The organism is Pseudomonas sp. CFBP 5748, from assembly GCF_053850495.1.
The window spans coordinates 919639-977309 of record NZ_JBSPTN010000001.1; the positions used below are offsets into that span (position 1 = coordinate 919639).

Genomic DNA, 57671 nt, shown 5'->3' on the forward strand with positions numbered 1-57671 from the left:
CTGACCCATGACTGGCCCGGCAATGTCCGGGAGCTCAAAGCTGCGGCGAAGCGATTTGTGCTCGGTTTCCCCGTGCTGGGTGTCGGCCCGGACCACGAGGAGCACCAGGCTTGCGGGCTTAAATCACAGTTGAGGGTGATCGAAAAGGTTCTGATCCAAGAGTCGCTCAAACGTCATCAAAACTGCGTCGATGCCGTGAGCGAGGAGTTGGGCATGCCGCGCCGTACGCTCTATCGCCGTATCAAGGAATTGCGCATCTGACTTTTTGCGCACGGGCATGGAACCGATCCACTGGTCGTTGCCACTTATTCAGTACCAAGCAATCACGCTGGTGCATACCAAGGGGTAACACGATATGACGGGTAAAGTAAGTAACAGCAGCAGTGGTGGTGGCCAGCACTACAACCTGCCACCAGCCGCCAACAGCGGCAGCGGCAGCGGCGGTCAACAATTCAACATGCCGTCGAGCTCCGGTGGCAATAATCAGGCGATCGCCGCGCAGGAAAAAGCCAGTGCCGAGCAAGACGCCAACCAGGCAAAGCTGATCGCGCTTCAATCGGCGGAAACCATCAAGAAGCAAACCATGGATGTGTTGAACGCCATTCAATCGGGCAAGGATGACTCTTCGAACAAGAAGATCAGCGCCACTGCGCAGAGCGCCAAAGGCGTTAGCTACTAATTCTTCCTGATCGCCCCCTCACCAGAGGGGGCTGCTACCTGAGGGGTGGTGGTTCTATGCAAAGTGCCAATGGGGTTATGTTACCGCTAGGTTTATCGATGTTGTTTGCTTTGTCGTCCGGGCACGGCGTGGCGAGTGGTGGAGCAAGCAAATCCAGCAAGGCGCTACAGGACGTGATCGCCTTGTTGGTCAAGGCGCTGACCAAGGACGGCCAGTTGGACGAAAGCTCGCCTCTGGGCAAGATGCTCGCCAAGATGATGGACGCCCATGGCATCCACGGTCGTGGGCCCGAGAGCATCGCGGCAGCCCTGGACAAGCTCATTCACCAGAAATTGGGTGATAATTTCGGCGCTTCAGCGGACATCGCTTCGGGTGGCGGCACTCGCCTGCTCAACGGCGGTTCCGCCGGCAATGACGGCACTGGCAAGTCTGATTTAATGATGCAAGTGCTGGCCGGTTTGGGCAAAGCGTTACTCGATGATCTATTGACCAAGCAGAACGATGGAGCGACTTTCTCTCGCGATGACATGCCGCTCTTGAAGCAGGTCGCGCAATTCATGGATGACAACAAAGCTCAGTTCCCGACTCCGGACTCGGGGTCGTGGATGAATGAACTCAAGGAAGACAACTTTCTGAACGACAACGAAACCGCAATGTTTCGCTCGGCTCTCGATCTCATCGGTCAGCAATTCGGTAAGCAACAGAGCGCCGCAGCGACCAATCAGGGGGGGCTTGGCAGCCTTGTGAGTGATGGCGGAAGTTCGCCTGTTTCGCTCGGCGATGCCGGTCTTGCTTCCGGCCTCATGGGCAATGGCAACGAAGACTCGCTTCAATCGCAGCCGACGCTGGCCGGTGGAGGTTTGGGAACGCCTGTCAACGACTCGTCGCAGGGAGAGGCCATCCAAGGTGACCTTACCTTGAAACTTGACCTGGGGTTGTTGCCAGGGGGAGGGGTCAAAGTGGGCCTGGAGCTATCCCTGCAAGGTCATGACCTCCAGAGCAGTGCGGTGCAGGCAGCAGCTCAGATCCTCAATACGCTGCTTCAAGGCGGCAACAACCAGGCCGTGGCCTGACGGAGAGCACCTGTGACCATTTCCCATGTTACTCATTCTAGGAACATCTCGCCGGAGCTTGGCCAGGATGTGCGGCAGGGGCTCGTCTCCGAACCTGCCCAGGCGGATGTCGACTTGTTTGCCGCGGCAGTGCGTCCGGACAACGTTACGTCCCATCTTTCCGATCAGATAGCGGGCGCCGTGTCCGAGCGTCTGGGTGATACCGAAAAGCTCTCACAGCAGGCGTTACGAGCGATGAAAAAAGCCGCAACTTCTGAAGATGGAACGGAGATTATCCAGATGGGGCGCGCGCTGTCGCAATGTTCGTTGCAAATGGCGTTGACGACCAAGGTCGTGAGCAAGAGCGCCCAGGCGCTCGATAAGCTGACCAATCTGCAGTAGAGGTTCTCCGTGAATTTTCTGAGCGCAGGGCTGCTGTTGTTCTGCATGCTCCTGCTCGGCGGCTGCAGTGATGAAACCGATCTGTTCACTGGTTTGACCGAGCAGGATTCCAATGAGGTCATTGCGCGCCTGGCGGATCAGCATATCGATGCGCGTAAACGCATGGAAAAAAACGGGGTGGTGGTCACCGTTGCGACCGGTGAAATGAATCGTGCCGTGAGGGTATTGGACGCCGCTGGCTTGCCTCGGCACTCACGCACCAGCTTGGGTGAAATCTTCAAAAAGGAAGGCGTGATTTCGACGCCCCTCGAAGAGCGTGCCCGCTACATCTACGCCTTGTCCCAGGAACTGGAATCGACCTTGTCGCAGATCGATGGAGTGATCGTGGCGCGGGTGCATGTGGTGTTGCCTGAACGTGTTGCGCCGGGGGAGCCGGTTCAGCCTGCGTCCGCCGCAGTCTTTATCAAATATTCGGCATCCCTTGATCCTGACAGCGTGCGAGGGCGTATCCAGCAGATGGTCGCGAGCAGTATCCCTGGGATGTCCGCGCAATCAGCGGACTCCAAGAAGTTTGCCATTGTCTTCGTGCCTGCCGTGGAGTTTCAGGAAACCAGGCAATGGGCAAGTTTGGGCCCTTTCAAGGTCGATGGCGCGGACCTTCCGTTCTGGACCGCAATGCTCTGGCTGATGCCCGCTGGGGCCATGCTATTGCTGTTGGTCGTCGCGCTGCTGTTGCGCCGCGACTGGCGCGCGATGTTGTTGCAGCGGTTAGGGCTCGCTCGTCGCGGTCATTCGAACCTGTCGGCTCGAGCATGAAGAGCCCGGCCGCTGAGGATCTATGGGTCCGCTGGTGGTGCAATCCTTGGGATTGGGCGCATCCGGCCTGGCAGGAACGATTTGCCAGCTCCGCGGGGGCGTCGATCGACGCTTGTGACGCACTCATGGTCAGTCGTCACGGGGCGTTTGTGCAAAGCGTCGGTATTGACCCCAGTCAGCCACCGATCATTGCCGAGTCGGTATTGCGCTGGCTGACGCTGACGTCGTCACAACGGGATCGAGCGTTGGCGCTGGCACAACAAATCTGTTTTACCCAAACCGAACGTGACGGGGCTGACGGCCGATGGTGTTGGGCGGTGACCCGAGGATTGCGCCCCGGCGCCTGGCTGAAATCCCAGAGCCGCGATGCGCGCCTGGTGCTCGGCGCCTGGCTGGGGCCGCCATACTGGTCACGATTGCGCCTGGCATGGCCGCCCGATGACGTTGCCGAGAGTCCGGTCCAGGCTCCCGAAAACAAGCTCCAGACGTTATGGCAAGCCATCCTCTGGCGAGTCATGTCGACCTGAATTCCTTCCCTGCGCGCCAGGAGTTGTCCATGCTCGCCAAACGCCGTATCGCTCTGACGGATTCTGTGGTTTTGCCCGAACCGATCCTGCGCCGTGAGCACATCGCTGACAGCCTGCTGGCACGAGAGATCCTCTTCGACGCCCAGCAGCAAGTACAGGCAATGAGGGTTGTCCAGCAAGAGGAGGGGCAGCGACTGCATCGGCAAGCGTTGGCTGAATTCTGGGAAACGGCCAACGCTTTTCTCCAGGATCTCCAGGTTCAGCGTGATGCCTTGCAGCAACAGGCAATGAGCGCGGTGGAAGAATTGCTCAGTGATGCGTTGCGGCATTTGCTGGACAACACCACCCTGGCGGAGCGGGCGCGAGCGCTGGTGAAAAACCTGGCGGCCAGCTTACCCAATGAAGCGGTTGCGACGCTCAGTGTTCACCCCGACATGGTCGAACCCTTGGCCGAGTGGCTGGCGCAGAGCCGCTTTGCCGAGCTTTGGCAGCTCAAGCGCGATACAACCCTGACGCCGGGCAGTCTGCGCCTGAGCGATGCCAACGGTGCGTTCGAAATTGATTGGGCGGACCTGCGCGACGGTTTGCTGGGGGCCGATCGAGCGGGCTGACAATGGCTTTGACCCAGTGATGGAACCGCTCGGCAACTTTGCTCCACTCAAAGGGTGAACCCTTTTGCTGGAGTACCTGTAAGTGATCAATTTCAAGAGCTTGCAACACCACCTCGACCACTCATTGAGTCGCGCCCAGTCCCATATGGAAGATGCCGCGATGGACGCCTCGGAAAGCGGCTCCATCGAAGATCTGCAGGCATTCAACGATGCCCAGCGCGAGACGGATGTCGCCAACATCGCCGTCAATGAAAGCCTGCGGGCCAAGCACGGCATCACCAAAGCGATCATCGATGGAATTCAGTGACTTCACCGAGATCCTCGATCAATGGTCCAGGCAGCTTCCGGCGACCGCGCTGGACTGCTGGATCGATGAAGCCAACGCACGCCTGGTGGTGATCGACAACGGCGTGCGTTGCAGCATCGAGTTACTCGATCCCTATGACGCCAGCGACCCGCACAGGCTCGCTGCCTTGCTCAGTCAGGGCGGAGCAAGCCTGGCGTGTTCCTGCGAGGGTGCGCTGGCCATCGATCCGCAGACCCGTTGCGTGGTTCTGGTGAGTTGGATACCCGCACCTTGTACTCGCGATCAGTTACTGGACCAGTTGGAAAACCTGGCCAATCAGCGTGCGGCCATGCTCAGCCTGACGCACGCAACGATCCATAATCAGGCGCTCGCATCGTCCGGGCGCACGAACCTCAATCACCGGCAACCAGGAGTGTGAAATGCGCAGGGCCTTGATGTGGTTGCTTTTATTGTCGATTGGGGTGACACCCGCCACTTGGGCGTCCGTTCCCGAATCCTGGAAACATACGGCCTATGCCTATGACGCCCATCAGGCCGAACTGGCGACCGCGCTGGCGGATTTCGCCAAGGAGTTCGGCCTGGGGCTGGATTTGGTACCCATCGAGGGCAAGCTTGATGGACGCATTCGCGCCGATAATGCCGAGGCGTTCCTGGAGCGGTTGAGCCAGGAACACCACTTCCAGTGGTTTGTTTATAACGACGTGCTGTACATCAGCCCGTCCAGCGAACATACCTCTGCGCGCATCGAGGTCTCATCCGACGCGGTGGATGATCTGCAAACGGCCCTGACCGATGTGGGCCTGCTGGATAAACGGTTCGGCTGGGGCGCGTTGCCGGACGAAGGGGTGGTGCTGGTCCGTGGCCCGGCCAAGTATGTAGAGCTGGTGCGCGACTACAGCAAAAAAGTCGAACCGCCGGAGAAAGCCGACAAACAGGACGTGGTGGTGTTGCCGCTGAGGTACGCCAACGCGGCCGATCGCACCATTCATTATCGCGACCAGGAACTGATGGTGGCCGGTGTTGCCAGCATCCTGCAGGAACTGCTGGAGAGCCGCTCACGAGGCGACGACACCACCAGCCTCAAACTGTTGTCGGGCGCCGCCGGCGACAACCGTTCAAGCCTCACCGGGCTGGGCGCTGCTGGCTTGCCCTACAACCTGGACGCCAGCGGCATAGACACCGGTGCCTTGCAGCAAGGTCTGGACCGGGTCCTGCACTATGGCAGCAAGAAGCCTGGCAAGGGCCAGGCCGGCGGTCTCGCGAGCATCCGTGTCAGTGCCGACGTGCGCAACAATGCCGTGCTGATCTACGACCTGCCTGAGCGCAAGGCGTTGTACGAAAAACTGGTCAAGCAATTGGACGTGCCGCGCAACCTGATCGAAATCGATGCGGTGATACTGGATATCGATCGCAATGAGTTGGCGGAGCTGGCCAGCCGTTGGAACTTCAACTCGGGCAATTTCAGTGGTGGCGCGAATCTGTTCGACGCCGGAGCCAGCTCGACGTTGTTCCTCCAGAATGCGGGCAAGTTTTCCGCGCAGCTGCGTGCGTTGGAGGGCAATGGATCGGCATCCGTCATCGGAAACCCTTCGATCCTGACGCTTGAGAACCAGCCGGCGGTGATCGATTTGAGCCGGACCGAATACCTCACGGCCACTTCCGAACGGGCCGCCAATATCCTGCCCGTCACGGCGGGTACGAGCTTGCAGGTGATTCCACGCTCGCTGGATCACGACGGTAAGCCGCAAATCCAAATGATTGTCGACATCGAGGATGGCCAGATCGATGTGTCGACCATCAATGACAAACAGCCAAGTGTGCGCAAGGGCAACGTCAGTACCCAGGCGGTGATTGCCGAGCATGGCTCACTGGTGATCGGTGGTTTCCATGGGCTGGAAGCCAATGACCGGATCCACAAGATTCCTCTGCTGGGCGACATTCCCTACATCGGCAAACTATTGTTCCAATCCCACAATCGAGAGCTGAGCCAGCGCGAACGGCTGTTCATCCTGACGCCGCGATTGATTGGCGATCAGGTCAATCCGGCGCGTTATGTGGAGAATGGCAACCCCCATGACATCGACGATCAGATGAAAAAAATCAACGAACGACGCGACGGAGCTGATCGGCCGACCCGGGGCGATATCCAGAGAGCCTTTACCCAATTGGTCGATGGCGCCGCGCCTGAGGGAATGAACGCTGGCGAAACCCTGCCATTTGAAACCGACAGCTTGTGTGACGCTGGCGAGGGCCTGACGCTCGACCGGCAACGTTCGCAGTGGTTTGTCCAGAAGGATTGGGGGGTTGCGGTGGTCGTGGCGCATAACAATACAGACAAACCGGTACGCATAGACGAAAGCCGATGCGGTGGTCGCTGGGTCATTGGCGTTGCCGCCTGGCCGCGTGCATGGCTGCAACCAGGTGAGGAAAGCGAGGTGTACATCGCCATGCGCCAACCGCAGGTATCGAAAATGGCCAAAGAGAGCCGACCTTCGCTGCTCCGGGGAGCAAAACCATGAAGATCCCAAGCCTTGCGATCGCATTGGCGCTGTTCGGTACGTTGACGGGGTGCGCCACCCATGGTTGCTCCGGGTACGCCTGCAAACGTCCGGACTCCAACTACCGCGAGCTGGTCATCTGGTGGCCGGCGGACATGCGCGAAGGTCTTCTGGAGAGTGATAAGGACCGGGACTATACCGTTGTCCAACTGAGGGATTAGAGATGAACGAGGTCACTGAACAAGCGGCTTTCTACGCACAGGTCGCCGCTCGTCGCGCGGCGCTCTGGCCAATCGCAAAAGGCGTCGTGTTCGTCAGTCGCAGTGAACATCAAGACTGGGGCATCGCGTTGCACATCGAAGGCCGTGCTCTGAGCACCGATCAACTGCATGAGGCGCTGCAACGACGTTTCACGCAGGCGGAGCGATTTCGCCGTTACTTTTTGTTCCTTGATGCACAGCGCGATTTGGTTGTATGGCATGCGGTGAAGGAGGGCGCTGTCTCTGTCGCCGACCTGGACGAGGTGCGGCGTCATGAGTTGCAACTGGCGGGGTTGGACCACTTGAGCGAACAAGCGCACTAAGGGCCCGGATCACCGGCAGTCGCGACACGCCATGCCCTTTGAAGCCCGCGTTCGCGGGCGAGCGCATTGAGCGCAGCAACGCTCAGTGCGCGATCATCGTTACGACAATCCGTTCTCAAACGGCCGGCGCCGGGTTTCCTGCGATAGGGCAATGGCCGTCGATATTCAAGCGCGCTTCACGGTGCGTCGTCGATGCGAATCACTTCGTCAGTGACTTCTTCCAGTTGGCGGACCACCTTGTAGATGTGCGCGACAGCCAACAGCGTGGGCCTGGGGATGTATTTGCCGGCCTTGACCTTGTACAGGGTGCGCGCCAGCCAAATGCTCTGGATCACGGGAATCCCGGCTTTTTTGGCGCGATCGATCAACGCCAGCGCTTCTTCGTCCTCACCCTTGCAGTGAATCCTTGGCAGCGGTGTTTCTCCAGGCCGGTAGTAAAGACCCACCGCATAATGGGTGGGGTTGACCAGCAACATGTCAGCGTCTTCCACCGGTTGGGGGGCGGCGCTGGGCTCCTGGTTGAGAATTTCATGGGCCAGTTGGCGGCGATGACCTTTTACGTGGGGGTCGCCTTCGGACTGTTTGTATTCTTTCTTGATGTCGTCGTGGCTCATGCGCAGCTTCTTGGCGTGGAAGTATTTCTGCATGGCGAAGTCGACCATTGCGATCACCAGCAGCAGGCCCAGGGTCACCCGCAAAATGTGCCGGAACAGCTCGACCAGTGCATGCCAGTAGGTGACCAGATCGCTGTTTGCCAGCAGGACCAGGGTGCCCAGCGCCGGTTTGACCGATACGTACAAGGTTGCTCCGATGGCGGCGGCTTTGAGTACGCTGAGCAACAGGTTGGTGATGTTTTGCCCCGAAAACATCTGTTTGGCGTGGGAGAAGGGATTGATCTTGTTGAGGTCGATTTTCAAGGCCTTTGGCGCGAAGAGAAAACCGATCTGGATCCAGGTGGCGAGCAGGCGCATCAGCATCGCCAGGCCGACGCTGCACAGCGTGAAAACCAGCAGCACGGCGAGGCCTTCGCTGGCAATCATCTCCACCGCCGCCGTGAACGGTGAGTCGATGTGTTTGTACGAAAGCGCCAGCAATGCCTGTAGGCGGTCAACACTTTCGTCGGCCAGGCTGAAGGTGATTTCGCTGACGGCCACCAGTACCATCAATTTGCCCAAGTCCTGGCTTTGTCCCACCTGGCCTTTTTCCCGCGCATCGCGGAGTTGCTTGGGCGTGGCTTTTTCGGTTTTTTCGCTCATGGCACCTGTACCAGAAGACTGAGCAGCGATTTAAGATCGGTCAGCTTGGCCAGTTGGCCATTCCCCAGTTCCAGCAACGTCGGCAGATAAATCAACAGGAACGCCAGACCGGCCATGCTTTTGGCCGGCATGGCCAGAACCGAAACGTTCAGCTGTTGCGCATACAGGCCGATAATCGCCAGCGCTGCCTCGACCAACAGCAGCAGCGCGATGAAAGGCGCGGCATACAGCAGCATATGGTGGAGGGTCTGGCTCAACTGATCGAGAAATACATCCAGGCCCTCCACCGTCATTCCCGGCAACCAGGCAGTGGGCGGCCAGACGCTGTAGCTGTCCCAGATGACCTGAGTGATCAGCGACAGCCCTCCACTGAGAATGACCAGCATGATCAGGGTTTCCTGAAACAACTCGCCCAGCGGCGTCGCGTCCGGTCCCAGGGCCGGGTTCAGTTGGCCGCCGCTGAGTGCGCCGCGCTGGCTGTCGAGCAGGGCACCGACCGAGGCGAACATCCAGAACGGCGCATACAGCAGCAGCCCCAACAGCGCACCGAGCACGGCTTCCTTGAGCAGCAGGGCACCCATGACGAACCCGTTATCGTCCAGCGAGCTCAAGGCACGGCTGATCCCTGGGGCCGGGACCATCGACACGACGGCCACGACGGCATAGCGCAATGGGCCCTTCAAATATTTGAAACAGAACGCCGGCACCAGCAGCATGCACGGCAACAAACGAGCCATTGCCAGGCCCATGCCAAGCATCAGCTCGAAGGCGTTCTGCGCGTCGAAGGGCATCTAGTGGGCGACTCCAGACCGGGCAATCAGGTCGAAGGCCATGTTGATGAACTGGATCAGCTCGACGCCGATCCAGCGGCCGGTGAGAGCCAGTGTCAGCCCGACAGCTCCCAGTTTGATGCCGAACGGCAGGGTCTGATCCTGGATTTGCATCAATGCCTGCAGCAACGATGTGACCACGCCCACCAATACTGCAACGCCGAGCGGCGGAGCGGTCAGGATGACCACTAGGAACATGCCTTGCTTGAACAGCGCCAACGCTTCCATGACTGCCTCACATGTACGAATAAAACAGGCTGTCGAGCAGGCGCGACCAGCCCGATACCAGCACGAACAACAGCAGCTTGAGCGGCAGCGACAGGGTCATCGGCGAAACCATTTGCATGCCCAAGGCCAGCAGGAGGTTGGAAACGATCAGATCGATAACGATGAACGGGATATAAATCAGAAAGCCGATCTCGAAACCGGCTTGCAGCTCGGACAGGACAAACGCCGGGATGGCCAGCAATAGGTCGTTCTTGCTCGCCTGATCCGCCATTTCCTTGGGCCACATGCGCTGGGTGTTGTCTAGCAGGTGGGCGATCACATCGGGATCGGTGTTACGCGTCATGAAGCGTTGCAGGGGCTCGATCACGGTCCTGGCACTGGCCTGCAACTTATCCGTGTTGCCCAGTTCCAGCGGATGGGCCTGCACCCGTTGCTGGATTTCGTGGGCGACCGGGGCCATGACGAACATTGTGGCGGCCAGGGCGATGCCATACAGCGCCATGTTCGGTGGGACCTGCTGAACACCGATGGCATTTCGGGTGATCAACAACGTCATGGCGATTTTCAGGAAGGCGGTACAGACGATCAACAGGAATGGAATCAGCGACAACGCGCCAAGAAACAGCGCCAGCAGAATCGGGTTCATACCCTCCATGATCATGATGGGGACGCCAACCGGGTAATCTCGAGCCCTAGGCGGCCGTCGACATCGACCAGTTCACCCTCGGCCACCACCCGCTCGCCGTGACACAGCGTGGCATGGCCGGGCGCTATACCGCTGACTTCAATGATGCTCCCGGCACTCAACCTTTGCAGTTCGCCGAGGGTCAACTTGAGTGCTCCGCAGCGCAGCGTCAGGTCCAGTGCCAGCGATTGAAGAGCAGACGGGTCGGCCTGTTCCGATGGCGCGTCGGATTCGTAGTGCCCATCCCCGCTCAAAGGTCCGGGCAGAGACTGGCCGGCTTGCGGGTCAGCGGCGTCGTCGCTCGCATCGTCGTCTTCGAGGGTTTCGACATCGTCGTAATAGAGATTTTCAGTGCTCATCGAAAGTGTGTTCCTCGTGACTTAGCCGCAAAAAAAGTTGCTGCGCCTGGCCAGTGACGTCCGCTGCCCACCGTCGCCCGGCGAGCGCGAGGCGCCCTTGTCCAGCACCGTCGAATCGGCACAGGGCAGGCAAGACCACGTCACCAGGGCGCAATGAGGTCAGTTGCTCAAGGGTCAATGCCAGCTCGCCTATGATCAGCGGGGTGGTGACTTGCCACGCCTCATCAAGCGGTTCATTCCGGGCTTGCCAGCGGGCCGCGCTCAGCAGCCGAAGCAGGGTGTCGGGGGTGGCGTGCAATTGGGCATGCAAGGTCTGTTCGTCGCGGCGAACCTGGATACGGCAGCCGACGGTGGCTGATGCCGGGCTCTCGGACAATAGTTCCAGGGGCGCGAGCAGCGCGGCGATCGTCGGACTCAAGCGTTGATTGAAAAACTGCCAATACCACGGTTGCTGCTCGCCTTGCAGTGTCAACGGCGCGTCGCCGAGCAGGCTCAGCAGCGCCTCGGCATCGGTCAGGCAAAGCGCACCGACCGCGCTGCCCAGCCAAGCGCCAGCGGCATCGGGCCCGGTCTGGGCCAATGGAGGTAGCAGGGTCAGTTCGGCTTCATGGTCCCGTGTGCTGAAGCTCAACTGCTGACCGGCGCCAAGCTCACGCGTTGCGCGGGCCAGCAAAGCGTTGACCTTGCGCAAGTTCAGCTTGTTCATGCTTCGAGGTCTTCCTGCATGTCCAGTTCGACGTCCTGCCCCAACGCTTGCGAGAGTGAGTCTCGGCATGCATCGGCATGCCCTTGCAGGCGCTTGAGCACATCGCGGCGAGCAAAGCCAAGTTGGACGTTCCAGCGGTTTTCGGTCTTGTGGGTATGAACCCGCACGCTGCCGAGGTTGGGCATCAGCAACGTGAAGCTGAGGGGGCCTTCCGGCTGACCGGACAGGCGCTGCGCCAGCTCATCGATCAGTTGGGTCGGCACTGGTTCCGCTCGCACCGGGAGGGCGATGCCACCGCCCCCGAAGCCTTGCCGATCGGGCTCAGCGTCCACTGGCGGCACCAGCAGTTGGGAAAAGAACAGACCATCGGTGCAAATCAATGTATCCGGCGACGGTTTGTTCAGCGTGGACCGATTGCCTGGCGCGTCGCCACGGCTCGAACAGCCAGAGGCGGGGTGTTTTTCCCTTGTGGGCATCGTCGACCATTGGGTGGGCGTAGGGCTTGGCGCAGTCGATGCCGTCGGCGCTTTTGGCGCTGGTTTGATCGGGGGAGTCATTGGCACTTAACCTTCTTCATTGAGGGTCTCGCTCAGGCAGGCAAGCTTCTCGACCGCCCGTTGAAAAGCCTTGGCTTGCACCTGTTTGCGTTCAAGTAACGCCTGCTGTTCAGCGATTTTCAGTTGCTGTTGCTGTATGTCCTGGCGGATCAAGGCGAGACGGTCGAGCATGTTTTTCTCCTTCTCGTGCCAACGGTCTACATCTTTAAGGCAAATGGTTTTCGCAAGATGAGCCGCGCAAAGGCTCTGGCGTCGTTGCAGGTGGTTGTCACGTTCCTGGTGCCACAGCGCTTGGGTTTCTGATAAGTGGTCGTGCATTGAATTCAGTTCCACCTGTGCTTGGCGTTGCGCCCGTTCGGCGCTGGCCTGGCGGTGTTGACGCAGGGGCGTGAGCAAGCTGATCACCTGTCCCAGCGCCGTTCGTTGCGGATCCTCTTCCAATGCTTCTTCCATCACTACTCCGGCAACCGGGAGGTGATCCGCAACAAGTCGTGCAGGGTTTGCTGAAGAGCAACCGGCTCACGCAGGTCCTGGCGGAGAAACGCGTTGATGGCCTCATTCAGCTCCACGGCGCAATCGGTGATCGGATCCGCCCCGGGCTGGTATTCGCCCAGGCGCAAGAGCATCTCCACCTGCTTGTAGGCGGCCATCAGTTGCCGCAGGCGATTATTGGCCCGCTGATGTTCGCGACTGCTGACATTGCTGAGAATCCGACTGATGCTGGCAGACACGTCGATGGCCGGATAATGCCCGCGCTCGGCGAGCTTGCGCGACAGCACGATGTGGCCGTCGAGCAGCGAACGTACTTCGTCCGCCACCGGATCGTTCATCGAGTCCTGTTCGATCAGTACGGTGTATAGCGCCGTGATCGAACCGGTCTCGCTCATTCCCGCGCGCTCCACCAGGCGCGGCAGCAGGGTATAGACCGAGGGCGGCAAGCCGCCACGGCCCAAGGGCTCGCCGGACGCAATGCCAATCTCTCGCTGTGCGCGAGCAAACCGGGTCAGCGAGTCGAGCAGCAGCAGCACCCTCTGCCCCCTGGCCCGAAACGCTTCGGCGATGGCGGTTGCGGTGAATGCCGCGCGTGCTCGCTCCATGCTGGAGCGATCCGAGGTGGCGCAGACCAGTACCGATCGGCTGCGCAAGGTCTCGTCCAGTTCATGATCGAGAAACTCCCGCAGTTCGCGGCCTCGTTCCCCGATCAAGCCAAAGACAATGACGTCGCAGCCCATGTTGCGGGCCAGCTCCGCCATCAGCGTGGTCTTGCCGCAACCAGCGCCGGCGAACAGTCCGACACGTTGGCCTTCGCCCAGCAGAATGGCGCTGTCGATGGCCCGTACGCCTGTAGGCAAGGCGTTGGTGATCCGTGGCCGTTGTGTCGGTGGCAGGGCATCGGCAATGACCGGCAGGGTCGGTCGTTGATCATCCGGGCCGGCGAACGCGCCCAGGCAATCACCGAGCAGGGGGCGCCCGAACCCATCCAGCACGCAGCCAAGCAGACTGTCATCGACGCCAATCCGATGCGCCATGCCCAGCGGGCGAATCGGTGCGCCGACCTGAATCCCGTCCGGTGCGCCGAGGGCGCTGAGCAAGGTGCAATCCTGAGTAAAACCGACGATTTCGGCGAGCAACAGACTGCCATCCGCTTTGCTCACCTCGCACAGGTCTCCCACCTTGGCCGCGGGGATCTTGCACTCCAACAGAATTCCGCGCACCGCACTGACCCGGCCCCTCACACGTACTGCGCAGTAATGCGCCAGGCGCGCGGCATGGTGCTGTTTCCATTGGCTCAACGCCGCGTTCACCAGTTCACCTCGATGTGGCGATCGCCGTCGAATTGCAAGTGCTGATTTTCGATACGGGTCAGGCGCAGGCCTAGTACCTCGTCGCCCACATACAGGCGACGCCCATCGGCGGTCACCAGATGGGCGTGCGGCCCGGTCATGATTTGCACGATCACGAAGGGAAGGCCATTGTGCACGCTGTCGACGTTATCGAGCACCGTCACGGGCGATTCATAGCTGTCCTTGAAGCGTTGCAGCATGCGTTGATACACCAACAGGGCTTCGTCCTTGAGGTTGCCATTCAAGACCAGTCCCTGTGGCGTTTCCTCGATGCTGACGTCAGTGAGCAGGCGGTCGCTGAGCATTCTGCCAAGCGTATGCCGTACCGCGCCGGCATTGGCCAGGCGTTGGCGTTTGGCGGTCGGCGTCAGGTTGTCGCTCGACGTCTGCGACGGTTTGGCCGTTGCAGCGGGGGCAACCGGTTCAGCATGGGTAGCGCTTTGCTCCGGTTCCGTGGACGCCGGGCGAGTCAGGCTCCAGGCGCTGCCCAGGATGCCGATCAGCAGGCCGGCAATGATTCCCGTGGTGCGGTTGGGAAACTGGGAGCGCGTTTCGACTTTTTCCAGTGGAGGTGTGCTGTACGCAGGTTCGGCGTCAGCCTCTGGCGGTTGCGCAATGATTGCCGGTACGGCAGGCCAATCATCTTCGGCGGGGGAGACGCAAAGCCACACCGAACCCAGCAGAAAGGCGCTATTGGGGGTCAGCTCAACACGGGACGTGGCGTTGCCCTCTTCGTCGAGGACCGTGCCCTGTTCGGCGTTCAGACTCCAGTTGTCGTCCAGGCGTTGCAGGCGGCAGTGCAGGTTTTTCACGCCGGGATCGTCCAGCGACAGATCTTGTTGGTCAGCGGAGCCAATCGACCATTGCTCGCCGATCAACGGCAAGGCCGCGCCTTGCTGCTGGCCGTTCAGTACGCGTAATTCAAACATGCGACAAACTCCCGATGCTTAGCCGCAAAGGCTCAAGCGGCATGATCGTTATCCAGGTGCTCCAGATCATCTTCCAGGTCGAAGCGACCCATGACCTTGACCTTGGCCGCGTTGCTGATCTCGGCAAAGGACAACACGGGCACGTGATGAAACTCTTCCTTGAGCAAAGTGCGTAGCGGACTGCGCAGATCCTGGGCGACCAGCAACACTGCCTGTTCGGGCGCCCGCAGAGGGAAGGCGATGTGCAACTGCTGCACGAGCATCTGACTGGTCTCGTTACTGAGGGAAAAGAATGTCTCGGTTTGGGTCTGGCGCAGCCCGTCGCGCAGCAACCCTTCGCTTTCCGGTGTCAACAACCACACCATCAGGCCGTCGGCACCGCAGTACTGGTGATAGATCTGGGTTTTGAGGGCGATACGCACGTAGTCGGTCAGCACACTGATGTCGCGCTCGTGTTGACCGTGTTCGATCAGGGTTTCGGCGATCACTCGGATCGCTCGCAGCGGCACGCACTCGGAGGCCAAACGTTGCAGGACGGCCGAAAAGCGCGTCAGGGTGATCACCCGTTGCATTTCCTGGGCAAGTTCGGGTTGTTCGGATTCCAACCAGTTGAGAATCGCCTTGGTTTCCTGCAAACCTATGAACTGCGGCCCACAGGACTGCAAGGCACGTTCCATGCGCTCGATGATCAAGGTGCTGGCACTGATCCTGGCCAGACCGCCGTCCCGCAGGTCCGGTGTATCGGCGGGCAGCCACAGCCACTGGTCCTCCTGGCGTTCGGCGGTGCCCGGGATGGCGACGGTTGAGGGGGCGTTGCCCAGCAGGCGTTCATCCACCGCGACATGGGTCTGGGTAAAGGTCGCTTTGAGCAACGGCACGTCATACACGGTAAAGCGAAACTCGTCCGGCGGAAGGTGGTCGACGTATTCGATGATGAAGGAGGGCAGCGTCAGGCCGTACTGCACGACCAGGCGATTGCGTCGTTGTCGAATTTCGCTGACCAGCGCCTCGATCTGGGCAGAGTCCTGGCCTGGATGAAACTGGAGGACGAATTGCCGGCTGGGGGAGAACGTGCGCAAGTCTTCGTGACCATTCATCTCGGGCGCGATGGCCACCGCGCCTTCCTGTTCGGCCTTGGGTTTGGCCCGCTGCAACTGCAGCAGGCCGCCGCTGCCGCAGATGATGGCGATGGTAATGAATACCGCTGTCGGCATGCCCGGCAACATCGCAAAGCCAAACATGGCCACGGCGGCAATGATCCAGGCCTTGGGCTGGCTGGTGATCTGTTCGGCGATTTCCCGGCCAATATTGGCCTCCACGCCCGCTTCGGTGTTGGGCACCCGGGTGATGATCATGCCGCAGGTCACGGAGATCAGCAGCGCCGGAATTTGTGCGATCAAGCCGTCGCCGATGGTCAGTACCGTGTAGAGCTGGAGGGCGTCGCCAGCACTCATGCCGTGTTGCACCACACCGATGGAAATGCCGCCGATCATGTTGATGGCGACGATGATCAGGCTGGCGATGGCGTCGCCATTGACGAACTTCATCGCGCCGTCCATGGCACCGAACAACTGGCTTTCCTTGTTCAATTCGGCGCGGCGATTGCGCGCTTCGTACACGCTGATCAGATTGGCGCGCAGGTCGCTGTCAATCGACATCTGCTTGCCGGGCATCGCATCGAGCGTAAACCGGGCGCCTACTTCGGCAACCCGTTCCGAACCTTTGGTAATGACCAGAAAGTTGACCACGGTCAGGATCAGGAAGATCACCAGGCCCACCGCCAGATTGCCGCCGACGACAAACTCGCCGAAGGCTTCGACGATGTGGCCGGCGTCCTGGTTGAGCAGGATCAGACGCGTGGTGGAAATCGACAGTGCCAGGCGAAACATCGTGGTCAACAGCAACACGGCCGGGAACGTCGAGAACGCCAGCGGCCTGGGCAAGTGCATGGCCAGCATGATCAACAGGCAGGAAATGCAGATGTTGACCGCGATCAGCACGTCAACCAGGCCGGTGGGCAACGGTGTGATCATCATGAACACGATGGCGATCACAAAAAAAGCGCCGACGACTTCCGAACGGCGCATGGCGCTGAGGGCGATCATGTTCAGCAGGTTTATGATTCGATCCATCAGACAAGGCCCCCATAGAGCTGCTTCTGTTCTTGCTGAGTCAGTTCAGCCATCAGCGTCAGGAGATTGCCGAGCGCGGTCTGGCGGCTTTTCATGTCTCGCCAGAGCAGGATCGGCAACTGCATCAGCATCGGGCGCAGGCCATTGAGGAATGCCAGCTGATGCTTGAGTTGCTTGCCGCCGATGTGCTGGGTCAATTGCAGGGTCTGGCTTACATTCATGCCATTGGCGGTGAGCGTCAGCAGATGCTTGAGAAAGGCCGGCGGGTCGACTTTCAGTTCCGGGTTCTTGTTGCGCATGCGCCCCAACAGATGCTCGCAGCCGCGCAGCAGCGTCGTCACATGGCGCGCGGTATTGAGTCCGTGCATCAACGTACGCAACTGTTCGTGGGACGCGGAAGGGGTCAGGGCCGACAAGTCATCGGCAATCGCGCTGCGCATGTCGCGAAGATTGAGATCAAATTGCTCCGGCTCCTCCTGCTCGTTAAGCAGGGCTTCGATCAAGCCGGTGATATTCGACTGCCCTGAAACCGCCACGCTGTACAGGTTACGCAAGGCCGTCCGGCGTTTGCTGTCCAGGTTTGGGCGAGCGAACGCCTTAGCGGAATTGATTCCCGCGCGCGCGCGGGGGCCATATTTACGCCGCAATAGCTTTAGCTGCTGCGTCAACACAACGTGCTCACCTGTCGCCCCATCGGCCTGGGCTTGCTTGCGGGCCGCTTGCAGCAGCACATGGGCCTTGGCCGTGTCGCCATCGGAGTACGCCAGAATCTGTGACAGGTTGGCCGAATTCTCTATTTGCAGCTTTTTGCGCAGCATCCTGGCGGCGTTATCCAGCCCGGTATCCTGTGCGCCCATCAGCAAGTGATAAAGCTCACTCAATTTGACGGCGCGTGACTGCAAGGCGTTGTGACTGGCTATCAGTTCGCGCTGGCTCAGGATACGGCTGTGCTGTACCAGCGCCGCGGCGAAGCGCGAGATCTGTTGCGGTGTAGTCCCTGCGCTGTACTGGGCGGTGCTTTGCAACGGCTGCGCGAGCGGCGTTGCAGCGCGGGTGGACGCGACAGTCGAGGGCGGCAGTAGAGGCGGAGCGACAATTTTCATGGGGTGATTCTGAGCCGGGTTATGGCCCTGAGTGGGTCGCGCACCGGGTTCGGTTCCCTTTCACGGATCGTTGAAGCGTCTGTGCCAAAAGTCGTGAAGTTAGAAGGGCGGCCGTGCAAAAAATGTATTTCAAAGTTTTTCTGTATTTTTAAATTACTTTCCAATCAATAAGTTATGTTGGTTTTTGAGTTGGTACGGATATCGCAATGGGGCTTGCACACCAATAAATAAGGGTTATCCCATGTTGCAAAGCCTTGCGATTGTTGAGCCAGCCCCCTCCAACCCGCGTTTTTCGTCCAGTGGTATTCGCCAAGTGAGCGGCGATCAGATCCAGATGCTCAGGGCCTTCATCCATAAACGTGTAATGAACCCCGATGATGTCGACGATCTTTTGCAATGCGTGCTGCTTGAAGCCCTTCGCAGTGAGCATAAATTTCAACATGCCAGTAAACCGCAGACGTGGTTATGCGGCATTGCGTTGAACCTGATCCGTAACCACTTCCGCAAGATGTACCGTCAGCCGTTCCAAGAAAGCTGGGAGGATGAAGTTCATTCCGAGCAGGACGGGTACAGCGATATCGGCCATCAGGTGGACGGGCACCGCCAATTGGCGCGGGTGATCCAGGCCATTGATGGCTTGCCGCTGAACATGCAGAAAGTACTGGAGGCCTGTTTGGAAATGAACGGCAACTATCAGGACACGGCCAGCTGTCTCGGTGTACCGATTGGAACCGTGCGTTCGCGGCTGTCGCGCGCACGCGTCCAGCTCAAGCAGCACGTGGATCCGTTTGGTTGACCGGCGTTTTTTTAGCCGTTTACCGGGAACCGATTTTGTTAGCCTGCCACACAGTTGCCATCCTTCACACTCGGATGGCAACTTCCCATGCGTATTTCCGGTTCTTCCTTCAGCGGTACAGTGCATCTCCCACCCTCTGGCGAACTGGCGGGTGGCGCGCCAGTTCCCAAACCCTCGCCTGGCAATGGCGGTGGGGTTCAGGGCGGGGTGCAATTCGGTCTGGAAACAGCGGACGCATCAGGCCTGATCCAAAACAACGCGCAGAGGGCCGGGTCTTTTCTGACCCAGCTTTTTCAAGGCAACGGTGCCGCGCCTGCCGATGCGCAGTCTAGCTCGCTGGCGGGGGCAGTGAGCCGGTTTGCGGCAGGCGCTCACGTTGCGGCAGCCGCTCAGGTTGTGGCAGCCGCTGCTCCAGCGCGCACTGATCCATCCGACCCGGCCAATGCCCCGAAGGCCGCCGACGCGGCGTTCCTGGATAATTCTGAATATTCGTCCCCCGAGGCGTTGAAGCGTTGGGAGCCACTGGTGGCTCATTTGCCACCCGAGCAACGTCTGCAAGCAGCCAAGGAGCTCAATCGGCCGATTGCCGCGGCACGAATGGCCAGGGAGGATGGCCCCAATGGCGCCAAGGCGATGGAGTTCATCAACGCCAACCCCGCGCTGAAAACCGCCGTGGATGTTGCCCAGGGTGGCGGGAATGCTGATGGCAAGATCACCGACAAGGATCTTAAAACCTTCGCAAAAAATATGGAAAAAGCCGCAAACAAGGCCGACAAGGACTTGGCCAAGTACATGAAAGACAACCCCAATGCCGATCCGCAGTCCCTTGAAATGGTTCGCAACGCATCGGTCATGCAAGCCAACATGCCTCTGGTCATCGCTGCTGACCCTCATCACGCCTTGGGTGCGGCGGGCAAGACCGAGGTTGACGGCAATATCAGCGCCGATGATCTGAAAGGCTTGTCAAAAAACAATCCAGGGCTTTCCGGTGCGCTCAAACAGTCCTGCAATACATGGTCACAGCCGGGCTTCCTCGCACAGCTTGACGAAGGGGGGATGAGCGGGCGTGCCAAGGCTGCACACAGTCCAGACCAGTTGTTCAACACAAAGAACCTGAGTGAATGGATCAAGACGAGTGCGCCCACCAATGGCGGACAGTTCGCCGGCATGCTCAGCGATGCGGCAACGCTCAATGCGGTGTCCGGCGTTGATATCAGCAAGCTCGATGAGAAGGTCTTTGAGCAACCCAAGTCTTACACCGGAGCGCAGAAAGCGGCTGTCATGGTCAAGTTGCAACAGACCCAGCAGAGCGTGATTGCCGGACGCAACTTGCGCAACACTGAAAAAACCGAACAGGCGCTGGCCGAAAGAATTGCTCAACTGCAAGCCGATCCGAACGTGCAGGCGTACCTCAACAAAAGCGTTCCCGAGCAGGAGCGTGCCTTGGTGCGCAGCGATGCCGCACTGAAACAGGCGGTCAAGGAGCAGGTGAAAAATGTCAACAGCGGCAAGGCGTTGCAAATCGACATGGAGACGGCTGACAAGGCAGTCGACAAACATAAACCCATCGCGGATTACAGCGGTGCCCTCAATGGGTTGTCCGCCCAGTTGCAATTGCAACAAGACCTTTTTCCTGACACCAAGGTGCCCGCCGCCTCCGACGTGCTCGACGGCCGTGGGGACCTGCAGGAAAAAATCGGCGATTCTTATGCGCGAAACTTCAGTGAAGGTGGCGCTCTGAAGCAATTGCTGGGGCAGAAAAAGCTCGATGCCAATCAGGCCCTGCAAATGGCCGATGCCCAAAAGGCCGCTTACGACAGCGTGATGCCCAGCGATGTCACCGAAGGCCAGCATCAGTACTACCTGGACGCCACGTTTGCGCAATTGCAGGATTCGAAAAAGGGTCGCAAATTACTTGAAGGCAAGACCGATGGAGGGCACGGACCATCAATGGCCACTCAGGTCGCGGCGCAAATGGGGCCTAGGGCCCTTCAGTCGATCATGGGCTTTGCATCGGTATCCGACATGATCGCCCAGGGCGACAAGCTGGGCGCTGCACAAACCATTTACGACAGCACCAAGCTGGGCGGCCAAGCGCTCAAGGAAGGTGTTGAGGTGGGTGCCAAGCTGTTCGGCCGCGAGGCTTCGGCTGGCCTGGGACGCATGGCTGGCCAAATTGCCGGCCGTGCTGTCGCCATGGTGGCCGGTGAGGCCGCCGGCTTTGCCGCCGGTGCCGCGCTGGGGGCGGCGATTCCAGTGATCGGCTGGGCGATCGACGGTGCCATGGCCCTGGGGTTCGGCATTGCCATGGTTGTCGAGGCCGTCAAGAAACACAAAGCGCAGAAGGCCTTCGACCACAACGTCGATCCGGTCCTGAATCAATTTGGTATCCCCAAGGCGCATTGACACATTCAGGCCGGATTTTCCTGGTTTACCTTTCGGGCTTCGGTGCCGGGGCCCCACCTGCGGAGGGGTAGCTCAAGTCCGCAATCAGGTGAGGCCCTCCGTCATTGACCCCGGAGGCTCCAAGATGTTTTCGCCAGATTCTCCTATGCCCCTGCGCCCTCAGCACGCTGCCCTGGCCGCATATTCCGTACGCGCCTCACAAATCGCCTGGTGATATTCATCCGCCCACGTAATCAGGGTTTTCATCGGAACAAGAAACGAACGGCCCAACGCAGTCAATTCATATTCAACGCGTGGGGGGACTTCCGGATAAAGGGTGCGGAGAACGAAGCCATCTTGTTCCAGGCGGCGCAAAGTTCGAGAGAGCATTTGTTTGGAAATATCACCAATTTCGCGGGAAAGCGCGTTGAAACGCAATGTACCTCCTTCCAGCGTTTCCAGAATGAGCAGGCTCCATTGATCACTGATGCGGTCGAGAATGTCTCGGATAGGGCAGGGTTGTTGAAATATAAACGGTGCGGTTGCGATAACGTCGGACATGAAATGGACTCTTTTAGGTCACATGGCGGTGACCAGGTCGCGTGAAGATGACTTCTTGTGAGTGTCAATAGCGCATCATAGACTTGAGCACGGTCTGCACTCCAGGCTGGATTTTTTATTTAATCGCTATACATCGAGGAGACTCATTTATGAGTGATCAGGTTTTTCCTGCAGTCGGCCATGTTTACCAAGCGGATTATCGCGAGCGGATTTACCGGGTTGCATTCAACGCTGACGGCAAAACCCTGCGCTGGGCTCAAGAGCCGGTTTTGAATTTTGACCAAGAGGCTGTCACTGAAACTTATGCGCACACGCCGATACGGCCGGGTGTGTTCATGGTGAGCTGGCAGGAAGCCGATGGGATCACGGTGACGCATGTCGAGGACTTCGAGAACGATCTTGTTCATGCTGCCATTACCCTTCCAGATCATACATTCCTGACGCTCAAAGGGACTTGGACGCGTATATCCTGACGCCCCTCACAAGCGCCGAAATTGCACGAGAGACCATCTATTCATGTTCTGCATAGCAGGGTTGCAGAAAACGGATAAGCACTGAGGGAGTCCGGGAAGTATATTCAGGTCAACGCACAAAACAGCAGGGGACCTCTGTGGCCTTTTTCTCGTACAGTATCAATCCAGCAATTTTTCAAGCGCACCCTGAATATCGCCGCGGCGTAGTGGTTTTTCGCAACCTTGACAACTTGCAGCGGCAACCAGAGGTCTCTCGACAACTTCGCGATAGTGAGATTGCCTTACGGGAGCGGATCACGGGCAATCCTGCCGAGTTTCCTCGCATCGCTGCGTGGCGAGACGCATTTCGCCTGTTCGGCGCTAAACCTTCCGAACATCGAAGCTCCATCGAAGCCCTCAGTCGGCGTGTACTCAAGCCGGAATCGCTACCGGATATCAATACGCTGGTGGATATTGGAAACCTTCTGTCGTTGAGATATATGCTCCCCGCCGGCGTGCATCCAATTACCGCTCACTCTCAGAGCGTTGAACTGCGCGAAGCCAGTGCTTCAGATCGTTTCCTGGCTGAGCCCGATAAAGAACCCGAAACCCTTCCCGTCGGTGAAATTGTGCTGGCGGCAGGCAATCGGGTCCTGACCCGCCGTTGGGTATGGCGCCAAGCCGCGGATACTCGCACGTTACCTGAGACCAACTTGGTTTTCTTTGACCTCGACGGCCTACCTCCCACTACGGACATCGACGTGAAAGCGGCCATTGCGGATCTGATTGAGCTGGTGAGTCAATTCTGTGGTGGAGAGTGCCTGGGCTACGCCATACTGGAGGCGGGGGAGCCCGCTCTGAATATCCAATTGGAATAAGCCATGAATCCTGCCTTCAATCAGCTCAGCATTTTACAATTGAGGGCGCTGGTGGTAATGCTTGAGGTGCCTCACCTCAGTCGGGCGGCGGTGATTCTGGGCACCAGTCAGTCCACGTTGAGCCGGCATCTGGCGCAATTTCGTGAAGTCCTGGGTGATCCTCTTTTGGTCCGCCAAGGACGAGGTTATACCCTGACAGAGCGCGGCCATCATTTGCTGGAGCCACTCAAGAGCCTGTTGGATCAGATTGATTGCATCAGTTCGCCCGCCGTTTTTTCTCCCGCCACTTGCAATCGACGTTTTACATTGGCTGGCTCCGATTACGTTGCTCAGTACATTCTTCCCGACCTGCTGCGAGACCTTGAAGCTGTCGCCCCCGACGTCAGCATTGACTTTCGTACATGGGAGCCAAATCGATTCGATTGGCTCTCCAGCGGTAAGGTCGATCTCATTACCAGCATGATCGATGAGACGCCTGCGGACTATCACGGTCGAGTCATTGGCGAGGATCTCGCGGTATGCTGTATGCGCTCAGATCATTCTCTCGCCTCGTCCGCAGCCATCAATCAACGGGAATACCTTGCTTGGCCTCATATCAAAATTACCGCAGGGGGGGATAAGGACGGGTTTGTCGATGCGTATCTGCGAAAACAGCAGCTTGCTCGAAATCTCAAACTTTCCGTTCCCTATTACTGCGCGGCGTTAAGTGTTCTCCAGCAAAGCGATGCCTTGTTGACATTGCCGGAGCACATCGCACGCAGGTGGGTAGAGCAGGCCGATGTCTGCTTCCGTCCTCTTTCATTCATAACCCACCCGTTTCGTTACTGGGTCGTCTGGCACAGCCGCACGCAAAATTCCCCCGAGCAGCAGTGGTTTCGGCAATTTGTCCATCAACATTGCCGTGGGTCGCAGTTTCTAAGTCCTGGTGATTCTCTTTTCTGCGCACCAAATCTCTAATCATTCACTTCCTGCATAGCAACTATGCAGGCTTGCTGGCTGTCCGTGAGGCGGCGGGATGATAGTGTGAAGCCTCGTCGATCTGCCATAGGCGACTCGATGAGTAGAGAATAATAATCATAATTAAGGGTGCTTTTTGCCCTGTTTATACTCGCCGCAATACATCTCCGATGCTGCCTAAGTGGCAGCTGATCGAGATGTTCAACAATGAGAATATAGCGATGAGCAGACTTCAGAGTTCTGGCCCCGAGCTTTCGCGCGGCCTATCGAATCGTCACATTCAAATGATCGGATTAGGTGGGGCCATAGGCACGGGTTTATTTCTTGGCAGCGCCGGGGTAATAAAGTCTGCGGGGCCTGGGCTTCTTATCGGATATGCTATTGCCGGTTTTATTGCATTTCTAATTATGCGACAACTGGGAGAGATGTTGGTGGATGAGCCGGTATCCGGTTCGCTGAGTCATTTTACCCGAAAGTACTGCGGCGATTTTCTGAGTTACCTGACCGGCTGGAATTATATAGCGGCCTATGTACTGGTTGGCATGGCCGAGCTCACCGCAATTGGTAAGTATGTGCAGTTCTGGTGGCCGGAAGTCCCGACGTGGGCAACCGCCGCTTGCGTCTTTTTAGTGGTCAATGGCATGAACCTCCTGAACGTTCGCATTTATGGGGAAGTGGAGTTCTGGTTCGCGCTGGTCAAAGTCCTGGCGATCATCGCCATGATCGGGTTTGGTGGCTGGTTGCTTTTCGGCCCGGTTCAGCCGGTAGGCGCTTCTGTCACGAACTTATGGTCGCATGGCGGCTTCCTGCCCAATGGCGTAGGAGGATTACTGATGGTCCTTCCTTTCATCATGTTCGCATTCGGTGGGCTGGAGATGATTGGCTTTACCGCCGGCGAAGCCAAAGATCCTAAGAAAAGCATTCCCCGGGCTATCAATCAGGTCCTGTATCGGATCGGTATTTTTTATATCGCTGCCCTGGCTATTCTTCTGGCTCTCACTCCCTGGAACGTATTGGTGGCCTCTCTCGACCACGCCGGCGACCCATACAGTGCCAGTCCTTTCGTAAAAATGTTGACGCTGCTTGACAGCGACTTGGCGGCTCACGTCCTCAATTTAGTCGTTCTGACAGCTGCGATGTCGGTTTACAACGGCGTTGTTTACTGCACGACGCGTCTGTTGTTTTCAATGGCCGAGCAGAAGCAGGCGCCTGTTCAGTTTTCAAAACTTAACGCCAATCGAATTCCTGTAAATGCATTGATTGCTACGGCGTTGGTGACAGGGGTGGCAGTGCTTCTAAATTATTTTTCGCCTAGCGGAACAATGGAAGTTCTTATGTCTCTGACCGTTTCCGCGACCGTTATAAACTGGCTCTTGACCAGCTACACCCATCTAAAATTCCGGCAGGTCAAGGTTGCTTCTGGAAAAGGTTTGGAATACAGATCTCCCTTTTATCCACTGAGCAACTATCTTTGCATCATCTTTATTGTGGGGTTGTTAGTGATCATGGCCTTCATTCCGGCCATCCGCATCGCTGTATGGTTGATTCCTCTTTGGTTGCTTTTGGTATACGCCTGCTATCGAAAGTATCAGGCAGGGGCTTCTCGCGTAATTAGCTACGAATAATCAGACTGGGTATTAATATGAAAACCGATAAGCTACTTTCCACAACAATGACCGGCGGTGATGCGTTGGTCCAGGGCCTCAAGTCCCATGGCGTCGATACGGTTTTTGCACTTCCCGGTGCCCAGATCTACGGGCTGACCGACGCGCTGGCTCGCAATGCCGACAGTCTTCGCGTGTTTGGTGCGCGACACGAGCAGACGAGTGCCTACATGGCGTTCGGGTACGCCCGCTCCACAGGCAAACCCGGGGTTTTTACTGTGGTTCCTGGCCCCGGAATTCTCAACTCCAGCGCTGCAATGCTGACCGCCCACGGTTGTAATGCTCCCGTTCTGGCGCTTACCGGCGACGTCATGAGCGCGTTCAAGGATCGCGGTCGAGGTCAATTGCATGAGTTGCCGCGCCAGTTGGAGATCTTGCAAAGTGTCGGCAAATGGGCAGCCCATATCGAGCAACCTGCCGATGCTCCGTGGCAAGTCGCTCGAGCTTTTCAGGAAATGCTCTCTGGACGCCCTGGGGTGGTCTCTCTACAGGCCCCATGGGACTTCTTCACCAAGGCCGCCGCTGTCTCGACTCAGCAGCCGTTGGACCTCAAGCCCAATCCGCCCGTAGACATCGACGCAGTGGATCATGCGGCCGTTTTGTTGAGCAAGGCAAAGGCACCGATGATCTTCGTGGGCTCGGGAGGACTGGACGCCAGTGTCGAAATCAATCAACTGGCTGAGGTACTCGGTGCACCGGTTGTCAGTTTCCGAGGGGGGCGCGGCATTGTCAGCGACGAACATCCCCTGGGGTTCACGGTGGCTGCTGGTGCCCGACTGTGGCCACAGACAGACGTGGCGGTGGTCATTGGTTCTCGGTTCGAGCTGTTGGACATTCGCTGGAGGCATCGGCCTGCCGGGCTGAAGCTGATCCGTATTGATATCGACCCGGCGGAAGTTCGCAGAATCAATACACAGGTAAACCTGGTTGCTGATGCGGGCGAGGCCTCCAGGGCGCTGGCTGAAGCAGTGCTGCGTGTGGGACCGCCTCGGCACCGGACCGAGGAAATTGCCGAAGCGAAGGCCGCGGCGGAGCAAGCAATTCAAACGGTGCAGCCTCAACTTGACTATCTGCGAGTTATCCGCGACGTGCTGCCACGCGATGGCTTTTTCGTCGAAGAAATCTCCCAGGTCGGATTCACTTCGATTTTCGGCTTCCCAGTGTACAAGCCCAGGACATTGGTGACCTCTGGCCACCAGGGCACGCTTGGTTTTGGATTCCCGACCGCACTTGGGGTGAAGGCTGCCCATCCGGACAAGGCGGTGATTTCCATCTGCGGTGATGGCGGTTTCATGTTTGCGGCCCAGGAGCTGGCCACCGCCGTTCAATACAACCTGAATCTGGTTACCGTGGTTTTCAACAACAGCGCCTTCGGTAACGTGTACCGGGATCAGCAGGAGAGCTTCGGGGGCCGACTGCTCGGCTCCGAACTGGTGAACCCGGATTTCGTCAAGTTCGCTGAGTCGTTCGGCGTCCAGGCCTATCGGGTCAACACACCCGCTCAGTTGCGTCCTGTGTTGGAAAAGGCATTCGCTGCCGAGAAGCCCGTCCTGATCGAGGTGACCGTGCCGCGAGGAGAGGATTCGAGCCCGTGGACCTTTTTGCACCCCACTTTTGCCAACTGACTCAGAGAGATGACAATGCTTGAACAAGTCGAAATTTATCCGGGTGATCCAATCTTGTCGTTGATGGAGGATTATCAGAAAGATCCACGTGCTGAAAAAGTGAACCTCAGCATCGGTTTTTACTACGACGAAAACGGTAATGTCCCCGTGCTCGAGTCGGTAAAAAAGGCAAAGGTCCTGCTGGACGCCAGACCTCAGGAACCTAACCTGTATCTTCCCATGGATGGACTTCCTTCCTTTCGTGAGCGAACGCAGGAGTATCTGTTCGGTGAACTCGACGGCGCTTATGCCGAGCGCATCGCGACGATCCAAACCGTTGGAGGTTCAGGCGCGATCCGTGTCGGCGCAGACTTCCTGAAGCGCTACTATCCGGATTCTCAAGTTTGGGTTAGTGACCCGACTTGGGATAATCACCATGCGATCTTCAAAGGTGCTGGTTTCGATGTACAGCGCTACCAATATTTGAAGGAGGGCGGCCAGGAGATCGATTTCCAGGGGATGATTGATACCTTCGATTCGCTGCCAGAGAATACAGTGGTGCTTCTGCATGCGTGTTGCCACAACCCCACAGGCCTGGATCTGAGACCCACGCAATGGAATGTACTGTTCAGCGTGTGTGCCCATCGTAAGCTAATTCCATTCCTCGATGCTGCGTACCTTGGGATGGGGGATGGCTTGGCAGAAGACTGCTATGCAATTCGTGTTCTGGCCAGTGTTGGTATCACCAGTCTCGTCAGTAATTCTTTTTCGAAAGTCTTCTCTCTATATGGCGAACGAGTGGGGTCGCTCTCTATCATTTGCGAGAGTTCGGCGATTGCAGAGCGTGTTGGCGGTCAACTCAAAGGCACGGTGCGGACCAATTATTCGAATCCGCCTCGGTTCGGCGCGGAATTGGTGGGCATTATCCTTTCCGATCGATCGCTTAAAACTGCCTGGCTCGCTGAACTGGAAGGTATGCGTCAGCGTATCGTCGATATGCGGCGGGCTCTATACGACGCGATCAAAACCCTTAAACCGTCCGCCGATGTGGAGTATTTGATCAAACAAAAAGGCATGTTCAGTTTTTCCGGCCTGGCGCCAGAAGCGGTTGATCGCATCCGAGAGAACCACGGGATTTATTTCATTCGCAATGGGCGGATATGCATGGCTGGACTGAACGGGTCGAACTTGACGAAGGTGGCATCTGCTATCGCGTCGGAGTCGCATGCGCGTTCTGCTTGAATCAATCGGCGCCCATCCGGGCGCTGCTTGCTAATACGTTGTTGTGACTGTCAAAAAATCAATGATTCAACTGCTTCTGGGTCTGCGGGGTAAGGGGTGCCCTACGGATGTCATCATTCGCCTTGCTGCAATTGGGTATTCGCCGATAGGCACCGCGTCTGGGTACCTTCATCATAAGCCACTTTTTTGATATCGCTGATGTTGAATACGTGAAGCCAAGCAGTGTCGTTAAGGGGTTGATGCATTCGAATGGCTTGGATGTCGGTTCTTGGTTTTTATTGGGATATCGGCTGACCGTTGACCGTACCGGCCATTTCGTGACCCTCTCTGATCCATTGCGTTTCTTCGAAACTCCTCCGTCCCCACGCTCATCTGGTTCCAAGATTCTGTTGTCTGAACTCAGGCATGAGGCAACGGAGCATCTGGCTAAGTCGAGCACCCGTTGTTAAGGCTACTATCGGGAGATGGCAGCAGAGGAAGTCGATAGATGATACGAGAGAATCCCCGTGTCGTAGCGCAAAAGCATTCGTTGGCCACACGAGCCTTGCGCCTTGCTGTATTGCGCATTGGCCTGGTGTCAGTGGGCGCGGGGGCGATTTCCTACTACGTCAACTCTTCCACCATCGAGCGAGAAGTGACCGGGCAGTTGCTGCTGACCACCGAGCAATCCTTGCAACGTGAGTCCTTGCCGTTTCGGGAAATCAAGGATTTGCAGCAGAACTTCCTTGCGGAGTTCAAGGAGACGCTGGCTCGTCCGGGCATGGAGGCCACGCTGGTCAAGGACTTCCGGCAGATTTTCTATCGCCACGAGGACGGCTCCTATACGCAGCGTCCACAACTGTTCGAAGGCCAGCCGCTGGCCGACGGGCGGCGTTTTGCCGGAATGTCGGCAACCTACGCACCCGATATTGCCCCCAATGAGAACACCCAGGCGCGATTCGCCCTGTCGTATCTGCTGTCCCACAAGTACGGTTCGAGCACCAAGGGCCGGTTGTTCAACTTTTACGGCGTGGTCCCCGAAAAAGGCTTCCCCATCTACCAGGACGCCGACATCGCCAAGGTGTTCACCTACTCGGGACCGGATGCCCTGAAACTTGAAACCTATGAGTTCTATGCCCGTGGTTTCGGTGCGCCAGGCCACGACACGCTGTTTACCCGCATGTATTGGGACTATTCCAACAACGCCTGGATGACGACCGTCGCCACCGCCGACGTGGCCGATGCTTCTGGAAAACACGCCATCCTGGCCTGTGTCGATGTGTTGCTTGATCAACTGATGAAACGGATTGCCAAGCCCGCGATAGAAGGCGCGTACAGCTCATTGTTCATCGCTGAAGGGGACGGCACGCTGATTTTCCATCCCATGGCGCTGGAGCAAATCAAAAACAGTGCGGGCGAGGCGTCCATTCGCTCGCTCAAGATGGCTGAGGATTACCCGCTGCTCGATGCCGTTGCCGACCTCACGCCCGACCATGCGCGAATCGTCCAGACGCCGAACAACATCGTCGCGATGGGCTTCGTCCCCGAGACACCTTGGGTTCTCGCAGTGCACTATCCACGGACGCTGATGACACCGGCCATTTTCGATAACCTGGTCATCATCATTGCTCTCGGTCTGCTGACCCTGCTGGTGGAGATTTTCATCCTGCGATCCATTCTGCAAAAGCAGGTCGCCCTACCGTTGTTCCGGTTCGTCCAGGCGACACGGTTGTTGGGCGTCGGCAAGGAGCGTCTGAGTCCTGAGCAGTTGCCGATCCGGTCCGAAGACGAAATTGGCGAGTTGGCCCGCGCCTTTGCCAAGATGGCCGAGCGGGTCCAGGACGCTCAGGAGCATCTGGAGCTCAAGGTGCAAGAACTTACGCGCCAGGCTAGTCATCTGACTGCTGTTGCCGACGAGCGCGAGCGCGCCGAAGCGTTGCTGCTGGAAAGTCAAAAACGTTACCAGGACATTTTTGATAATGCCCTGGATCCGTTGTTTCTGTTGGAGCTGACCGACGAGGGTTTGCGCTACATCGAGGTCAATCCAGCCTTTGAGCAGGTGACGGCCGTGGGGCGGACCGAGTTGATCGGCAAGACGATCGAGCAGACGCTGTCGCCCCGTGCCGCGGCGATGGCAATGGCCAAGTATCGACGATGCGTGGGCAACCGTGGGCCGCTCGACGAAGAGGATGAAGTGGACTTGCCTACGGGGCGCTTGATCTTTCACACCACGCTGATCCCGGTCCGAGATGCTGAGGGGCGAGTCGAGAGAATCGTCGGCATCGCCCGTAACATCACCGAGCGTAAACAGGCTGAACGCGTGCTGCATACTCGTGAGCAGGAATTCCGCGCCCTGGTGGAGAACACGCCGGATGTTATCGCACGCTTCGACCTGCGGTGCCGTTTCCTGTATGCAAACCCGGCTGCGCAGAAAGTGCTTGGCCATCCGCTGGATTTTTTGCGAAACAAGAGTTCGCGCGAGGTTTTACCGGATTCAGATGTGGCGCGATTCTTTCAGCACAAGCTCGAACACCTTATCGCTACGAACAACGCGATTGAAGAAGAGCTATCGATCAGCATCCCGATAAAACGGGGGACTGAAATCGCCAGCTACCAAGTACGCCTGGTCCCCGAACGTGATCGACACGGGGCATTGATGAGCATTCTTTCCGTCGGACGCAACGTCAGTGCCATGCTGGCGGCCGAGCAGCGCCTCAAGGAATCCCATGCTCAACTGCGCCAGCTGTCTACTCACCGGGAAAACACGCGTGAAGAAGAACGCAAACGCATCGCACGGGAAATACATGACGAACTGGGTCAACAGCTCACCGCGCTGCGCATGGGCCTTTCTCTGCTGCGCCTACAATTCGGTGAAGGCCAATCGTTATTGGTAGAACGGATCCAGGTGTTGATGGGGCGTATCGACGAGATCATTCAAGTGGTTCGCAACGTTGCCACCGCCTTGCGGCCCTCGGCCCTCGATATGGGGCTGACGTCAGCGCTCGAATGGTTGGTCTCCGAATTTTCCAACAACACTGGCATCGCTTGTCAGCTCCGGGCGCCGGCGGCCCGACTGGAACTGGATGACGAGCGCGCCACCGCGGTCTTTCGCGTCATCCAGGAATCGTTGACCAACGTCGCCCGCCATGCGCAGGCGAGCCGGGTAGACATTCACCTGGAGTGTTCCGCCGAGCACGTCCTGATTAAAGTCGCCGACAACGGCAAAGGCTTCGATCCAGCGCAGTTGCCCAAGGGTTCGTTGGGCATGCTCGGCATGCGTGAGCGCGGACACATGCTTGGCGGAACGATTACCATCGACAGTGCCCTGGGTCAGGGAGCGTGTGTGCAAGTGAGTATTCCCTTTCAGATGGACCCGCAGACCCCATGATCAAGCTGATGATCGTCGACGACCACGCCATCATGCGCGAAGGCCTGAAGCAATTATTCGCGCTGGCCGGTGACGTGCAGGTCATCGCTGAAGCGGAAAATGGGGCCCTGTTGCTTGAACGGTTGTGCCAAGGAGGCATCGATCTGTTGCTCATGGACATGAGCATGCCCGGAGTCAGCGGCGACGATTTGGTGGCCCGGGTACGTGCGCATTATCCGCAACTTCCGATTCTGGTTCTGAGCATGCACAACGAAGTGCCGATTGCTCAGCGTGCACTCCGGTCCGGAGCCAACGGCTATCTGACCAAGGATCGCGACCCGGAAACGCTGCTGGCGGCCATGCGTCGAGTGGCGGCTGGCGGGCGTTATATCGATGCGGGGCTGGCTGAACAGATGGCCTTCGCCGGCACCGGCCTGGGTTCCGGCAACCGGCACGACACACTCACTGACCGGGAGCTACAAGTGCTGCGACTGCTGGCTAGCGGCGAGAGTGTCTCGAGCATTGCGAATGAATTGATCATCAGCCACAAAACCGTCAGCACCCATAAGGCTCGCCTGATGGAAAAGATGGGGTTCCTCAACACCGCCGATATCGTCCGCTATGCAATGACGCAACAGCTGCACTGATCTTATTCTCATGGGTAAGGCGATGCCTACCCGTCCTCCGCGAGTACCTACGCCAAAACCAGCGCAGCCCGATGTCAGCGGTTGCTCGCGCCCTCTATTATGGGAGATCGAAATTTGTCCCTGGCTTTCTCCGCGGTGCTGTCCCGGCAGGCGTTTTCCAGGCAGGCGCGGTCGCTGGAGGGAGCGTTCATATTGAGTGTAACCATTGCGCATCCAGGCTCGACTTCAGCGGGGGCGGCGGTTTTGGTCGAAGCCAGGTCGCCCGAGCTACCGAACGTTGTCCCTGGCGCGACAAGTAGTGCTACCCATGCCCAAGTCCTGGTCAGGCTCGCCGCCAAGAAATGTCTGTTGGCCGGAGTTGTCGCCGACATGCTCGAAGAAGGGCGGGACCTGGCACGTACCGAAATCGAACTTGCATTGGCTGCCGATCAACCCATTTCTGGCAATTACTATCTTTCGCTGGTGGTGGCCGGCGAGCTGTTTGCGGTGAGCGCGTTGAATGTCTGCGCCCTTGTCGAGGCCAGTCAATTCATCAGCGAATCATCCACGACTTCGAATTTGCGCCGAGCAATCAGGTGGCGCGATACGTTGGTGCCGGTGATCGTCCTGAGCCAGCACCTTGTCGAGCGGCCCCTTGAATCAAGCTGGAGCAGCTGTGTCGTCATCCTTGAGTTGATCCGCGACGACAGTCGGCAAAGGGTGGGCGTGATGGTCGATGCGGTAGGCAAAGTACTGGAAATACATCCGGCTGACATCGAACCGCCGGTTACGGATGACAGCCAAGCCTGCAGCGACGTTCTCCTCGGCATGCCACTGTCGGCCAACACAGGGTCGGCTTGCTCCATGTCGAGCGGGGGCTTTGGGAAAAACTACGTTCTGCCGTGTTCAACGGCCCCAATCAATCGTGCGGAGCACTGTTCGACATGAGCAATTTGCTGGATCGCTACGCAGCGGCAAACGCGCCGCTGCGATCATGAATTTGATCCAGTCGGCCCGGAACAATGGGCGCGATCCGTTTACCTTCCTGAAGGATGGGTTGACGCGCCTGCCTATGCAGCGGGCGAGTGAGATTGCAGCGCTGTTGCCGCATAGGTGGCGTCCAACTCAATCATGCAAGACGGTTTTCCCGTGCGCTTACGGTTAGTTTCGAATTCATCTGATTAAAACAATTCAACCCTCCGGTGGCGCTGACGCTTGCCGACCACCGGGAGGCAACCAAGGAGAAGTCTCTATCATGAGCATCAGTGCAATCACAGTAGTAAATCCATACCCTTTTTTGGCCCCCAACATTTCCATCAAGGGGAGGGAAGACGGAGCATCGATCAGTCCTGCTATATCGACTGAGACCGATGAAGACTCGGTTAAGGGCGATGCGCTGCGCGTCGACATTAGCGACGCGAATGTCGCGGGCGCCAACAGTGGTGGCGATCTCATTGAACATTTGAAGAAACAGATCGAGCAAGCTGAGAAGCTACTGGCCAATCAGCAAGCCCAACTGGCCAGGGTTCAAAAAAGCCAAACCAGCGAAGAACAGAAGACCCAGCAGGACATGGCAATCCAGACCCAGATCATGGGCACCCAAGGGGCTTTGCAAACCCTACGGGGGGCGTTGATGCAAGCTATGACTGTTTCCATTGATACCCATGCCTGACCTCTCGCCCGTCTGACGGGCCCAATGGTGCAGGAGCACTGATCGACATGAGCAATTGTCTGCAAGCATCTGGCAATGCAACAGGGATACATTCATGAAAGTGCTGGAGCGTCTGCCTTTATCTCGCAAGTTTATTCTGCTGGCCCTGTTATGCCTGGGGTTGGTCGCCGCACCCACCTCGTTGTATGTGCTCGGTGCCTTGAGCCAGAGTCGCCAGGCCGTGCAGGAGTCCGATGGTATGCAACCGGTCCAGCAGTTACTCGCACTCATTGAGTCGATACAGCAGCACAGCGGTCTTTCATCCGCTGTGCTGGGAGGCCATGTTGCTTTGCGTGGCGAGAGGCAGGGCAAGCAGGCTGAGGTGGATCGCGAGTTTGAGCGCACCGAGCGCGAGCTGCTCCAGGCTCAGGTTCCCTCGGCCGTGCTGGACTCGTTGCGGCATATGCGTCGGCAGTGGGAGGAGCTGGCTGGCCAGGTATCCCGTGCCGAGCTCAACGGTACTCAAAGCGTGGCCCGCCATGGACCATTGATCATGGCGGGCCTCCAAATCGAGGATTCGCTGCTTGATCACTTCGAGTTATCGCTGGATCCGATCTTCGAAACTTACTACCTGATCACTGGTGCCTTGGTTGAGCTGCCGAAGATCAGCCAGTTGCTCGCGCAGTTGGGCGCGACGGGGGCCTTGCATCTGGCGCAAGGACGGATACAGCCCGAACAGCGCGCTGTCCTGCGCAGCCTGACGACTCAAGCGCTGGATAGCTTCAGCTCGCTGAACCGCGCTTTTGCGAAGGTCAACGCCGCCAGCCCGTCATTCAATTCTTTGTTGAGCGGTCCTTTGGCGGCACTGCGCCCACAGATTGAACAGACGTTGAAACTGACCGACACGCAGCTGATATCGGCCAGTGAGCTCGATTACCCGGTTACCGACTATCTGGCGGGCTATGCGCGCACTCTCGGCACACTGTCCGACTTCGATCGAACGGCGCTGGACGCCCTGGCCGATGCGCTTGAAGCGCGCCGCGACAGTGCACGGCAAAGCATTGTTTTAATGTCAACCGGCTTGCTGGTGCTGTTGGTGGCTGGGGCGGCGTTGGCGACCTCAATGGTGTTGCGTCTGCTCATGCAATTGAAGATCGCCCTGATGACGGCTGAATGCATTACGGCGGGCGACCTGAGCCATTCGATCGACGTTCGTGGCACGGATGAGCCGGCGCGTCTGCTGCAAGCGTTGCAAGGAATGCAGGATGGATTGCGCGGCACGGTCAAGCACATCGTACGCTCCGCCGAGCGCCTGGCCTTGACCGCCAGCGAATTGAACGCGGTGACCGAGACTGCCACGCACGGCCTGACCCGGCAGAACGGCGAGCTGGACCAGGCGGTCACGGCCGTCAACGAGCTGACCACCGCCATCGCTGATGTCGCACGCAACGCTGTTTCGGCGTGCGAGGTTTCCCAGTCCGCCGAGCAACGCTCCCTCCAGGGCCTGGCGAGCGTCGGCCGTACACTCGAGTCCGTTGAGTCGCTGAGCGGTGATATCGAGCACACCACCGATACCCTGAAATCGCTGGCGAAACAGACCGGTGCGATCACGGCGGTGCTGGATGTGATTCGCGGCATCGCCGAGCAGACTAATATGCTGGCCTTGAATGCGGCAATCGAGGCGGCCAGGGCCGGAGAAAGTGGGCGGGGTTTCGCCGTGGTCGCCGACGAAGTACGGGCCTTGGCCCAGCGAACCCAGCAATCGACCACGCAGATCGAGAGCATCATCGAGTCGGTGCAAAAGGGCAGCCAGGGCGCCCTCGACGCGATGCACAACAGCAACGGCAAAACCAGGGAAACCCTGGTGATTGCCCGCGAGGCGGGCGTGGCGCTGAGTTTGATCGCCGAAGCCATCACGCAGATAAACGAACGCAACTCGAGTATCGCCAGCGCTACCGAAGAGCAATCCCATGTCGCCCGCGAGGTCGATCACAACCTGCTCAATATCCGGGATGTGTCTGTACAAACGTCGAGCAGCGCGAATCAGACCCATGCATCCAGCCGTGAGCTCGCCGACCTGGCGGGGGAGCTGAATGCACTGGTCAGGCATTTCGCGTTCTGACGATTGAAATAAATCCTGCGTGGCTTCGCTCGGGGCTAGGCGAGCCCGCGGGTAAGGGACGCCCTACCTGTATCACCATTGGGCTTACTTAAAATCAGCATCGACCGATAGGCGCCATGTCTTGGCGCCTGCATCATGAGCCACTGTTTTGATATCGCTGATTCCAGTGCGTGAAGCAAAGCGGTGTCAGTGATGGGTTGATTCATTCGAACGGCTTGGATGTCGGTTCTTGGCACGTTTCTCTGGATAACGAGTGACTCATCCCCCGGCATTAACAGGGGAGACGTATACGCTTGAGTCATGTTCGATTAGCCATTCGGGGCGTTCCAGACGAGCCGCTATCGATGCGCCGCGGCGGCCTGTATTGGGTGACTGCCGATCGCATCGGCGATGCCGAGATCCTGGCGGTTCAGACATTGATGGCGTTACCCGCGCAGCATCGAACGACCCTGGTCTGGAGTGGTGGTGTTCCCGAGCAACTGGCCTGTGCCTTGGATGATCGACCTGCACCTGGTCCATTGCGTCTGTTTGAAATTGCTCAGCACCATATCCGCCAGGCGCTCAAGTCTCTGCCGTCTGAATTGAAGCGCGCGGCAACGGTATCCGGCAGCCTGGTGTTATTGATGTTGCCTGCAACGGCTTGGCAAGCCTTTGGCGAGGAGCGTCTGCAACAGTGGTGTGACGGCATGCGAGCCTGGTTGCGCGAGCAGGGTTGCACGCTTCTGGTGCTGTGCCATGGGCAAGCTTCCCAGCTCCATGGCCAACTGATTCGGCTCAACGAGCACCTGTCCGGGTTGGCACATTTATACCGGCGTGATGGCGCCATTCTCTATCAGTTGCACTTCTGGCACAACGAGCTGGGCGTTTTTGGTGCCCAGGAGTTCGAACTCGATCTACAGGTTTCGGGTTTCGGCCTGGCCCAAGTCGAACAGGCCAGACTGGAACCTACGCGTACTGATGATCAACGTGTCTATCTTGCGCAGCGCTGCGTGTTGGAAAGTGCACCAGCGTTTTGCGAGCAGTGGAGGGTTTTCGAGCGACGTATCGATCTGTTGCAAGAGGCGACGCTGGCCTGCGCCGCGAGCGTGTTGATCGCGATCGAAAGTGACCAGCAAGTGGAAGCACTGGCCCGTGACCTGTACGAATTGCGTGAGCGCTGCGGTAAGGCGTTGAAGATCATCGTGCGGGAAATGGAGCCCTGCCTGCGTTATCGCGACGAGCGTCTGCTGATGGCCTGTGGCGCCAACATCGTGGTGCCCTTTGGCGTCTCGCTGTCTCGTTTCTTCAGTTTGATCGACAGTGTACAGGGCCAGGTTTGGCGCCGCAGGCGTTCGAGTGGCGGTTTGGAGTCGCTGCTGGGTCGTCTGCGAGCCCCACCTGTTCGCGGTCTGGTGGCGCCACGGGACTTCATCGCGACGCTGGACCAGAGCTGCGGCGGAGCCTCTGGCGAAGTCGAGCACCAGTTGCTAAGGCTGCTGCCGCGTACCGCACTGACCCTCGAACAATGCATGTACCAGATTAGCCTGCGCCGATTTGGCGATATTGCCACTGTGGTGGATGGCGCTTTCTATTTGTTTCTGTTCGCTTGCCGCACCGATGGCCTGGAGTCGGCCTTGAGCAATATTTGTCGACTACCGTGGCGCGATCTGTTCAGCGATTGCCAGTCGATTGCCGAACCGGAGGCCTTGCCTCGTACTGCGTTTCTTGATGCGAAAAATCTTCCAGAGGCGTTACGCCTGGCTCCGGATCGGACCGATACCTTGCAGGCAACGCGCTCGGAAATGAGCGCCTATACGCCCTGTCAAACCACACTGGCGATCATGGACCATCCCGAATGAATTATTTCGAGCTACTGCAGGTCATCGCCACGAGCAGCTTGCTGACGTTGGCATTGGCCGTTCTGGCCCGCAGGCTCTGGCGCTTGGGGCAAACCTGGCTGCAGTGCTTTCTGTCGCCCCGTTATTTAAAGCTCCATCGTGCGCCGAAGCGCACTTCCACGGGCCTGCCGCCGAGTACGCCTCATGAGTAAGTTCGAGCTGGCGATCCCGTCCAGGACCCTGCAAGCCTGGCCCGGCCTGGGTCACTGGAACTTGTATTTCATTCTCAAATTCGCCCTGCAGTGGGGCGGCTACCTGAATGTTCAGTTACTGTCCAACCTGTTGTTCGCGGCGTTTTTACTGGTGCCACTGAATCGGGCTTTTATGGTGGTGGCGCGTCGGTTAGTCGCTGTGCCGATGGCCGTGGCACTATTCTATCGAGACACCTGGCTGCCGCCTTTGGACCGTTGGCTGGAACAACCCCAGGCGGCGGATTTTTCCTCCGGTTATTTGTTGAAATTGGCCGAGAGTGTGATCGACTGGAACCTGTGTGGATGGTTACTGGTGCTGGTGGTGGTCTATCAGTTTGTCCACCCATGGCTACGATTGACCACCCTGACCCTGGCTGGTCTGGCCTGGCTGGGTTACAGCAGCCTGATGGCGCCGCTCCCGGGCCAGGAATCGGGTGCTGCCCGGGACCCCTCAGCCGGGTATACGATCAGTCGTGCCGGTACGGCCGTCGACAATTACCTTAAGCAGTTCAACAGCGCAGAGGCCGACCGACGGGTGGTGTTCACGCCTTCGGCTGGCGTTGCGCAACCCTTCGACGTGGTGCTGCTCAACGTTGACTCTCTGGCCTGGGACGATCTGGATGTCATTGAGCTGCGCGACCATCCCTTGTTGCGGCAAATGGACGTTCTGTTCGATCGCTTCAACACGGCCGCCTCAGAGCGAGTACCCGCCGCGCTTCGCCTGCTGCGTGCAGGTTGTGGCCAGGCGCCGCGTCGCCAGTTGTATGCCCCCGCCGCAGAGTCTTGCCGGTTGTTCGGCGAGCTGGGCAAACAGGGTTTTGCCGTTGAGACCCTGCTCAATCATACGGGGCAGTTCGAAGGGTTTCTTGATGCCGTGCAAACCCTGGGTTTGCTGCCGGCCCCGCGGATTGATCTCAGCCGATTGCAACCCATGCTGGCGGGGCCGGACGGCTCCCCCGTGTTACGTGATCGCGAAGTATTGAACCTCTGGTGGAACTACCGTCAGGAGCAGCCTGATTCGCCAGTGGCGCTGTTCTACAACTCACTGAGCTTGCACTCGGGTAATCGCGTCGTGACGGCCGAGGGTGAGGCCCGTCGGGTTGCCTACAAGACGCGGGCCCAGGCTTTGCTGGATGACTTGAGCGGTTTTCTCGAACAACTGGAGCTCAGCGGACGTCGCGTCGTGGTGGTTCTCGTTCCGCAACGGGGCGCGGCGCTTCGCGGCGACCGCATGCAGTTTCCCGGCATGCATGAGATTCCCAGTCCATCGATTACTCAAGTGCCGGTCGGCATCAAGTTGATCGGCATGGGACGTAATTCCCGTTCCGCCCCTTTGCATATCGGCGAGCCGAGCAGCTACCTGGCCTTGGCGCAGATCATTGAGCGACTGTATGCCGCGTCAATCGGCGACAACCCATCGCCCGAATGGCAGCCGTTGCTGGCCGGATTGGCGCAAACCCCATGGGTGTCCGAAAGCGAAAGCAGCGTCGTACTGAACCACACCACCACCTCTTATGTACGGATAAAGGAGAAAGGCGCATGGCTTCCTTACCAGCCGATCTCAAAATAAGTGCCCGATTGCTAACGCGCACAGAGCGCGCAGATGACATCGCTCGTTTGAAGTCCGAGCTGCAATTGCCCGCCCTGAAGTACGTCGACGTCTCGGTCCAGAGAGCGCTGCGGCGTACCTTGCAACGCTGGCCGCTGCTCGCCGAGCTTGAGCAGGCGCAGCACACGCCAGGGGAGCGCGTCTCGCTGGCGCGTCATGGCGAACAGCAGGTGAGCGTGTGACCTCCCTGGGTTTGCGCGGATTGCGTGGCGGCGCGGGCAGCACTTCGTTGTTGGCGGCACTTGGATATGCACTGCACGCCTTGGAGCAGAGGGTGCTGCTGGTCGATATGTGTCCGCACAACTTGCTGCGCCTGCACTTCAATCTGGCTGTCAGGGAGACCGGCGGTTGGGCGCGAGCGATGCTCGACGGCCACGACTGGATAACCCAGTTCTGGGACGTCGCCCCGAAGCTGAGCCTGTTGCCCTACGGTCAGCTCGTCAGGGCGGACCAGTTCGTCGTGGAGCAAGAGTTGCGCCTCCAGCCCGAGCTCTGGGCCCGCCGCTTGAACGTTCTGGCCGAGCATTTCGATTGGATACTGTTCGACTTGCCCCAGCGCTGGCTCGGGTGTGACAACGTGGTGTCCTGCCAGTTGCAGATTCAAGTGGTCGAAGCCGACGCAGCATGTCACGTGTTGCTGCAACAGCAGGAGGAGCGGGCGGACTACCTGTTGCTGAACCGCTTTGATCCGGCCAGCCAGATTCAACGTGACTTGATGCTGGTCTGGCGCCAACACTACGATGCCCGACTGTTGCCCGTGACCGTGCACAGTGATGAGGCCATGCGCGAAGCACTGGCCTGCAAGCAGCCGGTGGGCCGCTATGCACCGGGCAGTCTGGTGGCCCAGGACGTGCTCAGCCTGGCGATATGGTGCCAGGCGCGCCAACGGGCGGCGGCATGATCGCCCGTTGCTTTCCCTATCAGCACTTGCGCACCGCCCACGGTTGTCGGCCATTGGTTGCGCTGCTGCTGGCGTTGTCGAGTGTTCTGGCCTGGACGGTGCTGCGATTGGAGTCAGCCGCCTGGCGACAGTTGTTGGACCAGCGCCAACGTTGGTATCCACAGTTGACCACCAAGACGCCGAGCCTTGGCGATCCGTTGCGTTACGTCCTGCAAAGCATCTGGCTGCTCTTGATCCGGCCTGTTGCGCCCGAACGGCGCTCAAGCTCCTGGGGCGGGTGGTCGCGCGCCGTCGTCTTGAGTCGAGTGATGTGGCTGCGACTGGGAAACCTGCTCGAACAACAGGCCCAGCGTATCCGTGACCACTCGCGGGTCAACCAGGGAGTTCATTGGTGGAAAGGCCTGGAACGGCATCGCCAATGGTTGCTCGGTGGCTTGCTGATCGCCCAACTGGTGCTGCTGACGCTGCTGTGTGTCACCGAGCCGTTCGGTTACATGGAGCAATTGGTCTTCGCGCTGTTGCTTTGGGGCCTGGCCATGCTGGTGCGCGGCATGCCCGGACGTTTCGCAACGCTGTTGATGGTGGTGTTGTCCAGCATCGTTTCTTGCCGTTACCTGTGGTGGCGCTACACCTCGACGCTGAACTGGGACGAGTCCCTGGATCTGGTTTGCGGGCTGCTGCTGCTGGCGGCCGAAACCTACTCCTGGATCGTGCTGATCTTTGGTTACATCCAGACTTGCTGGCCACTGGACCGTCAGCCGGCGCAGTTACCCGACGATACCCGACACTGGCCGACAGTCGATGTGTTGATCCCAACCTACAACGAGGACCTTTCGGTGGTGCGCGGTACGGTTTACGCCGCGCTGGGCATCGACTGGCCGGAAGAAAAACTGAGGATCTACCTGCTCGACGATGGCAAGCGGGAAACCTTCCGCCAGTTCGCCGAGGAAGTCGGGGTCGGCTATATCATTCGCCCGGACAATCGCCATGCCAAGGCCGGCAATCTCAACCACGCCTTGGCGCGCATCGACGGTGAGCTGGTGGCGATATTCGATTGTGACCACGTGCCCGTCCGTTCTTTTCTACAACTGACTGTGGGCTGGTTCCTGCGCGACCCGAAACTGGCGCTGGTACAGACGCCCCATCACTTTCTCTCCGCCGATCCTTTCGAGCGCAACCTTGCGGTATTCCGCCACAGGCCCAACGAAGGTGAATTGTTCTATGGATTGATCCAGGACGGCAACGATATGTGGAATGCCGCGTTCTTCTGCGGCTCCTGTGCTGTCTTGCGTCGTTGCGCGCTGGAGGAAATCGGTGGGTTCGCGGTGGAAACGGTTACCGAGGATGCCCATACCGCGCTACGTCTGCATCGTCGGGGCTGGAATTCGGCCTACGTACGCATTCCCCAGGCGGCTGGCCTGGCCACGGAAAGCCTGTCTGCCCATATCGGCCAGCGCATCCGCTGGGCCCGAGGCATGGCGCAGATTTTCCGTACCGACAACCCGCTGCTGGGCAAGGGCCTGACGGTGTTCCAAAGGATTTGCTATGCGAACGCGATGATGCATTTTCTCGCCGGTTTGCCGCGCCTGATTTTCTTGATTGCCCCCCTGGCTTTCCTCCTGCTGCATGCCTACATCATCTACGCCCCGGCGTTGATGATCCTGCTGTACGTCTTGCCGCCGATGATTCACGCCAGCTTGACCAACTCGCGCATGCAGGGCCGCTTTCGGCAGACCTTCTGGGGCGAGGTCTACGAAACCGTCCTGGCCTGGTACATCGCCCGCCCGACCACGGTGGCTCTGTTCAGCCCGAACAAAGGCTCCTTCAATGTCACCTCCAAGGGTGGGCTGATGGAGTACGACCGTTTCGACTGGAAAATCGCCCGGCCTTACCTGGTTCTGGCGGGCCTGAACTTTACTGGACTGGGTTTTGCCTGCTGGCGCCTGTCCACGGGCCCAGCCAATGAAGTCGGTACGGTACTGGTGAGCTCTTTGTGGGTGATCTACAACCTGTTGATTCTCGGCGCGGCGGTGGCGGTGGCGGCCGAAGTTCGCCAGGTGCGCCAGACGCACCGAGTGCAGACCCGGTTGCCGGTTGCCGTGCGCCTGGAGAGCGGCCATTCGTATCCGGGCACGCTGCTCGACTATTCCGACGGCGGTGTCGGTATCGAAGTTGATGTGCCGTTGTCGCTGCCGGTCGGCAGTCGTGTTTCGTTGTTGATGCAACGGCATTCGCGAGAGTTCCTGTTTCCCGGCTCCGTCAGTCGCAGCCACAAACATTTCATCGGCATCAATTTCGCCCAGTTGCCCACCCGGCAGAAAATCGATTTCGTGCAGTGCACCTTTGCCCGTGCCGATGCCTGGTTGAACTGGGGGGATAACTACGTCCCGGACCGTCCGCTGCATAGCCTGATCGATATTTTCAAACTCGGGGCCAAGGGCTATTTCCAGCTCTATCAGTTCCTGCCGCTGTGGGTCCGCCGTGTGGCCGGGCCGCCATTGCGGCTGGTGGGGTGGCTGTTGAGTTACTTGCCGCGCATGCCCTCGTCATTTTTTTCGTCTTCCAGATCTGTGAGCCCTTCATGAGTCGCTATTTGAGTAGAACCCTGGTTGCCGGCCTGGCGCTCCTGGCCCTTGGCGGCGTTCAGGCCCAAGGCATCGCAACGGCGTCCTTGGACCCGACCCCGAGTTGGCGCAGCACCTACAATTTCGGGCAGTTGGGCCGCGCCGCCGATAACCTGTTGTTGGGTATTCATGACATCGACCAGGTCGAGTTCTCGCTGCGCCGCGACCGCATCGCCAGCGACGCGCGATTGCGTCTGGAGTACACTCCGTCGCCGGCGTTGCTGCCAGTACTTTCACATCTGCGGGTTTACCTCAACGATGTGCTCGTGAACGTGCTGCCCATCGAGAAGGATCAACTGGGGCGCAAGACCTATCGCGAGGTGTCGCTCGATCCACTGCTGATCACCGACTTCAACCGGGTGCGCCTGGAGTTCGTCGGTCACTACACGGACGTTTGCGAAGACCCTGCCAACAATGCCCTGTGGGTCAATATCGGACGCCGCAGTGAGATCGAACTGCATGAACAGGCGCTGTCGCTCAAGAATGACCTGGCCTATTTCCCGTTGCCGTTCTTCGACGCACGGGGGCAGGACAAGCCGATTCTGAGCATGGTGTTCGCCGCGGCGCCAACCTTGGGCGAGCAACGGGCGGCAGGCGTCCTGGCGTCTTATTTCGGCAGTCGTGCCGGCTGGCGAGGCGTACGCTTCCCTGTGTTGCTTGACCATTTGTCCGATGCTGACGACGGACGTGCCGCAACACCGGCGGTGGTGTTCGCCACCAATGAAAGGCGTCCGCCGTTTCTGGCCGACCTGGAACAGTTTCCGAAGGTCCAGGCACCCGTCCTGCAGATCATCGACAACCCCAAGGCGGCCCACAGCAAGGTCCTGCTGGTATTGGGCCGAGATGACGAGGATCTGCTCGTTGCCGCGCGAGCGCTCGCCCTGGGCGGGGATTTGTTGCGCGGTTCGCGAGTGACAGTGGACAAGGTCCAGCAACTCAGGCCACGACAGCCCTACGACGCCCCCAACTGGATTCGCACCGATCGTCCGGTTCGCTTCGCCGAGTTGATCAGCTACCCGGGACAATTGCAGGCGAGCGGCCTGCGACCGGCACCGATCAGCGTCGATCTCAACCTGCCGCCGGATCTTTTTGTCTGGCGCAGTCATGGGGTCCCGTTGCAAATAAACTATCGCTATACGCCCAGTCTGCTCAATGATGGTTCGCGGCTGAACGTCAACCTCAATGATCAGTTCATCACCAGCGTGCCCCTGCCAGGCAGCGACAGTTCGAAGCTGGAAAAGCTGAGGCTGGCGGTGCTGTCCCATGACAGTGCCAACCCAAATGAGGAGGTGCAGGTCCCGGCTTTGAAAATCGGCGAGCGCAACAGCCTGCGCTTCGACTTCAACTTCGCCACTACCTTTGGCAGCGCTCAACGCGATCATTGCCAGACGACGCTAACGGCGAGCAACCAGGCAGTGATTGACGACAACTCGACGATCGATTTGTCCGGCTATCACCACTACATCGCCATGCCGGACCTGAGAGCCTTTGCTCGTAGCGGTTTTCCCTTCAATCGCATGGCCGATCTGTCGCAAACGCTGGTCATGGTGCCAGCCCACGGCAGCGCCACCCAAATCAGCACATTGCTCGAAACCCTGGCCGCGATCAGTGCCCGCTCGGGTGCGCCGGCGATGGGCCTGCAATTGTCTGCTGACTGGAGCGTGGCCGCCCGCACCGACGCCGACCTACTGGTCTTGGGCGGGATGGGAGCGAACATCGGTGAAAGCCCAGACATGAACCTGGTGCTCGATCAGCTCCAGGATTGGTTGCTGGAGCCGTCCAGCCAAGTGCTCAACGCCTCGTCGGCGCGGGCCGGGCAACTCAACGACATCAGGTACCTGCCGGCCCATCGGGTCGAGGTCTCGGCCCAGGCACCGATTGCCGCCTTCGTCGGCCTCAAGTCACCGTTCCATGAGCAGCGCAGCATTGTTGCTCTGCTTGCCCACGATGACGCTGATTACCAATTGCTGCGCGATACGCTCGCCGACAGCCGCAAGATGGATAGCGTAGCCGGTTCCGTGGCATTGCTGCGCAGCAGCGGCGTGGACAGCAGCCAGGTCGGTGAGCAGTACTTCGTCGGGCATCTGCCCTGGTGGTTATTGCTCTGGTTCCAACTTTCCGAACATCCAGTGTTGCTGGCCTCGACCGTCGTGCTGATCGTGCTGCTCATTGCCTTCATGTTGTGGCGCTCGCTGAGCTGGGTCGCGCGCCGGCGGCTGATGATGCAGGAATGATCCCCATGAAAGGTTTCCTTACGCTGTTGTTGATGCTGTTTGTCGTTGGCCCGGCGAGCGCGGCGCAGTGCGGCTGGCCGGCCTGGGAAAGTTACCGACAGGCGTTTGTCAGTGCTGACGGCCGAGTCGTTGACCCTTCTACCGAACAACGGATTACCACCTCCGAAGGGCAGAGTTATGGTCTGTTCTTCGCGCTGGTGGCCAATGATCGGGCGGGCTTCGATCGGATGCTGCGTTGGACCCAGGACAATCTGGCCGGCGGCGATCTGTCCCGCCAGTTGCCCGCCTGGAAGTGGGGGCGTGGCGAGGGTGGACACTGGCAAGTGCTTGACGCCAACAATGCCAGCGACTCCGATCTGTGGATTGCCTACAGCCTGCTGGAAGCCGGTCGACTCTGGCGTCAACCCGCATACGAAAAGTTGGGGCTCGATATCCTCTGGCTTAGCGCCGCGCAGAGTCTGCGCAAGCTGCCCGGGCTGGGCCTGATGCTGCTCCCGGGGGGGCAGGGGTTTGACAGCACCGACGGTTGGCGCTTGAACCCCAGCTACCTGCCCCCGCAGTTGCTCGCCCGGTTTGCCCAAGTGGCGCCGGTATGGAGCGAGCTTGAGAGCAACGCACAGCGTTTGCTGGTGCAAGGCTCACCCAACGGGCTGGCTCCCGATTGGTTGGTGTGGCGAACAGGGCAGGGCTGGACCGCCGATAGCGTGACAGGCGCCAAGGGCAGCTATGACGCGATCAGGGTCTACCTGTGGCTCGGCATGCTGGCCGAGGACGCGCCAGGAAAGGTTGAGCTGATCGAACATTTCCAACCCATGCTGGCGTTGACGAAACGCCTGGGGGCGGTACCGGAAAAAGTCGATACCCACACCGGTGTCGAGGTTGGCAAAGGCCCGGTTGGGTTTTCCGCGGCACTGCTGCCCATGCTCGCCAGTGCGCCTGGGGACGCGCAAGCATTGAAAGCGCAACGTGAACGGCTGCGCGAGGAATCGCCCGCGCCCGATGCCTATTACAACCGGTCCCTGATGTTGTTCGGCCAGGGCTGGGATGAGCGCCGGTATCGTTTCGACGCTCGCGGACGTTTGATTCCGACCTGGACGCGCCCATGCAAAAAATAACGGGATGGGCGCTGTTGCTGGGATGCTTGTGCGGACCCACCCTGGCTCAGTCCGCGGGCCCGATCGAGCAACGACAACGAATCATGGAGCAGATGCGTGTTGGCGAAGCGCTTTACCGGGAAGACCTGGTCCGGGATGCGTTGGCGCGACTCAATCTTATCGCGCCTGATCAGCCTCAAGTGCTGGTCGCCGGGATTCGCCAGGCGTTGCTGCAACAAGACCGGGTGCAGGCCGAGGGATTGCTGCAGAGGTTGCAATTGCAGGCGCCGGACTCTCCAGAGTTGTCCCAGGCACGAAAATTGATGACGCTGCAAAGTCCGGAAGGACAGAAGGGCTTGTATCAAGCGCGTGAACTGGCAACGGCGGGGAAGGCGCAAGAAGCCGTCGGGGTGTACCAGCAGTTATTCGGGGAGGTGCCTCCGGATCTTGCCAGCGCCCTGGAGTACTGGCGCGCGCGCGGCGGCGTGGCCGGCCAGCAAACATTGGCCATCGAGCAGCTACGGGCATTGGATCGTCAGTATCCGGGCAACACCGGGTTACGGCTGGTGCTCGCGAACCTGCTCCTGGCGCAGAAAAAAGAAGCCGAGGGCCTGGCAATCCTGCGCCGGATGGCGAGTGTTCCGCTGGCGAGCAACGATGCCGCCGAGCAGGAATACAACTACGTGAGTCGCCTGCCAATCAGTGAGAACAGCGTGCGCCATTGGCGGGATTTCCTGGGGCACTACCCTGACTCGCCCCTCAAGGCCAAGGCCGCCGCGCAACTGCAACATCAGCAGCAGCGACTGGCTGATCCCGCTTTGCAGGCCGCGGCCAGAGCCAGACAGCGAAAGTCCAAAGCCGTTGACCCCGTTGCGATATTGCTGAACCAGGGTGACCAGGCCATGCGCCGCAAGGAGACGGTTCGCGCCGCGAAGGCATACGAGCAGGCCCGCAAAATCAGGCCGAACGATGCCAGGGCCTTGTATGCATTGGTCCGTCTGTACCAGGCGCAGTCGCCGCACACGCTTGAAGCGTTTCTCGATGATTTGGCGCCTCGTGAGCAGCGTGAGTTCCTGGCGCTGCGTCGCAGTCTGGCGCTTGCGCGCTTGAATGCTCAGGCCGATGCCGCCACGCAACGCTCCGATTGGGGGCTCGTCGACAGCCTGCTGCGCCAGGCCCGGGCACTCGATGCTGACGATCCCTGGCTGGCCTTTCGGTTGGCCAAGGCCCAGCAGGCCCTTGGAAAGACCGGCGCGGCCGATGAAACGTTCGGCCAGCTCATGGCGCGTCAAGCCGACAATCCACAGGCGCGCTACGCCCAGGCCCTGTACCTGAGCGCCAATGGCCGTGACAGCGAAGCTTTGGACGCGCTGACGCACATCCCCCGACAGGTCTGGAGTCAGCCCATGCATGACCTGGACGGGCAACTGCAGCGTCGTCAGATGCTGGCGCGGGCGAACACCTCTCGTGACAAGGCCCGGTTGTTGGCCAGACAACAACCTCAAGCGGCGTTGGATCAATATGCCCTCGGCATGGCGGCTACCGGCTTGCTGAGCCCCGCTCAGGCCGCCCCCCGCGATGATCGCGCGCTGACCCTGGCCAGTCGCGAGAAGGATGCCGACGACGGGTTGGCGCGTAGCCTGCGCAAGGAAGTCGAAAGCCTCTATCAGCAACAGAACCCGACCCTGCATCTCTACCATGACATCGCCTGGCGCTCCGACAACACCACGCCGGGTATCTCCGATTTACTGGCTCGGACTTCCATCCTGCGCATCGAAGCGCCGATCGCCCAAGGCAAGGGCTTTGTCACGGCTGAAAACCTTGATTTCGATGCCGGGCGCTTCGACACCGATGCCGACGGTCTGCACCGAGAAAGATTCGGTACCTGCGCGTTGCGCCTGCGCAATCGCACCACCGGCGCGGTGGTGGCCGACGGGTGCCGGGGCGGCGCGCAACATGCCCGTGGCGGCACCGTGGCAATGGGTTGGCAGGACGAGCGGTGGGCAGTGGATGTCGGTCATTCCGCCGAAGGCTTCGCCGTTGCGAACTGGTTGGGCGGCGTCAGCTTCGCCAGTGATTGGAATAGCCTGAACTGGAAACTGAGCGCCTCTCGTCGGCCCGTGAGCGATTCGCTGCTGTCCCACGCCGGAACCGTTGATCCCGTCAGCGGCGTGCGTTGGGGCGGTGTGACCAGCAATGGCTTGCGCCTTGATCTAAGCCACGCCACCAGCGCGGTGGACGGCGTCTGGGCCAGTCTCGGCGCGCATTGGCTGCGTGGCGAGAACGTCGCCGATAACCGTCGTCATTCAGCGACGGGTGGTTACTACTACAGCCTGATCGAACGGGCCGACGAGCGCCTGCGCAGCGGCCTGACGCTGATGTATTGGCATTATGACAAGGACCTGAGCGAATTCACCCTGGGGCAGGGCGGCTACTACAGCCCGCAGTCTTTCTATTCGGTGGGTGTTCCACTCGACTACGCTTGGCGCAACGCCGACTGGTCGGTTCGGCTGGAAGGCTCGCTAGGCTGGGCTTATGCAACGACCAAGGCCAGCGAACTCTACCCGCTGCAAGGCGCGGGGGCGAAATGGCTGGGCCGTATCGAACAGGCGGGTTTCGTTGCCGATGATGTGAATCAGGTCAAGAGCGCGAGCAGCACCCGTGGTGCCAACGTGCGTGTGCAAGGCCTGGTCGAGCGCCGTCTTTCGGATCACCTCGTGCTCGGCGGCGGATTGGCCTGGCATTACAGCGAGGACTATGCGCCCAGTCGGGCCTTGTTGTACTTGCGTTACACCTTCGACCCGTGGCAAGGCAACCTGCCTTTGCCGGTCGAGCCGCTGTTGCCATATGCGCAAATGCGCTGATCGTTCACCGAACTTCATGTGGTCAACCGCCGCCATCGGGAGATGGTGGCAGAGGAAATCGATAGATGGTGCGAGATAACTCCAGTGCCGTGGCCCACAAACATTCGTTGACCACGCGGGCCCTGCGTCTTGCTGTATTGCGCATTGGTCTGGTGTCGCTGGGCGCGGGGGCGATTTCCTACCACGTCAACTCATCCTCGATCGAGCGAGAAGTGACCGGGCAGTTGCTGCTTTCGACCGAGCAATCCTTGCAACGCGAGTCCTTGCCGTTTCGGGAAATCAAGGACCTGCAGCAAAACTTCCTCAGGGAGTTCAAGGAGACGCTGGCCCGTCCGGGCATGCAAACCACCCTGATCAACGACTTCCGGCAGATTTTCTACCGTCACGAGGACGGTTCCTATACGCAACGTCCGCAGTTGTTTGAAGGCGAGCCGCTGGCCGATGGGCGCCGTTTTGCCGGTATGTCGGCGACTTATTCACCGGATATCGCCCCCGATGGCAACACCCAGGCACGATTTGCACTGTCGTATCTGCTGTCTCACAAGTATGGTTCGAGCACCAAGGGTAGGCTGTTCAATTTCTACGGCGTGGTGCCCGAAAAAGGCTTCCCCATCTATCAGGACGCCGACATTGCCAAGGTATTCACTTACTCGGGACCGGATGCGCTTAAGCTTGAAACCTACGAATTTTATGCACGCGGTTTTGGTACGCCGACCAACGACACGTTGTTCACCCGCATGTACTGGGACTACTCCAACAACGCCTGGATGACAACCATCGCGACCGCCGACGTAGCCGATGCCTCTGGGAAGCATTCCATTCTGGCAGCTGTTGATGTGCTGCTTGATGAACTGATGAAACGGATTGCCAAGCCTGCCATGAAGGGCGCGTACAGCTCGCTGTTCATCGCTGATGGGGCGGGTACGCTGATCTATCATCCCGCCGCGATGGAGGAGGTCAAAAGCAGTGCGGGCGAGGCGTCCATCCGGTCGCTCAAGATGGCTCAGGATTATCCGTTGCTTGACGCTATTGCCGATCTCACGCCGGGCCAGGCGCGAATCGTCCAGACACCGGACAACATCGTCGCGATGGGTTTCATTCCCGAAACACCCTGGGTACTGGCTGTGCACTATCCGCGAACACTGATGATACCGGCCATCTTTGATAACCTGCTCATCGTCATTGTGCTCGGTCTGCTGACCCTGCTGGTGGAAATTTTTATCCTGCGGTCCATTCTGCAAAAACAGGTGGCGCTGCCGCTGGCCCGCTTGATCCAGGCGACGCGACAACTGGGTATCGGCAAGGAGCGCTTGCGGCCTCAGCAGCTACCCACCCAGTCCCCCGACGAAATTGGCGAGTTGGCCCGCGCCTTTGCCAACATGGCCGAGCGGGTCCAGGACGCTCAGGAGCATCTGGAGCTCAAGGTGCAGGACCGTACCGCCGAACTCGAAAAAGCCAATCGACAACTGTATGAGCTGAGCAATACTGATGGCTTGACCGGTGTCGCCAATCGTCGGCGCTTCGATGAGGCGCTGGTCAGTGAGTGGCGTCGGGGGTTGCGGGCCGACACCGTGCTGTCGCTGATGCTGATCGACGTAGACCACTTCAAGAAATACAACGACCACTACGGCCACCAGGCCGGTGACGATTGCCTGCGCAGTGTCGCCCGCACGCTAACGGACCATGCCCAGCGTGCCGGTGATCTGGTGGCGCGCTACGGCGGTGAAGAGTTTGTGCTCATCACCACTACCGCCAATACGGAAAAGGCACTGGAACACGCCCGGGCAGTTTGCCTGGCGATGGAAAGCATGGCGCTGCCGCATGCGACGTCGCCCTTGGGCATGGTCACCGTGAGCATCGGCCTGGCGGTCATGCCCTTTACCAAGGACGGGGCAGTCGCTGATCTTCTCAAACAAGCCGACCAGGCGCTTTATAACGCTAAGGACCAGGGGCGTAATCGGGCGGTGCTGGCGGATGTTCACTGACGTTTCGAAAGCCGCGACAGTGGTTGCAGGCGGCGTGGGTTGGCGTCGGAGAGCGAGCGGTGCATCACCGAAAGTCCAATGGATGCCCGGGGCAAAAAAACGTACAAACGTTATAGCAAATGAATACTGTGCCGATAGTTGTAACGGGAGGTCATAATTTGTCTGTTTGAGTGAAGCAAAAAATTCCCAAGACAACAGAATAAATTGGCGTTGCCGTTACGAGGAGCCGCGGATAAGTCCCTCTTCATAAGCAACTCTCGAGAGTACAAATGATGCTGCTCCCTACGGAAACGGATGAGTTAAACGCACCGATGGCGCAATCCCAACTGTTCGGGGCTACTTTCGATCTGGTGTCCTGCGCTCTGGTGCTGCTCGATGAACAAGGGCGGATATTGAAGGCCAACAGCGCTTTTACTGAGCTGCTCGGCTACCCACTAGCGGATGTGTCAGGGGTTGCGTTTCGTGAGTTACTTCATCTGACCGATCGGGGTGGTCAAGGCTTGCCAGTAGGCCTCGCTGACAACCCCATGGAGCTGGCTTATCGGCACAAGCACGGGCACTTGTTGCACGGGCGCAGTAAACTGGCGGCGGTGGGGACCTTGTCACTCATCGAAATCGTCCCGGTTGAAAACCCGCAAGGTATGGACGAGTTTCTCGAGCGGGATGATTGGCTGCAACGGATCACCGAAACCGCTCCAGGCATCATCGGTACCTTCCGGCTGGGTACCGATGGCACGTTCTCCATGCCTTGGATTTCGCCTGGCTATGAAAAATACTATGGCGTGACAGTCCAGGAGCTCAAGCGTGACGTCGGCGTGTTGTTCGAACGTATACACCCTGAAGATCTTGAGCGGGTTCAAGCATCAATCACCGAATCGGCGCGGTCCCTGTCGCCCTGGCAGTGCGAATACCGGGTCCGCCATCCGTACAAGGGTGAAGTCTGGCTCGAGGGACGTTCCAGGCCGACGCGGGAGGCGGACGGTGCCATTGTCTGGTTCGGTTTCCTGCATGACATCAGTGAGCGGAAAGTGGCCGAACAGGCCCTGCTGGAAAGTGAGGAGCGGTTCCGCGTAGCGTTCGAATCCGCGGCCATCGGTATGGCGCTGTTGTCTCTGGACGGCCATTGGCTGCGCGTCAACCCATACTTGTGCGAAATGCTCGGCTACAGTGAAGAGCAGTTGCTGCTGATCACCAACGACTCAATGATCCACCCGGACGATTGGTCCACGGGGTACACCCATACCCAGCGCCTGATCAAAGGGGAGATACCCCATCTGCGCCTGGAGCGTCGCTATCGGCACCGCGCCGGCCATTACCTGTGGGTGCAACTGACGGCCAGCGTGATACGGGAGCACGATGCCAGCCCATTGTATTTCATCGTCCAGATCGAAGACCTCAGCCGCCTTCTAGAGGCCGAGGAGCGCGTTTCCTTGCTGGATTTCGCCCTGAGCCAGGTGCATGAGGCGGCCTTCCTGGTCGATGCACAGGCCCGTTTTCGCTACGTTAACTGCGAAGCCTGTCAAAGCTTGGGGTATAGCCGGGAAGAGTTGCTGGGCATGACCGTCGCCGACATCGCGCCTGACTGGAGCAACGAGCAGATACACACGCGTTGGTTCGATGTTTCAGTCACTGTGAATCCTCCTCCCGAAATCATAGAGAGCCGTCATCGGACCAAGACAGGCGATATTTTTCCCATCGAAATCAGCCTCTCTTCTTTTAAACTCGATGGCAAAAACTACATCCTGGCATTGGCCCGGGATATTAGCGAGCGCAGGCGGTTGCAAGCGGCACAGCGCTACACCGAAAAACGTTACCAGGAAGTCTTCGACCACTCTTCGGACTGTCTCTATCTCTTGGAAGTGACCGAAGACCGGCGCTTCCGATACCTTGAAATCAACACTGCGTTCGAACGTTCGTCGGGCTTTCATCGGAAACAGCTGATCGGCCGATGCGTCGGTGAGTCAAGCTCAGCGCAAACAGCACGTAAAATACTTGAGCCCCTTGAGCGCTGCCTGGCGAGCGCGCAAATGATCGAATTTGAGGTGGAACTTGAGTTGCCAGCGGGAAACATAGCGACCTTTTCGGCGTTTATTCCGGTGCGCGACGAACAGGGCAACATCTACCGTATCGTCGGAATCAGTCGCGATATCAGCGAACGCAAACGCATGGAAAACCTGCTGTTGACCAGCGAGCAGCAATTTCGCGCCCTGGCCGAAAACTCGTTGAACCTGATCATCCGCTATGACCTCGATCTGCGGCGAACCTATGTCAATCCGGCCTATGAGCGAGAGACCGGTATTTCTGCGGCCCAGGCTTTGAGCCTACGGCTCGAAGACAGTTGGAGTGCCGATAGCAAGGTCGAACAATACATTGGATTGCTACGCCAGGTCATCGCCACCGCAGAGCCGCTGGAAACCGTTCTGAAATGGTCATGTCCACGGACTGGAAAGTCTGTTGTACACGCGATCCAATTGATCGCCGAGTGTGGTGCCGATGGTGCGGTGGTCAGTATTCTGGCCAAGGGACACGACATCACTGCGCTCAAGCGTCACGAACGTCTGGAAGAGTCCCGGCTGTGTATTTTCGAGCGGCTGGCGCGTGGCGCCCCGCTGCCGGAAGTGTTGTCGCTGGTGACCAGCTACATTGAACAGGATCATCCGAACTTCCTGGCCTGTATCATGCTGGCGGACGAAGACGGCCGCTATTTGCGCCTCGCCTCGGCGCCCCGCCTGTTGCCTGAGCAGACGCAGGCCCTGCAACAAGTCGAGATAGGCGAAGGAATCGGCATTTGCGGTACTGCCGCCTGGCGCGGTACGACGGTAGTTGCCGAAGACCTGGCCACTCATCCTTATTGCGGCGACTACCGGGCACTGGCCAGCGACATTGGCCTGAAAGCGTGCTGGTCGGAGCCCATCAAGGACTCCGTTGGCAAGGTTTTGGGAACATTATGTATATTTTTACGGCAACCAGGACTGCCCACCAAGCATGATCTCAAGTTGATTAGCCAGGCCAGTCATCTGTCGGCAATCGCGATAGAACGCAAGCGTGCCGAGACTAGGTTGCTTGAGAGCGAACGACGTTACCGGGATATTTTCGATAACTCGCTCGATGCCCTGTTCCTGCTCGAAGTAACGGATGGCGTGGGTTTTCGCTATCTGGAAGTCAACCCGGCCTTCGAACGAGGATTCGGGATGGAGCATGCCAGTGTGGTCGGCAAACCCGTTGAACAAGTGCTGCCGCCCCATCTTTGCACGGGTGCAATCGCCCAGTTTCAGCGTTGTGTAGAAAGCGGTGTTCCTATCGACGAAGAAAATGAGCTTGATCTACCCGGCGGCTCCCTGGTGTTTCATTCGACGTTGATTCCGGTACGCGACCCTTGCGGGCGTGTCCGGCGAATCGTTGGTATTGCTCGCGACATCACCGAGCGCAAACACGCCGAACGCATCCTCCACGCCCGCGAGCAGGAGTTCCGTGCCCTGGTCGAAAACACGCCCGATGTCATTGCCCGGTTCGACCTGTTGTGCCGTGTCCAATACGCCAATCCCGCCGCGCAAAGCATGCTGGGGCAGCCGCTGGAGTTTCAGTTGGGCAAGACCTCATGCCAGGCATCGCCGGGTTCAGAGGCGGCGCGCTTGTTTCAGGACAGACTTGAGCAATTCATTCATACCCGCAAGACCAGCGAGGAGGAGTTGACCCTGGAGGTTACCGCGAAGCAGGGCGAGGAAAGCGTCTGTTATCAGATTCGTCTGGTCCCCGAGCGTGATCAGCGCGAGGAAATAGTCAGCATTCTCGCGGTTGGGCGTAACTTCACGGCCATGCGCGTGGCAGAAGAACAACTGAAAGAATCCCATGCACAACTTCGCCAGTTGTCCAGCTATCGCGAAACCGCGAGGGAGGAGGAGCGTAAGCGTATTGCCCGCGAAATCCACGACGAACTGGGGCAGCAACTCACGGCCCTGCGCATGGGTATCTCGCTGCTGCGCCTGCAGTTCGGCAGCGACCAGCCGTTACTGGTGGAGCGAGTCCAGGCACTGATGGGGCGGATTGACGAAATCCTTCAAGTGGTTCGCAACGTAGCCACCAGCCTGCGTCCCTCGGCGCTCAATATGGGCCTGACCTCGGCGCTCGAATGGCTGGTTTCCGAGTTCTCGCACACAACCGGTATTCCCTGTCGACTGAGGGCACCTTCGGCTCGACTGGAGCTCGACGACGAGCGCGCCACCGCGATTTTCCGGGTTATTCAGGAGTCCCTGACCAATGTCGCCCGACATGCCCGTGCGACCCGAGTGGATATCAGCCTGGAGCGCAGCGCGGGGCATGTCATGATCCAGGTGCGTGATAACGGCAGGGGGTTCGATCCCAAGCAGTTGGCCAAGGGCACGCTTGGCCTGCTCGGCATGCGTGAACGTGGACACATGCTCGGCGGGACGGTGACGGTGGACAGTGCCCCCGGGCGGGGCGCGTGTGTCAATGTGAGCATTCCCTTTCAAATAGACTCCGAGGTCCCATGATCCGATTACTGATCGCAGATGACCACGCCATCATGCGCGAAGGTCTGAAACAACTGTTCGCGCTGGCGGGAGACTTGCAGGTTGTGGCTGAAGCGGAGAACGGTGCCCTGCTGCTTGAACGGCTACGCCAGGAAGGCATCGACCTGTTGCTCCTGGATATGAACATGCCTGGCATTTGCGGCGAGGACTTGATCGCGCGCATACGGTCCCATTATCCGACATTGCCGATCCTGGTGTTGAGCATGCACAACGAAGTGCAGATTGCCCAGCGTGCCCTCAAGTCGGGCGCCTCCGGTTATCTGACCAAGGACCGCGATCCCGAGACGCTGCTGGGTGCTATCCGCCGGGTGGCGGCGGGTGGACGGTTCATCGACGCCGCGTTGGCCGAGCAGATGGCCTTCGCCGCCACAGGTCTGGGGCCGTGCAGCCAGCACGATGCGCTCACTGACCGGGAGCTCCAGGTCATGCGCCTGCTCGCCCGCGGCCTCAGTGTCTCGCAGATTGCGGCGGAACTGATCATCAGCCATAAAACTGTCAGCACCCATAAGGCTCGCCTGATGGAAAAGATGGCGTTCATCAGCACGGCCGATATCGTCCGCTATGCGATGACCCACCAGTTGCTTTGACCTGCCGGAAGAGCCCGGAAGCGAAGAGACGGGCGAATCGGCAAACGGGTAGCCTAAAGTGTTGGCGGGCAATACGACTTAAGGTGTGTAGGCCATCCGCTACCAGCGTGCGATCCTGACGTCAGCTCAGACCATTCCGTTGGTCTTGCGCCTACTTTTTCGCCGCCGGTCACCCAGTTAATGCGCCCATAAAGCATGTCCAGACAAATCCGCCTGCTGATTGCTGATGACCACACGCTCATGCGTGAGGGATTGAAGCAGATGTTCGTGTTCGCCCGCGACCTTCAGGTTGTGGCCGAGGCCGACAGCGGCGCCATGGCGTTGGAAAAATTGCACCAGGGCAATATCGACGTGGTGCTGCTTGACGTGAACATGCCAGGGCTCAGCGGCGTGGAGACGATTTTGCGGATCCATGCCCAGTACCCCGATATGAAAATACTGGTCCTGAGCATGCATCACGAGCCGCAGATCGCCCTGCATGCGATCAGGGCGGGTGCCGCGGGGTATCTTTGCAAGGTATGTTCATTCGAGACGTTGCGGGATGCGATTCGGAGCGTGGCCTCTGGCGCGCGATTTCTTGACCCGCAAATCGCCGAATACCTGGCGCTCGACGCCAGCCGACGCAGCCAGCACATCCATCATGGTGCCCTCACCGAACGTGAATTGCAGGTACTGCGCCTGCTTGCCGGTGGCACCAGTGTAACCCGGATCGCCACGTTGCTGACCATCAGCAGCAAGACGGTGAGTAGTCACAAGGCTCGTATCAT

General features: G+C 58.9%; 51 protein-coding genes and 1 pseudogene (2 of these 52 only partly in view). 39 read left to right on the plus strand and 13 right to left on the minus strand.

The features are described 5' to 3' along the window. From ACWNZ1_RS04220 to ACWNZ1_RS04275, 12 genes are all read left to right on the plus strand, one after another. A protein-coding gene (locus ACWNZ1_RS04220; protein ID WP_288913844.1) for a sigma 54-interacting transcriptional regulator crosses the window boundary here: on the plus strand, nt 1-261 show its 3' end. The gene continues 648 nt to the left of window position 1, outside the view; the window shows 261 of its 909 coding nt (coding positions 649-909); its start codon lies beyond the left edge, outside the window; the stop codon is at nt 259-261. Between the two features lie 94 nt (nt 262-355). Continuing rightward, nucleotides 356-679: a hypothetical protein gene (locus ACWNZ1_RS04225; protein WP_288913846.1), complete on the plus strand. Its 324-nt coding sequence runs from the start codon at nt 356-358 to the stop codon at nt 677-679. 56 nt (nt 680-735) lie between these two features. Next, nucleotides 736-1752: a harpin HrpZ family protein gene (locus ACWNZ1_RS04230; RefSeq protein ID WP_456027407.1), complete on the plus strand. Its 1017-nt coding sequence runs from the start codon at nt 736-738 to the stop codon at nt 1750-1752. Nucleotides 1753-1764: 12 nt separating this feature from the next. Further along, the gene (gene sctI, locus ACWNZ1_RS04235) at nt 1765-2133 is read left to right on the plus strand and encodes a type III secretion system inner rod subunit SctI (protein ID WP_288913852.1); all 369 of its coding nucleotides are present in this window, start codon (nt 1765-1767) and stop codon (nt 2131-2133) included. Between the two features lie 9 nt (nt 2134-2142). After that, nucleotides 2143-2949, plus strand: a complete 807-nt coding sequence (gene sctJ, locus ACWNZ1_RS04240) for a type III secretion system inner membrane ring lipoprotein SctJ (protein ID WP_456027408.1) — start codon at nt 2143-2145, stop codon at nt 2947-2949. Then, nucleotides 2946-3476, plus strand: coding sequence for a type III secretion protein (locus ACWNZ1_RS04245; RefSeq protein WP_456027409.1), 531 nt, complete (start codon nt 2946-2948; stop codon nt 3474-3476). The genes sctJ and ACWNZ1_RS04245 overlap by 4 nt, the downstream gene beginning before the upstream one ends. Before the next feature lie 29 nt (nt 3477-3505). Next, on the plus strand, nt 3506-4087 hold the full coding sequence (sctL, locus tag ACWNZ1_RS04250) for a type III secretion system stator protein SctL (RefSeq protein WP_456027410.1): 582 nt from the start codon (nt 3506-3508) through the stop codon (nt 4085-4087). An 82-nt stretch (nt 4088-4169) separates the two neighbouring features. Beyond that, on the plus strand, nt 4170-4394 hold the full coding sequence (locus ACWNZ1_RS04255) for a type III secretion protein (protein ID WP_456027411.1): 225 nt from the start codon (nt 4170-4172) through the stop codon (nt 4392-4394). After that, nucleotides 4381-4812, plus strand: a complete 432-nt coding sequence (locus tag ACWNZ1_RS04260; protein ID WP_288913866.1) for a type III secretion system chaperone — start codon at nt 4381-4383, stop codon at nt 4810-4812. Before ACWNZ1_RS04255 ends, ACWNZ1_RS04260 begins: the two co-directional genes overlap by 14 nt. Nucleotide 4813: 1 nt before the next feature. After that, nucleotides 4814-6913: a type III secretion system outer membrane ring subunit SctC gene (gene sctC / locus ACWNZ1_RS04265; protein ID WP_456027412.1), complete on the plus strand. Its 2100-nt coding sequence runs from the start codon at nt 4814-4816 to the stop codon at nt 6911-6913. Further along, nucleotides 6910-7113, plus strand: a complete 204-nt coding sequence (hrpT, locus tag ACWNZ1_RS04270) for an HrpT family type III secretion system protein (RefSeq protein WP_288913870.1) — start codon at nt 6910-6912, stop codon at nt 7111-7113. The genes sctC and hrpT overlap by 4 nt, the downstream gene beginning before the upstream one ends. 2 nt (nt 7114-7115) lie before the next feature. Beyond that, nucleotides 7116-7475: a type III secretion protein HrpV gene (locus ACWNZ1_RS04275; RefSeq protein WP_288913872.1), complete on the plus strand. Its 360-nt coding sequence runs from the start codon at nt 7116-7118 to the stop codon at nt 7473-7475. 176 nt (nt 7476-7651) lie between these two features. On the opposite strand, the gene sctU is transcribed toward ACWNZ1_RS04275, so the two are convergent. The 12 genes from sctU to sctW are packed head-to-tail and all read right to left on the minus strand — an operon-like array spanning nt 7652 to nt 18104. Next, complete coding sequence (sctU, locus tag ACWNZ1_RS04280) at nt 7652-8731, minus strand: type III secretion system export apparatus subunit SctU (protein WP_288913873.1); 1080 nt, start codon at nt 8729-8731, stop codon at nt 7652-7654. After that, nucleotides 8728-9522, minus strand: coding sequence for a type III secretion system export apparatus subunit SctT (sctT, locus tag ACWNZ1_RS04285; RefSeq protein WP_456027413.1), 795 nt, complete (start codon nt 9520-9522; stop codon nt 8728-8730). The genes sctU and sctT overlap by 4 nt, the downstream gene beginning before the upstream one ends. Continuing rightward, nucleotides 9523-9789 carry a type III secretion system export apparatus subunit SctS gene (gene sctS / locus ACWNZ1_RS04290; protein ID WP_288913879.1) on the minus strand — a complete coding sequence of 89 codons (267 nt, stop codon included), beginning with the start codon at nt 9787-9789 and terminating at the stop codon, nt 9523-9525. 7 nt (nt 9790-9796) lie between these two features. After that, nucleotides 9797-10450: a type III secretion system export apparatus subunit SctR gene (sctR, locus tag ACWNZ1_RS04295; protein ID WP_456027414.1), complete on the minus strand. Its 654-nt coding sequence runs from the start codon at nt 10448-10450 to the stop codon at nt 9797-9799. Next, on the minus strand, nt 10447-10833 hold the full coding sequence (locus tag ACWNZ1_RS04300; protein WP_288913883.1) for a FliM/FliN family flagellar motor switch protein: 387 nt from the start codon (nt 10831-10833) through the stop codon (nt 10447-10449). The genes sctR and ACWNZ1_RS04300 overlap by 4 nt, the downstream gene beginning before the upstream one ends. After that, nucleotides 10823-11539 (minus strand): type III secretion system protein, encoded by a 717-nt coding sequence (locus ACWNZ1_RS04305; protein WP_288913885.1) that lies wholly within the window; start codon nt 11537-11539, stop codon nt 10823-10825. The genes ACWNZ1_RS04300 and ACWNZ1_RS04305 overlap by 11 nt, the downstream gene beginning before the upstream one ends. After that, nucleotides 11536-12096, minus strand: coding sequence for a type III secretion system HrpP C-terminal domain-containing protein (locus ACWNZ1_RS04310; RefSeq protein WP_456027415.1), 561 nt, complete (start codon nt 12094-12096; stop codon nt 11536-11538). Before ACWNZ1_RS04310 ends, ACWNZ1_RS04305 begins: the two co-directional genes overlap by 4 nt. A 6-nt stretch (nt 12097-12102) precedes the next feature. Then, nucleotides 12103-12549: a type III secretion protein gene (locus ACWNZ1_RS04315; protein WP_456027416.1), complete on the minus strand. Its 447-nt coding sequence runs from the start codon at nt 12547-12549 to the stop codon at nt 12103-12105. A gap of 2 nt (nt 12550-12551) precedes the next feature. Continuing rightward, entirely contained in the window at nt 12552-13901 is a 1350-nt protein-coding gene (locus ACWNZ1_RS04320) for a FliI/YscN family ATPase (RefSeq protein WP_456027417.1), read from the minus strand. Beyond that, complete coding sequence (sctD, locus tag ACWNZ1_RS04325) at nt 13898-14869, minus strand: type III secretion system inner membrane ring subunit SctD (protein ID WP_456027418.1); 972 nt, start codon at nt 14867-14869, stop codon at nt 13898-13900. The genes ACWNZ1_RS04320 and sctD overlap by 4 nt, the downstream gene beginning before the upstream one ends. Before the next feature lie 32 nt (nt 14870-14901). Further along, on the minus strand, nt 14902-17001 hold the full coding sequence (gene sctV / locus ACWNZ1_RS04330) for a type III secretion system export apparatus subunit SctV (RefSeq protein WP_456027419.1): 2100 nt from the start codon (nt 16999-17001) through the stop codon (nt 14902-14904). Next, complete coding sequence (gene sctW / locus ACWNZ1_RS04335; protein WP_288913901.1) at nt 17001-18104, minus strand: type III secretion system gatekeeper subunit SctW; 1104 nt, start codon at nt 18102-18104, stop codon at nt 17001-17003. The genes sctV and sctW overlap by 1 nt, the downstream gene beginning before the upstream one ends. A gap of 241 nt (nt 18105-18345) precedes the next feature. Between sctW and ACWNZ1_RS04340 the strand changes: the two genes are divergently transcribed. Next, nucleotides 18346-18900 (plus strand): RNA polymerase sigma factor, encoded by a 555-nt coding sequence (locus ACWNZ1_RS04340; RefSeq protein WP_456027420.1) that lies wholly within the window; start codon nt 18346-18348, stop codon nt 18898-18900. An 87-nt stretch (nt 18901-18987) separates the two neighbouring features. Continuing rightward, the gene (locus ACWNZ1_RS04345; protein WP_456027421.1) at nt 18988-21306 is read left to right on the plus strand and encodes a type III effector HrpK domain-containing protein; all 2319 of its coding nucleotides are present in this window, start codon (nt 18988-18990) and stop codon (nt 21304-21306) included. A gap of 159 nt (nt 21307-21465) precedes the next feature. On the opposite strand, the gene ACWNZ1_RS04350 is transcribed toward ACWNZ1_RS04345, so the two are convergent. Further along, nucleotides 21466-21846, minus strand: coding sequence for a winged helix-turn-helix transcriptional regulator (locus ACWNZ1_RS04350; RefSeq protein WP_288913910.1), 381 nt, complete (start codon nt 21844-21846; stop codon nt 21466-21468). Between the two features lie 149 nt (nt 21847-21995). Here ACWNZ1_RS04350 and ACWNZ1_RS04355 point away from each other — a divergent pair, with 149 nt between their 5' ends. The 25 genes and pseudogenes from ACWNZ1_RS04355 to ACWNZ1_RS04475 all read left to right on the plus strand — a co-directional run. Next, nucleotides 21996-22319: a MoaF-related domain-containing protein gene (locus tag ACWNZ1_RS04355; protein WP_456027422.1), complete on the plus strand. Its 324-nt coding sequence runs from the start codon at nt 21996-21998 to the stop codon at nt 22317-22319. A 137-nt stretch (nt 22320-22456) separates the two neighbouring features. Further along, a complete protein-coding gene (locus ACWNZ1_RS04360) occupies nt 22457-23176 on the plus strand; it encodes a B3/B4 domain-containing protein (protein ID WP_288913916.1) in 720 nt (239 codons plus the stop codon). A 3-nt stretch (nt 23177-23179) separates the two neighbouring features. Then, nucleotides 23180-24133 carry a LysR family transcriptional regulator gene (locus ACWNZ1_RS04365; RefSeq protein WP_288913919.1) on the plus strand — a complete coding sequence of 318 codons (954 nt, stop codon included), beginning with the start codon at nt 23180-23182 and terminating at the stop codon, nt 24131-24133. A 221-nt stretch (nt 24134-24354) separates the two neighbouring features. Then, a complete protein-coding gene (locus ACWNZ1_RS04370; protein ID WP_288913923.1) occupies nt 24355-25758 on the plus strand; it encodes an amino acid permease in 1404 nt (467 codons plus the stop codon). A gap of 17 nt (nt 25759-25775) precedes the next feature. Continuing rightward, nucleotides 25776-27422: a thiamine pyrophosphate-dependent enzyme gene (locus ACWNZ1_RS04375; RefSeq protein ID WP_456027423.1), complete on the plus strand. Its 1647-nt coding sequence runs from the start codon at nt 25776-25778 to the stop codon at nt 27420-27422. A gap of 15 nt (nt 27423-27437) precedes the next feature. Then, nucleotides 27438-28643, plus strand: a complete 1206-nt coding sequence (locus ACWNZ1_RS04380) for an amino acid aminotransferase (protein WP_288913925.1) — start codon at nt 27438-27440, stop codon at nt 28641-28643. Nucleotides 28644-29130: 487 nt separating this feature from the next. Beyond that, nucleotides 29131-32010 (plus strand): PAS domain-containing protein, encoded by a 2880-nt coding sequence (locus tag ACWNZ1_RS04385; RefSeq protein WP_456027424.1) that lies wholly within the window; start codon nt 29131-29133, stop codon nt 32008-32010. Further along, a complete protein-coding gene (locus ACWNZ1_RS04390; protein ID WP_456027425.1) occupies nt 32007-32636 on the plus strand; it encodes a response regulator in 630 nt (209 codons plus the stop codon). Before ACWNZ1_RS04385 ends, ACWNZ1_RS04390 begins: the two co-directional genes overlap by 4 nt. Before the next feature lie 114 nt (nt 32637-32750). Then, nucleotides 32751-33563, plus strand: coding sequence for a chemotaxis protein CheW (locus tag ACWNZ1_RS04395; protein ID WP_456027426.1), 813 nt, complete (start codon nt 32751-32753; stop codon nt 33561-33563). Between the two features lies 1 nt (nt 33564). Then, nucleotides 33565-33780 (plus strand): annotated as a pseudogene (locus ACWNZ1_RS04400) (transposase domain-containing protein); the annotation flags it as partial. 90 nt (nt 33781-33870) lie between these two features. After that, nucleotides 33871-34287: a hypothetical protein gene (locus ACWNZ1_RS04405; RefSeq protein WP_288913935.1), complete on the plus strand. Its 417-nt coding sequence runs from the start codon at nt 33871-33873 to the stop codon at nt 34285-34287. Between the two features lie 1237 nt (nt 34288-35524). Then, complete coding sequence (locus ACWNZ1_RS04410; protein WP_456027451.1) at nt 35525-36388, plus strand: methyl-accepting chemotaxis protein; 864 nt, start codon at nt 35525-35527, stop codon at nt 36386-36388. A gap of 293 nt (nt 36389-36681) precedes the next feature. Next, entirely contained in the window at nt 36682-38226 is a 1545-nt protein-coding gene (locus ACWNZ1_RS04415; protein ID WP_456027427.1) for a BcsE family c-di-GMP-binding protein, read from the plus strand. Beyond that, on the plus strand, nt 38223-38417 hold the full coding sequence (gene bcsF, locus ACWNZ1_RS04420; protein ID WP_288913944.1) for a cellulose biosynthesis protein BcsF: 195 nt from the start codon (nt 38223-38225) through the stop codon (nt 38415-38417). The genes ACWNZ1_RS04415 and bcsF overlap by 4 nt, the downstream gene beginning before the upstream one ends. Further along, on the plus strand, nt 38410-40026 hold the full coding sequence (bcsG, locus tag ACWNZ1_RS04425) for a cellulose biosynthesis protein BcsG (RefSeq protein WP_456027428.1): 1617 nt from the start codon (nt 38410-38412) through the stop codon (nt 40024-40026). The genes bcsF and bcsG overlap by 8 nt, the downstream gene beginning before the upstream one ends. Further along, complete coding sequence (gene bcsR / locus ACWNZ1_RS04430) at nt 39996-40247, plus strand: cellulose biosynthesis protein BcsR (protein WP_456027429.1); 252 nt, start codon at nt 39996-39998, stop codon at nt 40245-40247. The genes bcsG and bcsR overlap by 31 nt, the downstream gene beginning before the upstream one ends. Further along, on the plus strand, nt 40244-40966 hold the full coding sequence (gene bcsQ / locus ACWNZ1_RS04435) for a cellulose biosynthesis protein BcsQ (protein WP_456027430.1): 723 nt from the start codon (nt 40244-40246) through the stop codon (nt 40964-40966). Before bcsR ends, bcsQ begins: the two co-directional genes overlap by 4 nt. Beyond that, the gene (bcsA, locus tag ACWNZ1_RS04440; RefSeq protein ID WP_456027431.1) at nt 40963-43551 is read left to right on the plus strand and encodes a UDP-forming cellulose synthase catalytic subunit; all 2589 of its coding nucleotides are present in this window, start codon (nt 40963-40965) and stop codon (nt 43549-43551) included. The genes bcsQ and bcsA overlap by 4 nt, the downstream gene beginning before the upstream one ends. Continuing rightward, a complete protein-coding gene (gene bcsB / locus ACWNZ1_RS04445) occupies nt 43548-45824 on the plus strand; it encodes a cellulose biosynthesis cyclic di-GMP-binding regulatory protein BcsB (RefSeq protein ID WP_456027432.1) in 2277 nt (758 codons plus the stop codon). The genes bcsA and bcsB overlap by 4 nt, the downstream gene beginning before the upstream one ends. A gap of 5 nt (nt 45825-45829) precedes the next feature. Continuing rightward, nucleotides 45830-46939: a cellulose synthase complex periplasmic endoglucanase BcsZ gene (bcsZ, locus tag ACWNZ1_RS04450; protein ID WP_456027433.1), complete on the plus strand. Its 1110-nt coding sequence runs from the start codon at nt 45830-45832 to the stop codon at nt 46937-46939. Further along, nucleotides 46927-49782, plus strand: a complete 2856-nt coding sequence (locus tag ACWNZ1_RS04455) for a cellulose synthase subunit BcsC-related outer membrane protein (protein ID WP_456027434.1) — start codon at nt 46927-46929, stop codon at nt 49780-49782. Before bcsZ ends, ACWNZ1_RS04455 begins: the two co-directional genes overlap by 13 nt. Nucleotides 49783-49847: 65 nt before the next feature. Continuing rightward, nucleotides 49848-51767, plus strand: coding sequence for a diguanylate cyclase (locus ACWNZ1_RS04460; protein ID WP_288913965.1), 1920 nt, complete (start codon nt 49848-49850; stop codon nt 51765-51767). A gap of 269 nt (nt 51768-52036) precedes the next feature. Continuing rightward, on the plus strand, nt 52037-56278 hold the full coding sequence (locus tag ACWNZ1_RS04465) for a PAS domain S-box protein (protein ID WP_456027435.1): 4242 nt from the start codon (nt 52037-52039) through the stop codon (nt 56276-56278). Then, nucleotides 56275-56904: a response regulator transcription factor gene (locus ACWNZ1_RS04470; protein WP_288913970.1), complete on the plus strand. Its 630-nt coding sequence runs from the start codon at nt 56275-56277 to the stop codon at nt 56902-56904. Before ACWNZ1_RS04465 ends, ACWNZ1_RS04470 begins: the two co-directional genes overlap by 4 nt. A 195-nt stretch (nt 56905-57099) precedes the next feature. After that, nucleotides 57100-57671: the 5' portion of a response regulator gene (locus ACWNZ1_RS04475; RefSeq protein ID WP_288913973.1), read on the plus strand. Its footprint extends 70 nt past the window's final position; the window shows 572 of its 642 coding nt (coding positions 1-572); the start codon lies at nt 57100-57102; the stop codon falls past the right edge of the window.

Coding starts and splice junctions, on each gene's coding strand:
- ACWNZ1_RS04275 (WP_288913872.1), top strand. CDS start 7,116: ATGAACGAGGTCACTGAACAAGCGGCTTTCTACGCACAGGTCGCCGCT.
- hrpT (WP_288913870.1), top strand. CDS start 6,910: ATGAAGATCCCAAGCCTTGCGATCGCATTGGCGCTGTTCGGTACGTTG.
- sctS (WP_288913879.1), bottom strand. CDS start 9,789: ATGGAAGCGTTGGCGCTGTTCAAGCAAGGCATGTTCCTAGTGGTCATC.
- ACWNZ1_RS04470 (WP_288913970.1), top strand. CDS start 56,275: ATGATCCGATTACTGATCGCAGATGACCACGCCATCATGCGCGAAGGT.
- ACWNZ1_RS04370 (WP_288913923.1), top strand. CDS start 24,355: ATGAGCAGACTTCAGAGTTCTGGCCCCGAGCTTTCGCGCGGCCTATCG.
- bcsB (WP_456027432.1), top strand. CDS start 43,548: ATGAGTCGCTATTTGAGTAGAACCCTGGTTGCCGGCCTGGCGCTCCTG.
- sctU (WP_288913873.1), bottom strand. CDS start 8,731: ATGAGCGAAAAAACCGAAAAAGCCACGCCCAAGCAACTCCGCGATGCG.
- sctR (WP_456027414.1), bottom strand. CDS start 10,450: ATGATCATGGAGGGTATGAACCCGATTCTGCTGGCGCTGTTTCTTGGC.
- sctV (WP_456027419.1), bottom strand. CDS start 17,001: ATGGATCGAATCATAAACCTGCTGAACATGATCGCCCTCAGCGCCATG.
- ACWNZ1_RS04405 (WP_288913935.1), top strand. CDS start 33,871: ATGAGCATCAGTGCAATCACAGTAGTAAATCCATACCCTTTTTTGGCC.
- ACWNZ1_RS04350 (WP_288913910.1), bottom strand. CDS start 21,846: ATGTCCGACGTTATCGCAACCGCACCGTTTATATTTCAACAACCCTGC.
- bcsR (WP_456027429.1), top strand. CDS start 39,996: ATGGCTTCCTTACCAGCCGATCTCAAAATAAGTGCCCGATTGCTAACG.
- ACWNZ1_RS04305 (WP_288913885.1), bottom strand. CDS start 11,539: ATGAACAAGCTGAACTTGCGCAAGGTCAACGCTTTGCTGGCCCGCGCA.
- ACWNZ1_RS04260 (WP_288913866.1), top strand. CDS start 4,381: ATGGAATTCAGTGACTTCACCGAGATCCTCGATCAATGGTCCAGGCAG.
- ACWNZ1_RS04390 (WP_456027425.1), top strand. CDS start 32,007: ATGATCAAGCTGATGATCGTCGACGACCACGCCATCATGCGCGAAGGC.
- ACWNZ1_RS04465 (WP_456027435.1), top strand. CDS start 52,037: ATGATGCTGCTCCCTACGGAAACGGATGAGTTAAACGCACCGATGGCG.
- ACWNZ1_RS04225 (WP_288913846.1), top strand. CDS start 356: ATGACGGGTAAAGTAAGTAACAGCAGCAGTGGTGGTGGCCAGCACTAC.
- ACWNZ1_RS04245 (WP_456027409.1), top strand. CDS start 2,946: ATGAAGAGCCCGGCCGCTGAGGATCTATGGGTCCGCTGGTGGTGCAAT.
- sctC (WP_456027412.1), top strand. CDS start 4,814: ATGCGCAGGGCCTTGATGTGGTTGCTTTTATTGTCGATTGGGGTGACA.
- bcsA (WP_456027431.1), top strand. CDS start 40,963: ATGATCGCCCGTTGCTTTCCCTATCAGCACTTGCGCACCGCCCACGGT.
- sctW (WP_288913901.1), bottom strand. CDS start 18,104: ATGAAAATTGTCGCTCCGCCTCTACTGCCGCCCTCGACTGTCGCGTCC.
- ACWNZ1_RS04460 (WP_288913965.1), top strand. CDS start 49,848: ATGGTGCGAGATAACTCCAGTGCCGTGGCCCACAAACATTCGTTGACC.
- bcsG (WP_456027428.1), top strand. CDS start 38,410: ATGAGTAAGTTCGAGCTGGCGATCCCGTCCAGGACCCTGCAAGCCTGG.
- ACWNZ1_RS04300 (WP_288913883.1), bottom strand. CDS start 10,833: ATGAGCACTGAAAATCTCTATTACGACGATGTCGAAACCCTCGAAGAC.
- ACWNZ1_RS04355 (WP_456027422.1), top strand. CDS start 21,996: ATGAGTGATCAGGTTTTTCCTGCAGTCGGCCATGTTTACCAAGCGGAT.
- ACWNZ1_RS04340 (WP_456027420.1), top strand. CDS start 18,346: ATGTTGCAAAGCCTTGCGATTGTTGAGCCAGCCCCCTCCAACCCGCGT.
- ACWNZ1_RS04380 (WP_288913925.1), top strand. CDS start 27,438: ATGCTTGAACAAGTCGAAATTTATCCGGGTGATCCAATCTTGTCGTTG.
- sctD (WP_456027418.1), bottom strand. CDS start 14,869: ATGTTTGAATTACGCGTACTGAACGGCCAGCAGCAAGGCGCGGCCTTG.
- ACWNZ1_RS04455 (WP_456027434.1), top strand. CDS start 46,927: ATGCAAAAAATAACGGGATGGGCGCTGTTGCTGGGATGCTTGTGCGGA.
- ACWNZ1_RS04345 (WP_456027421.1), top strand. CDS start 18,988: ATGCGTATTTCCGGTTCTTCCTTCAGCGGTACAGTGCATCTCCCACCC.
- ACWNZ1_RS04375 (WP_456027423.1), top strand. CDS start 25,776: ATGAAAACCGATAAGCTACTTTCCACAACAATGACCGGCGGTGATGCG.
- sctT (WP_456027413.1), bottom strand. CDS start 9,522: ATGCCCTTCGACGCGCAGAACGCCTTCGAGCTGATGCTTGGCATGGGC.
- ACWNZ1_RS04410 (WP_456027451.1), top strand. CDS start 35,525: ATGCAGGATGGATTGCGCGGCACGGTCAAGCACATCGTACGCTCCGCC.
- ACWNZ1_RS04310 (WP_456027415.1), bottom strand. CDS start 12,096: ATGACTCCCCCGATCAAACCAGCGCCAAAAGCGCCGACGGCATCGACT.
- ACWNZ1_RS04230 (WP_456027407.1), top strand. CDS start 736: ATGCAAAGTGCCAATGGGGTTATGTTACCGCTAGGTTTATCGATGTTG.
- sctL (WP_456027410.1), top strand. CDS start 3,506: ATGCTCGCCAAACGCCGTATCGCTCTGACGGATTCTGTGGTTTTGCCC.
- ACWNZ1_RS04365 (WP_288913919.1), top strand. CDS start 23,180: ATGAATCCTGCCTTCAATCAGCTCAGCATTTTACAATTGAGGGCGCTG.
- bcsF (WP_288913944.1), top strand. CDS start 38,223: ATGAATTATTTCGAGCTACTGCAGGTCATCGCCACGAGCAGCTTGCTG.
- ACWNZ1_RS04385 (WP_456027424.1), top strand. CDS start 29,131: ATGATACGAGAGAATCCCCGTGTCGTAGCGCAAAAGCATTCGTTGGCC.
- bcsZ (WP_456027433.1), top strand. CDS start 45,830: ATGAAAGGTTTCCTTACGCTGTTGTTGATGCTGTTTGTCGTTGGCCCG.
- ACWNZ1_RS04315 (WP_456027416.1), bottom strand. CDS start 12,549: ATGGAAGAAGCATTGGAAGAGGATCCGCAACGAACGGCGCTGGGACAG.